General features: G+C 56.0%; 47 protein-coding genes and 1 pseudogene (2 of these 48 only partly in view). 23 read left to right on the forward strand and 25 right to left on the reverse strand.

Going from position 1 to position 57,671, the window contains the following annotated elements; all coding sequences use genetic code 11:
- The 3 genes from kup to ACB040_RS01470 all read right to left on the reverse strand — a co-directional run.
- Positions 1-338: the start of a low affinity potassium transporter Kup gene (gene kup / locus ACB040_RS01460; RefSeq protein ID WP_371154147.1), read on the reverse strand. It extends 1,531 nt beyond the left edge of the window; only the first 338 of its 1,869 coding nucleotides appear in the window; it begins with the start codon at positions 336-338; its stop codon lies beyond the left edge, outside the window.
- Between the two features lie 494 nt (positions 339-832).
- The gene (locus ACB040_RS01465) at positions 833-2,533 is read right to left on the reverse strand and encodes a hypothetical protein (RefSeq protein ID WP_371154145.1); all 1,701 of its coding nucleotides are present in this window, start codon (positions 2,531-2,533) and stop codon (positions 833-835) included.
- Positions 2,533-4,266 (reverse strand): hypothetical protein, encoded by a 1,734-nt coding sequence (locus ACB040_RS01470; protein ID WP_371154143.1) that lies wholly within the window; start codon positions 4,264-4,266, stop codon positions 2,533-2,535. Before ACB040_RS01470 ends, ACB040_RS01465 begins: the two co-directional genes overlap by 1 nt.
- Positions 4,267-4,755: 489 nt before the next feature.
- Between ACB040_RS01470 and ACB040_RS01475 the strand changes: the two genes are divergently transcribed.
- From ACB040_RS01475 to fdhD, 5 genes are all read left to right on the forward strand, one after another.
- Complete coding sequence (locus ACB040_RS01475) at positions 4,756-5,355, forward strand: 4Fe-4S dicluster domain-containing protein (RefSeq protein ID WP_021230210.1); 600 nt, start codon at positions 4,756-4,758, stop codon at positions 5,353-5,355.
- 46 nt (positions 5,356-5,401) lie between these two features.
- Entirely contained in the window at positions 5,402-7,546 is a 2,145-nt protein-coding gene (gene fdhF, locus ACB040_RS01480; RefSeq protein WP_371154141.1) for a formate dehydrogenase subunit alpha, read from the forward strand.
- 252 nt (positions 7,547-7,798) lie between these two features.
- Positions 7,799-8,041 carry a hypothetical protein gene (locus ACB040_RS01485; protein WP_234784138.1) on the forward strand — a complete coding sequence of 81 codons (243 nt, stop codon included), beginning with the start codon at positions 7,799-7,801 and terminating at the stop codon, positions 8,039-8,041.
- Positions 8,042-8,456: 415 nt separating this feature from the next.
- Positions 8,457-10,589 (forward strand): sigma 54-interacting transcriptional regulator, encoded by a 2,133-nt coding sequence (locus ACB040_RS01490; RefSeq protein WP_371154139.1) that lies wholly within the window; start codon positions 8,457-8,459, stop codon positions 10,587-10,589.
- A complete protein-coding gene (gene fdhD / locus ACB040_RS01495) occupies positions 10,586-11,452 on the forward strand; it encodes a formate dehydrogenase accessory sulfurtransferase FdhD (RefSeq protein WP_371154137.1) in 867 nt (288 codons plus the stop codon). The genes ACB040_RS01490 and fdhD overlap by 4 nt, the downstream gene beginning before the upstream one ends.
- A 105-nt stretch (positions 11,453-11,557) precedes the next feature.
- On the opposite strand, the gene asd is transcribed toward fdhD, so the two are convergent.
- From asd to ACB040_RS01515, 4 genes are all read right to left on the reverse strand, one after another.
- Complete coding sequence (gene asd, locus ACB040_RS01500) at positions 11,558-12,670, reverse strand: aspartate-semialdehyde dehydrogenase (RefSeq protein WP_005345266.1); 1,113 nt, start codon at positions 12,668-12,670, stop codon at positions 11,558-11,560.
- Between the two features lie 352 nt (positions 12,671-13,022).
- Complete coding sequence (locus ACB040_RS01505) at positions 13,023-14,330, reverse strand: D-amino acid dehydrogenase (RefSeq protein WP_371154287.1); 1,308 nt, start codon at positions 14,328-14,330, stop codon at positions 13,023-13,025.
- 157 nt (positions 14,331-14,487) lie between these two features.
- Positions 14,488-16,008, reverse strand: coding sequence for a cryptochrome/photolyase family protein (locus ACB040_RS01510; protein ID WP_371154134.1), 1,521 nt, complete (start codon positions 16,006-16,008; stop codon positions 14,488-14,490).
- A complete protein-coding gene (locus ACB040_RS01515) occupies positions 16,008-16,172 on the reverse strand; it encodes a DUF2256 domain-containing protein (RefSeq protein WP_074042620.1) in 165 nt (54 codons plus the stop codon). The genes ACB040_RS01510 and ACB040_RS01515 overlap by 1 nt, the downstream gene beginning before the upstream one ends.
- 460 nt (positions 16,173-16,632) lie before the next feature.
- Between ACB040_RS01515 and ACB040_RS01520 the strand changes: the two genes are divergently transcribed.
- Complete coding sequence (locus ACB040_RS01520; RefSeq protein ID WP_371154132.1) at positions 16,633-18,018, forward strand: tryptophanase; 1,386 nt, start codon at positions 16,633-16,635, stop codon at positions 18,016-18,018.
- Between the two features lie 132 nt (positions 18,019-18,150).
- Here the strand turns inward: ACB040_RS01520 and cdd are convergent, their stop codons facing one another.
- The 3 genes from cdd to ACB040_RS01535 all read right to left on the reverse strand — a co-directional run bounded on the left by cdd (position 18,151) and on the right by ACB040_RS01535 (position 20,272).
- Positions 18,151-19,035, reverse strand: a complete 885-nt coding sequence (cdd, locus tag ACB040_RS01525) for a cytidine deaminase (protein ID WP_371154130.1) — start codon at positions 19,033-19,035, stop codon at positions 18,151-18,153.
- Positions 19,036-19,232: 197 nt separating this feature from the next.
- Entirely contained in the window at positions 19,233-19,919 is a 687-nt protein-coding gene (locus ACB040_RS01530) for an LrgB family protein (RefSeq protein ID WP_371154128.1), read from the reverse strand.
- Positions 19,916-20,272, reverse strand: coding sequence for a CidA/LrgA family protein (locus ACB040_RS01535; RefSeq protein WP_005333279.1), 357 nt, complete (start codon positions 20,270-20,272; stop codon positions 19,916-19,918). The genes ACB040_RS01530 and ACB040_RS01535 overlap by 4 nt, the downstream gene beginning before the upstream one ends.
- A gap of 165 nt (positions 20,273-20,437) precedes the next feature.
- Here ACB040_RS01535 and ACB040_RS01540 point away from each other — a divergent pair, with 165 nt between their 5' ends.
- Positions 20,438-22,147 carry a glycoside hydrolase family 36 protein gene (locus ACB040_RS01540; protein WP_371154125.1) on the forward strand — a complete coding sequence of 570 codons (1,710 nt, stop codon included), beginning with the start codon at positions 20,438-20,440 and terminating at the stop codon, positions 22,145-22,147.
- Between the two features lie 78 nt (positions 22,148-22,225).
- On the opposite strand, the gene ACB040_RS01545 is transcribed toward ACB040_RS01540, so the two are convergent.
- Positions 22,226-22,726: a hypothetical protein gene (locus ACB040_RS01545; RefSeq protein ID WP_005360277.1), complete on the reverse strand. Its 501-nt coding sequence runs from the start codon at positions 22,724-22,726 to the stop codon at positions 22,226-22,228.
- 155 nt (positions 22,727-22,881) lie between these two features.
- Positions 22,882-24,309, reverse strand: coding sequence for an exodeoxyribonuclease I (gene sbcB / locus ACB040_RS01550; RefSeq protein ID WP_100647259.1), 1,428 nt, complete (start codon positions 24,307-24,309; stop codon positions 22,882-22,884).
- Positions 24,310-24,683: 374 nt separating this feature from the next.
- Here sbcB and yhfZ point away from each other — a divergent pair, with 374 nt between their 5' ends.
- The 8 genes from yhfZ to ACB040_RS01590 all read left to right on the forward strand — a co-directional run bounded on the left by yhfZ (position 24,684) and on the right by ACB040_RS01590 (position 33,279).
- The gene (yhfZ, locus tag ACB040_RS01555) at positions 24,684-25,583 is read left to right on the forward strand and encodes a GntR family transcriptional regulator YhfZ (RefSeq protein WP_201986655.1); all 900 of its coding nucleotides are present in this window, start codon (positions 24,684-24,686) and stop codon (positions 25,581-25,583) included.
- A gap of 58 nt (positions 25,584-25,641) precedes the next feature.
- Positions 25,642-25,974, forward strand: a complete 333-nt coding sequence (locus tag ACB040_RS01560; protein WP_139474136.1) for a hypothetical protein — start codon at positions 25,642-25,644, stop codon at positions 25,972-25,974.
- Positions 25,974-26,852 carry a phosphotriesterase-related protein gene (locus tag ACB040_RS01565; protein ID WP_113739466.1) on the forward strand — a complete coding sequence of 293 codons (879 nt, stop codon included), beginning with the start codon at positions 25,974-25,976 and terminating at the stop codon, positions 26,850-26,852. The genes ACB040_RS01560 and ACB040_RS01565 overlap by 1 nt, the downstream gene beginning before the upstream one ends.
- Positions 26,853-26,866: 14 nt before the next feature.
- The gene (locus ACB040_RS01570; RefSeq protein ID WP_139474134.1) at positions 26,867-27,226 is read left to right on the forward strand and encodes a DUF2620 family protein; all 360 of its coding nucleotides are present in this window, start codon (positions 26,867-26,869) and stop codon (positions 27,224-27,226) included.
- Positions 27,227-27,236: 10 nt separating this feature from the next.
- On the forward strand, positions 27,237-28,538 hold the full coding sequence (locus ACB040_RS01575) for a YhfT family protein (protein WP_371154121.1): 1,302 nt from the start codon (positions 27,237-27,239) through the stop codon (positions 28,536-28,538).
- Between the two features lie 72 nt (positions 28,539-28,610).
- Entirely contained in the window at positions 28,611-29,774 is a 1,164-nt protein-coding gene (locus ACB040_RS01580) for an alanine racemase (RefSeq protein WP_113739468.1), read from the forward strand.
- A gap of 10 nt (positions 29,775-29,784) precedes the next feature.
- Positions 29,785-31,002 carry a phosphopentomutase gene (locus ACB040_RS01585; protein WP_371154118.1) on the forward strand — a complete coding sequence of 406 codons (1,218 nt, stop codon included), beginning with the start codon at positions 29,785-29,787 and terminating at the stop codon, positions 31,000-31,002.
- A gap of 90 nt (positions 31,003-31,092) precedes the next feature.
- Positions 31,093-33,279, forward strand: a complete 2,187-nt coding sequence (locus tag ACB040_RS01590) for a carbohydrate-binding protein (RefSeq protein ID WP_371154116.1) — start codon at positions 31,093-31,095, stop codon at positions 33,277-33,279.
- A gap of 93 nt (positions 33,280-33,372) precedes the next feature.
- On the opposite strand, the gene ACB040_RS01595 is transcribed toward ACB040_RS01590, so the two are convergent.
- Together ACB040_RS01595 and ACB040_RS01600 are read right to left on the reverse strand one after the other, a co-directional pair.
- Complete coding sequence (locus ACB040_RS01595) at positions 33,373-33,534, reverse strand: hypothetical protein (RefSeq protein WP_338774858.1); 162 nt, start codon at positions 33,532-33,534, stop codon at positions 33,373-33,375.
- On the reverse strand, positions 33,535-33,750 hold the full coding sequence (locus ACB040_RS01600) for a hypothetical protein (RefSeq protein ID WP_338774859.1): 216 nt from the start codon (positions 33,748-33,750) through the stop codon (positions 33,535-33,537).
- A gap of 109 nt (positions 33,751-33,859) precedes the next feature.
- Here ACB040_RS01600 and ACB040_RS01605 point away from each other — a divergent pair.
- Positions 33,860-35,049, forward strand: a pseudogene (locus tag ACB040_RS01605) (IS256 family transposase).
- A 56-nt stretch (positions 35,050-35,105) separates the two neighbouring features.
- On the opposite strand, the gene ACB040_RS01610 reads toward ACB040_RS01605, so the two are convergent.
- Positions 35,106-36,299 (reverse strand): aromatic amino acid transport family protein, encoded by a 1,194-nt coding sequence (locus ACB040_RS01610; RefSeq protein WP_371154113.1) that lies wholly within the window; start codon positions 36,297-36,299, stop codon positions 35,106-35,108.
- Positions 36,300-36,961: 662 nt separating this feature from the next.
- Positions 36,962-37,948 carry a catabolite repressor/activator gene (cra, locus tag ACB040_RS01615; RefSeq protein ID WP_371154111.1) on the reverse strand — a complete coding sequence of 329 codons (987 nt, stop codon included), beginning with the start codon at positions 37,946-37,948 and terminating at the stop codon, positions 36,962-36,964.
- A 296-nt stretch (positions 37,949-38,244) separates the two neighbouring features.
- On the opposite strand from cra, the gene fruB reads away from it, so the two are divergent.
- Genes fruB through fruA form a run of 3 tightly spaced genes read left to right on the forward strand, consistent with a single transcriptional unit; the run spans position 38,245 to position 42,082 of the window.
- The gene (gene fruB / locus ACB040_RS01620) at positions 38,245-39,360 is read left to right on the forward strand and encodes a fused PTS fructose transporter subunit IIA/HPr protein (protein WP_371154109.1); all 1,116 of its coding nucleotides are present in this window, start codon (positions 38,245-38,247) and stop codon (positions 39,358-39,360) included.
- Positions 39,360-40,349 (forward strand): 1-phosphofructokinase, encoded by a 990-nt coding sequence (gene pfkB, locus ACB040_RS01625; RefSeq protein ID WP_371154107.1) that lies wholly within the window; start codon positions 39,360-39,362, stop codon positions 40,347-40,349. Before fruB ends, pfkB begins: the two co-directional genes overlap by 1 nt.
- On the forward strand, positions 40,346-42,082 hold the full coding sequence (gene fruA, locus ACB040_RS01630; RefSeq protein ID WP_371154105.1) for a PTS fructose transporter subunit IIBC: 1,737 nt from the start codon (positions 40,346-40,348) through the stop codon (positions 42,080-42,082). Before pfkB ends, fruA begins: the two co-directional genes overlap by 4 nt.
- Before the next feature lie 108 nt (positions 42,083-42,190).
- Here fruA and ACB040_RS01635 read toward each other — a convergent pair whose 3' ends face one another.
- Positions 42,191-42,442, reverse strand: coding sequence for a DUF1289 domain-containing protein (locus ACB040_RS01635; protein WP_236297971.1), 252 nt, complete (start codon positions 42,440-42,442; stop codon positions 42,191-42,193).
- Between the two features lie 150 nt (positions 42,443-42,592).
- On the opposite strand from ACB040_RS01635, the gene mltA reads away from it, so the two are divergent.
- Positions 42,593-43,744 (forward strand): murein transglycosylase A, encoded by a 1,152-nt coding sequence (gene mltA, locus ACB040_RS01640; RefSeq protein ID WP_108542105.1) that lies wholly within the window; start codon positions 42,593-42,595, stop codon positions 43,742-43,744.
- Between the two features lie 97 nt (positions 43,745-43,841).
- Here the strand turns inward: mltA and ACB040_RS01645 are convergent.
- The 6 genes from ACB040_RS01645 to ubiG form a co-directional block, all read right to left on the reverse strand.
- Positions 43,842-45,061, reverse strand: a protein-coding gene (locus ACB040_RS01645; RefSeq protein ID WP_371164844.1) for an IS3 family transposase whose coding sequence is annotated in 2 segments (ribosomal slippage) — positions 43,842-44,713 and positions 44,713-45,061 — 1,221 coding nt in all. Because the reading frame shifts where the segments join, the coding sequence is not laid out codon by codon here.
- A 126-nt stretch (positions 45,062-45,187) separates the two neighbouring features.
- Positions 45,188-45,511, reverse strand: coding sequence for a class I ribonucleotide reductase maintenance protein YfaE (gene yfaE / locus ACB040_RS01650; RefSeq protein WP_021230069.1), 324 nt, complete (start codon positions 45,509-45,511; stop codon positions 45,188-45,190).
- Positions 45,508-46,641, reverse strand: a complete 1,134-nt coding sequence (gene nrdB, locus ACB040_RS01655) for a class Ia ribonucleoside-diphosphate reductase subunit beta (protein ID WP_371156069.1) — start codon at positions 46,639-46,641, stop codon at positions 45,508-45,510. The genes yfaE and nrdB overlap by 4 nt, the downstream gene beginning before the upstream one ends.
- 80 nt (positions 46,642-46,721) lie before the next feature.
- On the reverse strand, positions 46,722-48,989 hold the full coding sequence (gene nrdA / locus ACB040_RS01660) for a class 1a ribonucleoside-diphosphate reductase subunit alpha (RefSeq protein ID WP_019838757.1): 2,268 nt from the start codon (positions 48,987-48,989) through the stop codon (positions 46,722-46,724).
- Between the two features lie 616 nt (positions 48,990-49,605).
- Positions 49,606-50,301, reverse strand: a complete 696-nt coding sequence (locus tag ACB040_RS01665; protein ID WP_371156066.1) for an HAD family hydrolase — start codon at positions 50,299-50,301, stop codon at positions 49,606-49,608.
- Entirely contained in the window at positions 50,301-51,017 is a 717-nt protein-coding gene (ubiG, locus tag ACB040_RS01670; RefSeq protein ID WP_005352120.1) for a bifunctional 2-polyprenyl-6-hydroxyphenol methylase/3-demethylubiquinol 3-O-methyltransferase UbiG, read from the reverse strand. Before ubiG ends, ACB040_RS01665 begins: the two co-directional genes overlap by 1 nt.
- 198 nt (positions 51,018-51,215) lie before the next feature.
- Here ubiG and gyrA point away from each other — a divergent pair, with 198 nt between their 5' ends.
- The gene (gene gyrA, locus ACB040_RS01675) at positions 51,216-53,963 is read left to right on the forward strand and encodes a DNA topoisomerase (ATP-hydrolyzing) subunit A (RefSeq protein WP_043170192.1); all 2,748 of its coding nucleotides are present in this window, start codon (positions 51,216-51,218) and stop codon (positions 53,961-53,963) included.
- A 118-nt stretch (positions 53,964-54,081) separates the two neighbouring features.
- Here the strand turns inward: gyrA and ACB040_RS01680 are convergent, their stop codons facing one another.
- Positions 54,082-55,479: an alpha-amylase family protein gene (locus tag ACB040_RS01680; RefSeq protein WP_371156064.1), complete on the reverse strand. Its 1,398-nt coding sequence runs from the start codon at positions 55,477-55,479 to the stop codon at positions 54,082-54,084.
- A 262-nt stretch (positions 55,480-55,741) separates the two neighbouring features.
- Between ACB040_RS01680 and ACB040_RS01685 the strand changes: the two genes are divergently transcribed.
- Positions 55,742-55,897, forward strand: a complete 156-nt coding sequence (locus ACB040_RS01685; RefSeq protein ID WP_005345370.1) for a hypothetical protein — start codon at positions 55,742-55,744, stop codon at positions 55,895-55,897.
- A gap of 179 nt (positions 55,898-56,076) precedes the next feature.
- Here the strand turns inward: ACB040_RS01685 and ACB040_RS01690 are convergent, their stop codons facing one another.
- Positions 56,077-57,132 (reverse strand): PA0069 family radical SAM protein, encoded by a 1,056-nt coding sequence (locus ACB040_RS01690; protein WP_338774867.1) that lies wholly within the window; start codon positions 57,130-57,132, stop codon positions 56,077-56,079.
- 172 nt (positions 57,133-57,304) lie between these two features.
- Here ACB040_RS01690 and ACB040_RS01695 point away from each other — a divergent pair, with 172 nt between their 5' ends.
- Positions 57,305-57,671, forward strand: partial view of a tetratricopeptide repeat protein gene (locus ACB040_RS01695; RefSeq protein ID WP_371156061.1) — the 5' portion only. Its footprint extends 221 nt past the window's final position; only the first 367 of its 588 coding nucleotides appear in the window; it begins with the start codon at positions 57,305-57,307; the stop codon falls past the right edge of the window.

A 57,671-nucleotide genomic window follows, 5' to 3' on the forward strand; every position in this document is an offset into this window, starting at 1 on the left:
AAGAAGCTGCCGCCAATCAGGCCGAGGATGATCAGCAGCGGTGTCCAGCGGGTGGAGGCGTTGCGGGTCGCCAGCGACATCAGGGTGAGAATGCCACCCTCGCCGGCGTTATCGGCCCGCATCACAAAGGAGAGGTACTTGACCGACACCACCAGGATCAGCAGCCAGAAGATCAGCGAGAGAAAGCCGAGAATGGAGGCCGGCTCGACGCCGAACCCGAATTGACCTGACAGGCACTCGCGCAAGGTATAGAGCGGGCTGGTGCCGATATCGCCATAGACTACGCCAATCGCCGCCAGCATAACGCCGGGAGTGGCTTGTTGTTTATCACAGTTCATGAGTTCATCTTGTCAGTTTGATGTTTACACGTTTGCCAACGCACAGCTGCCCGACCTATCAGGAAAGTCGTGATATTTAATCGGGAGAGAATTAATGGATTGCGATGGGAAAGGGCGCTAACGGAATAGTGATCTGCTTGTCATGGAACACAGTCTGTTCATCTGTCATTAAGCTTATAATGACACACACTCTGCGGGACTATGCTCAGTTATAAATAATCAAAAGTTCAATTTGAGTAAGAGAATTAATTATCCGGCGATTGAAATAGGCCGCGACAATGCAGGCAACTGTTTGTTTTATCTAGCGAAGTGGTTTGGCCACTCTCTTTTACCAAAATGGATAATAAATAGACGATAAAGTAATCACTAATTAAATACTGGCAGGATGGCAAAGGGGAGGGGGATGAGTAGCAATGGAGTCTTTATTTGCCAGAAAGAAATAAATGTAGGGTACAATAAACTGCGCTTGTTGTACCCTAATGAACTAAAAGCTATTAAGAGATTTGTTTATATGTGTCAATAATGAAATGCATAGGTATTGGTAATCGATAGTGTCTACAACCTGTGAGTATTAATGGCCAGAAGTTATGTTTATAGGCACTCATTTCATAAATTTTATTTGAGGAGGCGCATTCATCTATTAATTGTTTGATAAAATTTTCTGGTGTGTCGTCTATGCATACGTGTGATAATGTTGAGCCATGCATGGAATCATACTTATAAAAGTGTTTTTCTGAAGACTCATCTAGAAAGAAAACTTGAAAATTACAGTGAGATAAAAACTCATCTTTTATTTTTTTAACATTATCATATGGCTGAATATTATTGGTGATAATGGAAAATAAAGAAATGTATGGATATAAAACAGCTCCTTTAGTGACACTTCTTCTATATTCATTGGAGTTGTCAATAGGGTGTTCAATTAGCTCGGCATAACTCAAAATAGTAGTTGGATATGAGTCGTTTTGATGAAAAAGATGATGTATACCTTGAGTCATATACAACAACCAATAGCTAATATCATTCCAGTGAGTGGAGTTCATATATAAGAAAAACAATGCCAAAGTTAGATCTATCGCTTGTTCATCTTTGTAAGGTGTAAAGAGTATAGGGTTGTTTACAACAAGTCTCTTTATCGCATTTTGGGTTTTTAATATCGATTCTTCAAATTCTTTCGATAACTCTGAATTAGGTTCTGAATTTGATAAAAACCAGTATAGCCAGAATCCATATAGTGAAATTCGACCTAGTAAATCGAACATTTTTAAAGTGACGTCAACAGGACAAGACGGCCTAACTGCATGTGATAAAGCATATAAATTGTCTACATGTGGCAAGATCTTGTCTTCTATGTATTGACTAGATATTTGTAAATTCAGCCTGAAAATAGAGTCCAATGCATTTAATGTCTCAATTGCTATTTTGTTTTTTTTGTCAAAAGCAAACTTAGTCGCATCCCAAGAGTTTAAAATAGTGAATTCAGAAGATAAAAATGCACTCTCTAAATTATTTTGTTCCCGACACCATGAGTATAAAATCCATAAACAAAGATTAAGTTGTCTGATGCGAGTTAAAATCTGGTTAGGTTTTGACTCCTTAACATTTGTAAGGCTGGCAGCCAGCATTTTGAAGTGTTTAAAAGAAATTTCTGGTTCATCTATCATTGCAAGTGACTTACGTAATAAAACACGACAGTTTTTTGGTAAAAGCTCTTCTCGCAACATGTGTTGTTCAATTAATGTAGCTAATCTGTCCCCATTCCACTCAGAGAAAGACACAGAGTCAGTTTTATGTTTTTCTAAAAACATACTAACGTTAGCTCTAACCTCTTCTTTTACTTCTCCACCAAAGCATAAACAGATTTCTATAGGCTTATCTTTGTATTCCACAGGGATTCTCGTGGGAATAAATACATCTATTATTTCTTCTATTGAGGGTCTCAAATCTTGTGGGTTTCCACTACTCCAGTCTTTTCTATCTAGATCCCCGGATTTTACGGAAAACAAATATACTTTGCTTTCGATGTCGTCAGCAAGCCTACCAAATGCTCCAACGTCGACACCATATTGTCTGCTACCTATACCTGGTTTTAAAAAAACCTCTAATCCAATTTGAGATAATAGGTCTGGTAATAATGAATCAAGTTCACCGCGCTCTTTAAGTGATGCAAGATACTGTCTTACTACTAATTTCATTAATTACATCCCTCTATTTTAAATTGAAATATCATTTTGTTTAAACCATGTGGATCAAGGTTTAGCATAGAAGCTAGCAGCATTGAGTGAGAGATTTCTTGAAGAGGAATTTCTTGACGAATTTTATCTTCCCCATGTTGGATATAGTGAATAGATTTATTCCCATATAGAAGCAAAGATTCATTCCCAGAAAATATTGATGAGAAGAAAGATTTAGATCTTGCCTGCTTGATAGAGTCATCCATTAATCTATTTTGATGTCTTCTATAGGTATGACGATCTTGTTCACTAGGAATTAGTTCTTTTAAATCTGTGGCTTTCTCTACTGCATCTTGATATTTATCGAAAGATACTAATATATCTTCAGCTATCTTACGCATTCGATGGTCTGATGAGTTTTTAAGCTGACTTATGCTTTCACGCATACTTCCAGGATAACTTATGAATAAAGGGTTAAATATAATTTCATTGATTTCACCTAAAGCATCATCAGGGGCATAATACATTAACGAGGTAATAAGTCCAATTGCAATCTTGGGTCTAATAAAAAACCAGCCACATGCTCTTTTAGCTAATGTAATATATGTTTGAGGGCTAATTTTAGATAGCATTTCTTTATTGAATTTAATTAATGCATCGGACTCTCTTCTATCAAATAGATTGCTGCAATTTTTACATAGATAGTAATTGTTTGAAATTAGCCATCGTGTAATTAATGATGATAAGTAGGTTTCTGGATAATTGTTTATTTCATTGGTAAAACTATTCAGATTTTTAATGGAAAGTTTGTGCTCCGTTAATGAGAATAGCTTCTCAATATAAGAGACACATTCAGCGAATCCTCCTTGTTTTAATAAGTTCCTTAATGCATAGTCAACAGTGTTTACTGTTTGTATATTTTCTGGTTTCACATGGCAGCAGATATCAAACAATACTTTTATTAACTTATCATTTAGAACTTCATAGTTATAGGCGATTATCGTAGCCGCTGTGTTAATATACAGCTCTCCAAAATTGTTAGGGTGTTTACATAGGAATTCTAAAACTAAATTTTCTAAAGAGTTATTTTGAGAATAAATGTTTATTAACGCTCTCAGTGATATTGCTAGGATTTTATCTGATGGCGTAGAAGAAGTTAAATTAATGATCTCAGTTGCAGCTAGAGTTAATAATTTATGGTCTTGATACTTTATTTTACCAAGAGAAAATAATGCTCGCTCAACAACCTTAGCGTTTTTATTCTTTAAAAGATTAATGCCCTTCTCTATATAGTCCTTCTCGTTGATGCACGCACCAGCTTGAAGCGCTATTGATAGTGAGTCAAAATCCGAATCAACATTTGATAAGGAAAAATAAAAGAGTTCATCAGGATAGCTAATGTTTTTTTTACATAGTTCAATCAAAGGATCTATAAGCATATAGGCAGCCATATCTTGGCCTCCTTCCAATGTGATTTTTTTGACACATTCGACAATATCTATGATAGAAGTATCTAAATTAGGTAAGATTTTTTCAAAAATATTCATTTTTGAAAAGAAATCATGATTGCCCGGTATGTTTTTAAGCGTTGAAAACACTTCAATAATGTTTATCTGTTGTTTGTTATGTAACTCTGAAAGCAAATTTATTAATGACTTGGAATCATCATTACTGTGATCGTAATAATCATCTATAAAATCCAAGAGAGAACCATTTATGTAATTTTCAACTATGCTTTCTTTTAGTTTTTCCATATTACTAGCATCTCCTAGATATTTATTTTTGTACGGGTATTATATTTTTACCGTGGTCGTATTTTATTATCTTTCTGAATGGAAACGACTTCTAACGAAATTAGTTGCCAACTGAAGCATGCTATCCAATTGGGTAGGGGCTAAAAAGGGCGATCGGTGCAAAATCTGTCCAAGATCAACAAATTAGTCATTGATTGGGCGTTACTTGAGCGATTTAGTTGGAAGGGCAGGGTGATACGCCTTAGTCAGCCGGTGTCGAGCTCGTCACTTTTGTCGTGTCGATCACACTTCCCAGCCCGTCGTCACCCTCGTCAGTCGCGGTAAACAGTAAGGTGTTATTGCTGATTACTCCTTTATTTTCAGATGGTTGTGATTTTTTATCGCACCTTTGGCCCGTTTTGGTCTGATAAATGCTCTGTGGGGGGGCTGGCCGCCTCTTTGCCTGTCGGCGGGCGGCCCGGTGTAACGAACCATTTAGGATCCCTCTCTATGAACAGCTTCGTGATTGCAGATCCCAGTCTCTGTATTGGGTGTCGTACCTGTGAGGTGGCCTGCGCCGTTTCACACCAGTCAGGGTCTTGCAGCGGGACCCTTGAGCGGGAGGGCGGCCTGCATCTTGCCATCGAGGATGGACATCTGGTCTCCAGGGACAGCTACTTTCAGCCGCGCCTGAAGGTGATCGTGGGCAGCAAGGTGACCACGCCGGTGCTCTGCCGCCAGTGTGAAGACAAGCCGTGCGCCATGGCCTGCCCGAACAATGCCATCGTCAGCGAAGATGGCTGCGTCAAGGTGTTGCAGGAGCGCTGCATCGGCTGCAAGTCCTGCGTGGTGGCCTGTCCTTACGGCGCCATGGCGGTGGTGCTCAAAGAGGTGCCCCCGACTGCCGATGCGCTCTTCAAGCGTCCGCAGACCAAGGCGCAGGCGCTCAAGTGCGATCTCTGCCGTCACCGCGAGGCGGGCCCGGCCTGTGTCGAGGTGTGTCCGACCCAGGCGCTGCGGCTGGTCACGCCGGAGCATCTTGAAACCCTGAACCGGCAGAAGCAGCTGGCCAGTGCCGAGGCACTGCTGGCGATGCCGGCGCGGGTGTGAGCGGGCTTGCCGAGCCGTTTTTCGTTAACAAACAAGAGTGTGAGTCATGAAAAAAGTCATTACCGTGTGCCCCTATTGCGGCACCGGTTGCAAAATCAACCTGCTGGTTGAAAACGACAAGGTGGTGGGGGCCGAAGGCGCCAACGGCCGTACCAACGAGGGGCAGCTCTGCCTCAAGGGCTATTACGGTTGGGATTTTTTGAACGACACCAACCTGCTGACCCCCCGTCTCAAGAGCCCGATGATCCGCCGCGAGCGCGGTGGCAAGTTCGAGGCAGTCTCCTGGGATGAAGCGATCGAGTTCGCCAGCAGCCGTCTCTCTGCCATCAAGGCGAAATATGGCCCGGACGCCATCATGACCACCGGCTCTGCCCGTGGCCCCGGCAATGAAGCCAACTATGTGATGCAGAAATTTGCCCGTGCGGTGATTGGGACGAACAACGTCGACCACTGCGCGAGGGTGTGACACGCACCCTCAGTCTCCGGTCTGGAGACAACTGTAGGCAACGGCGCCATGAGCAACGCCATTCCCGAAATTCAAGAGACCAAGTGCCTGCTGGTGTTTGGTTACAACGCTGCTGACTCTCACCCCATCGTCGCCCGCCATATCCTCAAGGCGAAGGCAAATGGGGCCAAGGTGATTGTGTGTGATCCCCGTATGGTGGAGACCGCCCGTATCGCCGATCAGTGGCTGCCGCTCAAAAACGGTTCCAACATGGCGCTGGTTAACGCCTTCGCCAACGTGTTGATTAATGAAGGGCTCTACAACAAGGCATTTGTCGCCAACTACACCGAAGGGTTCGAGACCTTCAAGGCGACGGTAGCCAAGTACACCCCGGAATATGTCGAAGGGATCACCGGCCTGAAAGCCGCCGATATCCGCGCCGCCATTCGCACCTATGCCGAGTCGCCTGCGTCCATGATCCTGTGGGGCATGGGGGTGACCCAGTACGGTCAGGCGGTGGACGTGGTCAAGGGGCTCGCGGGTCTGGCGCTGCTGACCGGCAACTTCGGTCGCCGCGGCACCGGCTGCGGGCCGGTGCGTGGTCAGAACAACGTGCAGGGCACCTGTGACATGGGGATGCTGCCGCACCAGTTCCCGGGTTATCAGTCGGTGGCCGATCCCGAGATAAGCGCCAAGTTCGCCAAGGCGTGGGGCGTGGCGTCCCTCTCCCAAAAGCCCGGCTATCGCCTGACGGAGCTTGGCCACAAGGTGGAGGAGGGCAAGTGCAAGGCCTTCTATATCTTCGGTGAAGATCCGGCGCAGACCGAGGCAGATCTCGGTCAGTTCCGCCGCACTCTGGCGGGGATGGAGCTGGTGATCGTGCAGGATATCTTCATGACCCAGACTGCCGAGATGGCGGATGTCATTCTGCCCGCCACCAGTTGGGGCGAGCATGAAGGGGTCTACAGCTCGGCAGATCGCGGCTTCCAGCGCTTCTACAAGGCGGTGACGCCCCCTGAGAACGTGAAGCCGGACTGGGCGATCTTCTCGTTGATGGCGACCGCCATGGGTTATCCCATGGAGTACCACAACACCGAACAGATCTGGGACGAGATGCGTGCGCTCTGCCCGCTTTATGCCGGGGTCAGCTATGACAAGATGGCCGATCTCAAGAGCGTGCAGTGGCCTTGCCCGACCGAGGATCACCCGGGCACCAGCACCCTGTTCGAGGGGAATGTGTTCACCACCCCGAGCGGCAAGGGTCAGCTGATTGCCTCCGAGTGGCGGCCGCCGCTGGAGCAGCCCTGTGCCGAGTACCCGCTGGTGCTCTCCACCGTGCGCGAGGTGGGTCACTACTCCTGCCGCTCCATGACCGGCAACTGCTCGGCGCTGCAGACCCTGGCCGATGAGCCGGGCTATGTGCAGATCCACCCGAGCGATGCCAAAAAGCTCGGGGTGAAGGATCAGGCGCTGGTCTGGATCTCGTCGCGCCGTGGCAAGGTGATCACCCGGGCCAACTACAACGACCGGGTCAACGCCGGGGTGGTCTATATGACCTACCAGTGGTGGATCGGGGCCTGCAACGAGCTCACCATCGAGCACGTCGATCCCGTCTCCCACACGCCGGAGTACAAGTACTGCGCGGTGAAGATCGAGCGCATCGACAATCAGCCTGAGGCGGAAGTGTACGTCCAGACTGAATACAGCGCGCTCAAGGCGAAATTGCGCAGCGCAGCCAAGGGCTGATCGCCCTAAAAAAGAGGTTCTGCACAAATAAGGGAACCCGACTCGGATTTATCGAGTCGGGCACCCTTTTATTACCCAAAGAAAGGGGAGTAAATGATGCAACATGAAATTGGTCGCTTATTCGGACTTTTCTATATTGGCACCTATCTGGCAGCGATATTGCTGGGAATAGGTTGCTATATTTGGCGCGACGAGATGATATTTCTGCTCGGCTTCGGTTTTTTCGGCTGTTTTATGGCAGCGCGGCTCGCCATGAGCAGCGTATTTTCTGCCTTGAGTATTTCCAGTGCCTGGCTGATCGGGTTTATCTCCACCACCTTGATCAACGGCCTGCTGCTGGGGGTGATCACCCTGCTGATCTACCTCACTCACCAGAGCGTCACCGCCGAGCTTGCCGACAACGCCAGCTGGCTGCTGATGGCCTTCCAGAGCCTGTCGGCCCTCTTTATCTTCGGTGGCCTGAAGTGCTGCCACAGCCGGATCATCACCTCATAAACTGCCGATAAATGGGCAGCAAACGCCATCTCGAAACCCGCAGCCAGCGAAGAGGAGAGGCAGATCTGACAGTTGACGGCGGCCCACTTTTCGGGCGCCTTAATTGAGATCAAGAACTGATGAAATAACCGGTTAAATATGGCCATCAGATATATTAAATCGGATTGTAATGAAATTTGAGCTCATCTATGATGAGTCGCCATTCCAATATATCCCCCGATAACGATGTTACTTTTTGTTGTCGTTCGTTAATAACAACTCTGGAATTGCAACATGCGACAATTTTCGTCACCGCTTTTCTTATTGGCAGCCGCTTTACGGGCTGCGGCTATTTATTTTGGTGACGGGTGCTTGTCGTGATGCGATGGCATGGACAGCCTGACTGGTGACTAAATCGATATAATGTGAGGCCGCAATGCTAAATGTGAGTGCCATCCCCCTGGACGAGATCTCTCCCATCTGGGACGACGGTTTCCTCCTGCTCTCCAAATCCCTCCTGTCGGCCGTGACGCTCGATGATTTTATCCACAAACTCAACAAGATAGATGCCAGCTTCGGCGGCGTAACCCGGGTCAACCTGATCCTCAACATGGGTGCGGACGAGGAGGCCATCTTCTACTTCATGGGACAGTCTGGCCCAAAGCATCTGGTCTGCCCCAAGGCAGAGCTGCACCTCTCTCCCCGTCCTACCAAAGAGACCCCGGAACAGGCCATCATTCTCGCTGCCGCCCGCTTTGAGAATCGCTGCCCGGCGCTGGATCGCGAAGGGGTCTACGGGGGGCTGCGCTCCTACTGCCAGCTCCCCATCACCACCGCCCGCAGCCACCTTGGCGGGGTCGAGTTTATCAACACCCAGCTCGACAGCTTCACCATGGAGACCTTGGCCAAACTGACCCAGCTGGCGGCCATTATCGCCATTGCGCTGGAGAACGTGCTCGACAAGGAGCGCACCCTGGAGCAGGCCAACTCCCTGCGCCTTGAGCGCGACAGCTGCAAAATTCTGGTGGATGTGACCAACGCGGTGATAAAACTGGTGCGCATCGCCGAGCTGCCCAAGAGCCTGTTTGCTATCCTGCATCACCACTTCGGTATCAGCAGCTTGTGTCTGGCCGAGTACAACGCCACCTCCGACAGCTTCAAGAGCTATCTGGTCAATCAGCACCAGAGCGAGCAGCCGGGCATCATCGACCACTCCTGTTTTGAAAAGAAGTGCCTGCAGGGTGCCCTTGGCCACAGCGAGCCGTTTTTCGTCTATCGCGAACACGGTCACGGCTGCAGCAATCGCTGCCGCTTTACCTCCCAGATCCTGCCGCCCGAGGCCGACAGCTCCTGCATTTTGCCGCTGCGTTATCGGGGCAACCTGCTGGGGGTGTTGATCCTCTCGCACCCCAACGCCGACTTTTTTGCCGATATCGATATCTCCTTGCTGGAGCAGGTGGCGGCGCGCACCGCCATAGCCATGAACAACGTGCAGGCGCAGCAGGAGATCTCCAACACCAACGGCGCCAAAGAGAAGACCATTCGCATCAACGAGCCGCAGATGCAGGGGGAGTTCCCCCACATCATCTACCAGAGCGCGGTGATGGATAGTGTGCTGGAGAAGGTGCGGCTGGTGGCCGAGAGCGACAGTACCGTGCTGATCCTCGGCGAGACCGGTACCGGCAAGGAGCTGATCGCCCAGGCCATTCACGCCCTGAGTGCCCGCCACGACCACGAGATGGTAAAGGTGAACTGCGCCGCCATCCCCACCGGCCTTATCGAGAGCGATCTCTTTGGCCACGAGAAGGGGGCCTTTACCGGTGCCCTGACCCAGCGCATCGGCCGCTTCGAGCGGGCCCACAAGGGCACCCTGTTCCTCGACGAAGTGGGGGATATGCCGCTGGACTTGCAGCCCAAACTGTTGCGGGTATTGCAGGAGCACGAGCTGGAGCGGGTGGGCAACAGCAACCCCATCGCAGTGGATGTGCGGCTGGTGGCCGCCACCAACTGCGATCTGCTCTCCATGGTCAAGAACAAGCGTTTCAGAAGCGATCTCTACTACCGCCTGAACGTCTTTCCCATCGAGCTGCCGCCGCTGCGGGAGCGGCGCGAGGATATTCCGCTCTTGGTCAATTTCTTTATCAAGAAGATCGCCAAGCGGATGCGCCGCACCATCACCTCGATCCCCGCCGATGCCATGAAGATGCTGGTGTCGCTGCCCTGGTACGGCAATATCCGCGAGCTGGAAAACGTCATCGAGCGCGCCGTGGTGATGACCCGCGGCCATGTGCTCAACCTCTCGCCCGATGAGCTGATGCCCCTCAAGGGCTACCACAAGATTGAGACCCTGGTTTATGACGAGCCCGCCACGCCGCTCTTTGCCGAGGAGGGGCCGATTGATGAGCGCGAGGCGATCATCGCCGCCCTGCGCGACTGTAACGGCATCGTCGCTGGCGAACGGGGGGCGGCCAACCGCCTCGGTATGAAGCGCACCACCTTGCTTTCGAAAATGAAGCGGCTCGGCATCTCGGCCAGAGATCCCGAGATCATCGATGGGGTCGCACCATGAGAGAGGTAATTGAGCTTGAGGCGCGTGATGAGCTTAGCGAGCTGAGAAAACAGAGCGAACAGAACGAACTGGCCCGCTGCGCCATCCACCGCGAGGTGGTGCACTACCGCGCCGATGCACTGACCTGCGACAGCGAAATGGCGCTCCCCTCCGAGACGCCGGTGGCGCTGGTCTACAACGGCATCGCCCACAGCGTGATGATGTGCTCGGCCTCCGATCTGGAGGATTTCGCCATCGGCTTTTCGCTATCCGAGGGGATCATCGACAGCCTGCTCGATATCCACGACATCGAGCATATTGACGGCTGTCAGGGGATTGAGCTGCATATCACCCTGGCCAACCGCTGTGTCTATCGCCTTAAAGAGAAGCGGCGCACCCTGGCGGGGCGCACCGGTTGCGGCATCTGCGGCAGCGAGAGTCTGGAGCAGGTGATCCGCACCCAGCCAAGCTTGCCTGACAGCCAGCGTCTGGCGGTGGGTCATATCGACAAGGTATTGACCGCGCTGCGCCCGATCCAGCTATTGGGCCAACGCACCGGCGCCACCCATGCTGCGGTGCATCTGGATGGTGAGGGCAATATTCTCGCCATCCGCGAGGATGTGGGGCGCCATATTGCGCTGGATAAGCTGGTGGGCCACTTGTGCCGCACGGGTCGGCGCGACGGCGCCATTCTGGTGACCAGCCGCGCCAGCTTCGAGATGGTGCAAAAGTGCGCCAGCGCCGGGGTGGAGATCCTGCTCGCCATCTCGGCCGCTACCGAGCTTGCGGTCGAGCGGGCCGAGCAGACCGGGCTCACTCTGGTGGGCTTTTGCCGCCCCGGTCGGGCCGAGATCTACAGTGGCTGCCAGCGCATTCTGCTTTAAGTGACAGTAAGAGTGAGAACCTGCTAAAGGGCTTATAAAAACTGGCAATGAAAAAGGGCGGGGAGTGTGACTCCCCGCCCTTGTTGTATCTGCTGCTGTGGCGGATTAGCGCGCCAGCAGGATACGCAGCATGCGGCGCAGCGGCTCGGCGGCGCCCCACAGCAGCTGGTCACCCACGGTAAAGGCGGCCAGATACTCAGGGCCCATATTGAGTTTGCGCAGACGACCCACCGGAATGCTGAGGGTGCCGGTGACGGCCGCCGGAGTCAGCTCGCGGGCGGTGATATCGCGATCATTGGGGATCACTTTTACCCAGTCGTTGTGGGCAGCCAGCAGCGCTTCGATCTCCGCCAGCGGCACATCTTTTTTCAGCTTGATGGTGAACGCCTGGCTGTGGCAGCGCAGGGCACCGATCCGCACGCACAAACCATCCACCGGAATGACGGCGTTTTCGATACCCAAAATCTTGTTGGTCTCGGCCTGCCCCTTCCACTCTTCACGGCTCTGGCCGTTGTCGAGCTTGGTGTCGATCCAGGGGATAAGGCCACCGGCCAGCGGCACGCCGAAGTTGTCTACCGGCAGGGTGCCGGAGCGGGTCTTCTCGGTGATCTTGCGCTCGATGTCGAGAATAGCGGAGGCAGGGTCGGCCAGCTCGACCGCCACTTCGTCGCGCAGCATCCCCATCTGGGTAACCAGCTCGCGCATATGGCGGGCACCGCCACCGGAGGCGGCCTGATAGGTGGCCACGCTGACCCACTCCACCAGATCGGCCTTGAACAGGCCGCCGAGGGCCAGCAGCATCAGGCTGACGGTGCAGTTGCCGCCAACGAAGGTCTTGATGCCATCGTTCAGGGCCTGCTCGATGACATCGCCGTTGACCGGATCCAGAATGATGACGGCATCTTTCTCCATCCGCAGGGAGGAGGCGGCGTCAATCCAGTAACCCTGCCAGCCAGCGGCTTTCAGGCGCGGATAGACATCCTTGGTGTAGTCGCCGCCTTGGGCGGTGATGATGATATCCTGCTTGGCCAGCGCTTCGATATCGAAGGCGTCCTGCAGAGTACCGGCATCGACGCCGAAGTTGGGAGCGGCCTCACCGGCCTGGGAGGTGGTGAAGAATGTGGGTTGAATATGGGCGAAATCCTGCTCTTCCTGCATCCGGCTCATCAGAACCGATCCCACCATGCCACGCCAACCGACCAAACCTACTTTTTTCATAATGTCCTACCCTGGATTGCTGCTAAAGAAACTCGCGATGACACCCGTAACCCCTTGTCTGGCGACGCCTGTTTACAAGCGGTTTACAGGCCATTTAAAAAATATGCGCTGCGAAAAATGCGTCTATCCACATTACGGATTGTGACGGCTTGCGCAAGTCGAATTGCGCAATATTCTGTGCCGTTTGCTGCATTAACCGGCAGCCAGAGCACCGCTCAGGCAGACGGGGAGGGAGAAGGTCAACATCAGACGAAAAGGCCACCGTTTATGGCGGTGGCCTGTCAATAAAGCGGTTGAGAACGTCCTCTGCTGGGCGTAGTTGGCGAGTGAAGCAGCCCGACAGCGTAGGCGCTTAGCCGTAACGGGCCAGGGTGAGCCCCTCATCGCTGATGGCGGGCTCGCTGCCGTTGATAAGATCGCACAACAGCTGACCCGAACCGGCCGCCATGGTCCAGCCTAGGGTGCCGTGGCCGGTATTGAGCCAGAGGCCGGGAATGGGGCTTGGCCCTACCAGCGGGGTGCCGTCCGGCGTCATGGGACGCAGGCCGGTCCAGAACTCGGCTTGGCTGATATCGCCCCCCTCGGGGAAAAGATCCCCCACCACCATCGCCAGCGTGTCGTGGCGCCTCGGATTCAAGGCTAGGTTGTAGCCCGACAGTTCCGCCATGCCGCCGACCCGGATCCGCTCGTCAAAGCGGGTAATGGCCACCTTGTAGGTCTCGTCGAGCACGCTACTGCGCGGCGCGGCCTCGGCGTTGATCATCGGCAGGGTGAGGGAGTAGCCCTTGACCGGATAGACCGGCAGCTCCAGCCCGAGCGGGCGCAGCAGCGGCCGTAAAAAGCCGGTGGCATAACTGCCGAGCGCACAGACGATGGCATCGGCGCGATAGCGCTGCTCGCCCGCCCGCACCGCCACGGCGCGGCCGCGGGCTTGCTCAATCTCGTCAATGTCACAGTTGAAGACGAACTTGACCCCGAGCTTCTCGGCTTCAAGGGCAAGGGCCTTGGTGAAGCGGAAGCAGTCGCCGGTCTCGTCGCCGGGCAGACGCAAGCCGCCGACGATTTTGCCGCGCACCCGCGCCAGCGCAGGCTCTGCCGCTTCGCAGCCGCTGGCATCCAGTGACTGGTAGGGGACGCCATACTCCTCCAGCACCTCGATATCGCGCTGGCTGGCATCGAGCTGGGATTGGCTGCGAAACAGCTGCAGGGTGCCGAGCTGACGCCCTTCGTAATCGATACTCAGCTCGTCGCGCAGCAGCTTCATGCAGTCGCGGCTGTATTCGGCCAGACGCACCATGCGCCCCTTGTTGGTGGCATAGGCGGTCGGAGTACAGTTGGCGAGCATTCTGAGCATCCAGCGTAGCTGGAAGGGGTCGGCGGTGGGGCGCACGGTGAAGGGGGCATGCTTTTGCAGCATCCACTTGGCGGCCTTGAGCGGGATGCCGGGGGCCGCCCAGGGGGCTGCATAACCGGGTGATATCTGCCCGGCGTTGGCATGGCTGGTTTCAAGGGCGACGCCACCTTGTCGCTCCAGCAGGGTCACCTTGTGACCCGCCTTGGCCAGATACCAGGCGCTGGTTACCCCAATCACGCCGCCACCGAGAACCACTATCTCCATATCGTCTTTCCTTGACTGATCTCCTGATGTGGCCACCACCATAATCAGCCGCCACAGGATATTCAACAGCTCTACGCAGGATTGGGATCTCCGTCTGCTTGCCGGTCACAGGCTGGTGTTTGGTGCGATGACGAGCCTGATTGCCAGCGTAAATCGCTGCGCTGTTGTCAGTGTGAATGTGCCAGGGGATATGGCCCGCTTACAACTGCTCCAGCTTGATCAGGTAGTGCTCCGCTGTTGCCAGAATGGCCTGCTGTTGTTCTGCGGCTTGGCCATCCCAGTTGGCATAAGGGAGGGCGAGGCGGGGATTGCGGCCAAGTTTGTCCCGATTGCGCCAGAGAAAGTGCCAGTAGAGGCTGTTGAAGGGGCAACTTCCGTCGCCGTGGCGGGCTTTGACCTGATAGTGGCACCCCTTGCAGTAGTGGCCCATCCGTTCGAGATAGGCGCCACTGCTGGCGTAGGGCTTGCTGCCCATCAGGCCGCCATCGGCAAACTGGCTCATGCCGCGGGTGTTGGGCAGCTCCACCCACTCGATGGCATCCACATAGATGCCGAGATACCACTGATCCACCTCGTCAGGATCGATCCCCGCCAGCAGGGCAAAGTTACCGGTCACCATTAGCCGCTGGATATGGTGGGCGTAGCCATGCTCAAGAGACTGGCGAATGGCGTGGCGCACGCAGGCCATCCTGGTTTCGCCACTCCAGAAGAAACCGGGCAGCGGCCGGTTGGCCTCGAGAAAATTGGTCTGCTGGTAGTCAGGCATCTTCTCCCAGTAGAGGGCGCGGACAAACTCGCGCCAGCCGAGGATCTGGCGAATAAACCCCTCTACCTGCGCCAATGTGATGGTGGCCTGATTAGCCTGCCAGTGGGTCTCGGCGGCGCGGATCACCTCAAGCGGATGAAGCATCTTGCTGTTGAGGGAAAACGACAAGCGGCTGTGAAACAGGCTCCAGCCTCGCTCGCTCAGGGCATCCTGATAGCGGCCAAAGTGGGGCAGGCAGTGGGTGAGAAAATGGGCGAGCAGCTCACGACTCTGGCGCCGGGTGATGGGCCACGGCAGTTGGCTGGCATCCGCCTCGCCGATGGTACTGACCCCGTGGCGGGTCAGCATGGCGTCAATCTCGCTCACCTCGTTGGCAAAGGTGAGGGGGGCCGGGATTGGCTGGCGATCCGGCAGCTTGGCGCGGTTCTCGTCATCAAAATTCCAGCGCCCGCCAAGGGGTTGGCCGCGCTCATCGAGCAGCACTCGGTATTGCTTGCGCAGGGCGCGGTAGAAGAACTCCATCCGGCTGTGGGGGTAGCGCTGCCAGCCATCGCGGGGGGTGAGAAAATGTTCGCTCTCCACCTCGGTAGCAGGGATGGCAAGGCCCGCCGCCCAGCTTTTCAACTGGTTGGCGAGGCGCCACTCGTCCGGGCTCTGCCAGGCAAAGCTGCTGGCCTGATGTGCTTCGAGCTGAGCCTCCAGCAAGCTCGGCAAATCGGGCCAGCGGGCGCTCTCATCGAGGGTCAGGTAACAGACGCGGTGACCCGCTTGGGTGAGGGCTGCTGCGAAGGCGCGCATGGCGGCAAAGAAGGCCAGCACCTTCTGGCGATGGTGGCGGCAGTAGTCGGTCTCCTGGCGCAGCTCCGCCATCAGGTAGCAGATTGCCGGATCCGGGGTGCGAAACCAGCTGTGACGGGCGTTCAGCTGATCGCCGAGAACAAGGCGCAGCTCCATCAGGCTGGCTCCTCATTATGTTGATGGCTACGGAGACGAGCGTGGCGACAGCGTTCGCTGCAGTAGCGAACCTCCTCCCAGCTGCGCGCCCACTTGCGCCGCCAGCTGAAGGGGCGCTGGCAGACGGGGCAGATCTTCTCGGGCAGATGGGGTTTGCGATGCATGATGGCTTCCGGCCCTGGCTGATGGGGGATGTGACGTGTGGGTAGGGAGAATAACGAAACGGGGGCGCGGGCGGATCAACCTCACTGCCAGTTTGCCGCGCAGACGCCCACTTTGTGAGCGGGCGCACAGCCCGTCGGTGCATCCCTTGTTTGCCAATAAACCAGCCGTTAACGTGGCGAGGCTGCCTGTTGGCAGCATCCATCTATGGATCTTGTTGGCCACCGACTGTCTACAACCGATATGGAGGGGAGTGATGCCAATCATGACAGCTACGCCCCGGGCAGCTTGCCTGCTCGCCCACTGGTATACCCGGGATCCCATTCTCACCTTCGACTTTCCTCACCGCTGATTGGCGGCACCCGCCGTTTGAATTTGTCAGCCGGACGACCCTGATCGCCCCGGCCTCTTTGCCAATCCCGATTTCAAACACACTGGCCCAGCGCCGGTGAGGAGTATTTTATGCGTCGTATACCCGAGCCGTTTCGTATCAAGATGGTCGAGCCCATCAAACAGACCACTGGCGCCGAGCGCCGCGCCGCCCTCGAGGCCGCGGGCTGGAACCCCTTCCTGCTGCTGGCCGAGGATGTCTATATCGATCTGCTGACCGACAGCGGCACAGGCGCCATGTCCGACCGCCAGTGGGCCGGCATCATGATGGGGGATGAAGCCTATGCGGGCAGTCGCAACTTCGTCGAGCTGGAGCGCACGGTGCGCGAGATCTTTGGCTATCAGCATGTGATGCCCACCCACCAGGGGCGCGGGGCCGAGCAGATCCTCTTCCCCGAGCTGGTCAAGCGCTGCAAGGGCAAGGCACCGGTCTTTATCTCCAACTACCACTTCGACACCACCAAAGCCCACGTGGAGTTGGCCGGCGCGCGGGCCATCAACCTGCTCACCCCGAAAGCCCTCGACACCACGGCCCCTTACGCCTGGAAGGGGGATTTTGACCTTCCTCGCCTGAGCGACACCATTGAAACCCTGGGGGCCGACAACGTGGCCGGCATCATCATCACGGTGACCTGCAACAGTGCCGGTGGCCAGCCGGTCTCCATGGCCAATATGGAGGCGGTTTCCGAGTTGGCCCGTCGCCACCAGATTCCGGTGGTGATCGACGCCGCCCGCTTCGCCGAGAACGCCTGGTTTATCAAGGAGCGGGATCCGGCCTATGCCAAGCACAGCATCAAGGAGATAGTGCGCCAGATGTTCGCGCTGGGGGACATCTTCACCATGTCGGCCAAGAAGGACGGACTGGTCAATATCGGCGGGCTTTGCTGCTTCAAGGAAGATCTCGACCTGTTCCGCGCGGTGCAGGTGCGCTGTGTTGCGATGGAGGGGTTTGTCACCTACGGTGGCCTTGCCGGGCGGGACATGGCGGCGCTCGCCATTGGCCTGCGGGAGGGGATGGATGAGGAGTATCTCACCTACCGAATCAGTCAAGTGGCCTATCTCGGCGAGCGGCTGACCGAGGCGGGCATCCCGATCCAGACCCCCACCGGCGGTCATGCGGTGTTTGTGGATGCCAAAAAGCTGCTGCCCCATATTCCGGCCGAGCAGTTCCCCGCCCATGCGCTCGCCTGCGAGCTCTATCTGGAAGGGGGCGTGCGCGGGGTGGAGATTGGCTCCCTGCTACTCGGGCGCGATCCCGCCACCGGCAAGCAGGAGGCGGCGGACTTTGAGTTGCTGCGTCTCACCATTCCGCGCCGGGTCTACACCCGGGATCACATGGACTATGTGGCCGACTGCCTGATTGCGGTGAAAGCGCGGGCCAGCGACATTCGCGGGCTCACCTTCGACTATGAACCGCCGCTGCTGCGTCACTTCACTGCGCGGCTGAAACCTGTCTGATCAGCAACCGGTTAGATGTGGTGATCAACCGCGCCAAACTGTGAAGACCAAGAGCCGTTCCCGGTTAAACGGCCCAGTAAAAAAGCCCCCGCACCAAGGTGCGGGGGCTTTCGTTTATCGAAGCAAACTGGGTCAGACCGCTTGATACTCCAGCTCGACAGAGCCCAGCGCCTGGAGGGTGGACTGGGCGGAGTCACGCTGGCTGATCTGACCGTTTTTATTCTCCAGCAGCACGGCGCGGCAGATGGTGGCGAGATCTTCGCCGTTAAGCACCGCATGGGCGCAGGCCATCTGCATCGGCGGCAGGCTGGGGTTGAAGGCAGCATTCTCGGCGTAGCGGCCAGAGAAGATGCGGCCATCGGCAAATTGCAGCGCCACTGCAGCATAGCCCTGACTGTAGGGGGCGTAGCTTTGACGGGCGGCGGCCAGCGCAGCCTGCCACAGCGGGTCTTCGCTTTGAAGCTCAAGCTCTGCGTGATCCTGCGGGCTCATCAGCGCATCTGTGATGTCGAGATCCGCCGGGCCAAACGAGTGGGGCAGGAAGGATTGCAGGGCGCTCAGGTCATCGGGCAGGGAGACTTTCAGGATCTTGGCGGTGCTCAGCTCGTTCATGAACTGACGGCAGTGGCCGCAGGGGGTGTAGTTGACGGTGATTTCGCTGATCCCGGTCTCGCCACCCAGCCAGGCGTTGGAGATGGCGGACTGCTCGGCGTGGACCGAGTGGAACAGACCTTGCCCCGCAAACTCCATGTTGGCACCGAAGTACCAGCTGCCGCTCAGGCCGCAGGCGATGGCACCGACATAAAACTTGGAGATGGGGGCCACCGAGCAGGCGGCGGCCAGCGGCAACAGGGCGAGGCGCAGGGCGCGATCATCGAGACCTGTGGCGGCTTTCAGGGTGGCGACTTGCTCCGGCGTGAAGCGGGCGTTGAAGTCGGCACTATCCAGCATGGGCTGCACGGCTGCTTTTAGCGGGGCAGAGAGGGTATCGAATGGCTTGGCAAAACGGGGATGCATAGTGTGTCCTCAAAGGCCAATTGGGCGGCCATTGTAGGGAGCAAGCTCGGGTAAATGTGTGAGCAGGCTCACGCCCTGACGGGCAAACGGAGGGGGATGGTAATGGAAACGTTTGTCTTGTGCAAATTGTGCGGCAGGTCGCACCCCGAGAGGCCAGCAGGCCCCCCGGAATGGTCAACAGGTGGTCAATGGGGTGATCAGATCAGCCAGTGATAGATGGCAAACAGCAGCGGGGCGACGGCCGCGGTGAGGATCCCGCACACCACCATGGCGAGCGATGCAAAGGCGCCCTGGGTGATCCCTTTCTCGGCGGAGGTGGCGGTGCCGATGGCGTGGGCACAGGCCCCCATGGCGAGCCCTTGCGCTTCCGGATCGGTCACTTTGAGCAGTTTGAGCAGCGGGTAGCCGATCAGGGCACCGACAATCCCCACCACCACCACCACGGCGGCCGCGATGGCGGGAATGCCGCCGATGGACTGGCTGACGCTCATGGCGAGCGGGGTGGTGATGGATTTGGTAGCCAATGAGGCGAGCAGTGCCGGATCTGTGCCCATAAAGTGACCGATCAGCAGGGTTGTGCACACCGAGATCAAGACGGAGGCGAGGGTACAGATTAGGATGGGCTTGAGTTTGGCCTGGATCTGGCGCGCCTGCTGATAGAGCGGCAGCGCCAGCGCCACCACGGCGGGCTCCAGCAGCATGGTAATGGGGCTGCTGCCGCGCTCGTACTGCTCAAGTGGCAGCTCAAACCAGAGCAGCAGGCCGATGATCACCGCGGTCGGCACCAGCACAGGGTTGATGATGGGCCAGGGCAGACGGCGATAGAGGGCGCGGGTGGCGAAATAGAGCGCCAGGGTCAGGGGAATGGCTAGCCAGAAGATCATTTGTTCATCCTCTGGTAGAGCCGACCGACGGTGGCGAGGATCAGCACGATCCCGAGCACGATGCAGAGCATGATGACGCCGAAGGATTGGCGCAGGGGCTCAAGCCAGGCCACCAGTCCGACCGCAACCGGCACGAACAAAACGCCCATGTGGCGCAGCAGCAAGCCAGCCCCCAGCTCGACCCAGTGCAGCTTGATCAGTTGCAGGGAGAGCAGCACAAACAGCAGCAGCATGCCGATGATGCTGCCGGGAAAGGCAAACGGCAGGATGGCTGCCACGGATTTGCCTGCCAGCAGGCAGGCGACGATGACCATAAAGTCACGAAAGTACAGCAAGGCGCGTTGCGCGATCACGTGAACCTCATCGACTGGGAAGAAAAATCGCAGTTTACCAGAGAGGCCGGGTCGCGGCATTAAAACAATAACAACTGAAATCAGTTCGTTTGAAGCTGATTTGTATGCAGATTATCTGTTGAACATCGTCTGATAGAACCCTTTTTCGAACTACAAGGAGTAGTGATGGCATCCCTCTTGTCCCGAGTTCGCCAGCTGGCGAACGATAATGCGTTGCCACCCCATCTGCTGCAAACCCGTCAGTGGGAAGGGCCCCAGTGTCGGGTGCGCCTCGACAACACCGGTTCTGATGCCACCTCGGTTGACCGCTGGGTGCTGTTTGACGGCAAGCTTGGTCTGCCGGTGGAGAGCGCCATCTATGGCGAAGGATTCCAGATGCTGGCCCAGACCATGGGTAGCTGGCAATCACCGCAACATGTCGGCCGTTGCCCCGATGCCAGCGTCTATCGCATCACCGATGACAATGGCTACCACACCATTCACAACCTGTTGCTGGTGGAGCATGGCAAGGGGTGGCTGCTGCTCGCCTTTGCCAGCTGCCACCGTTTTGGCGGGGAGTTTCGCCTCTACCCCGATGGCCGCTTGCAGATCCTGATGAACTGCGAAGGGCGAAAACTTGCAGCCGGTGAGCACTGGCAGAGCGAGGCGCTGATCTGCCTCGAAGGGGCGGAGCGCGAAGATCTGCTGGCCGAACTGGCACGGCTGATCGAGGCCGAGCACGGCTCGCAGATCGGTAAGGTGAGCGAGCGCCCGAGCGGCTGGTGCTCCTGGTATCACTACTACGCCGAGGTGAGCGCCGCCGATATTCGCGAGAACCTGCAGGTGCGTGCCGAGCGCTTCCCGGCCCTGCGCTATGTGCAGATCGACGACGGCTATCAGGCCAAGATGGGCGACTGGCTTACTCCGTCGGCCAAGTTCGAGCAAGGTGTTGCTGCATTGGCTGCGGAGATCAAACAGGCTGGCTGCGAGCCCGCTCTCTGGGTCGCTCCCTTTATTGCAGAGCCTGGTTCACAGGTGTTTCAGGAGCATCCCGACTGGTTTGTGAAGGGGGATGACGGTCTGCCGTTGCCCTCCGAGCGGGTCACCTATGGCGGTTGGCGCTGCACCCCCTGGTATGTGCTGGACGGCACCCACCCCGAGGTGCAGGCGCACCTTGAGCAGGTGTTCAGCACCCTGCGCGAGCAGTGGGGCATCCACTACTTCAAGCTCGATGCCAACTTCTGGGGCGCCATCCACGGTGGTCGTTTCCACGATACGGCGGCCACCCGGGTTGAAGCCTATCGACGAGGTATGGCGGCCATCCTGCGTGGTGCTGGTGAAGGCGCTTTCCTGCTCGGTTGCAACGCACCCATCTGGCCAAGCCTTGGATTGGTGCACGGCATGCGGGTGAGCGATGACGTGGAGCGCAATGGCCACCGCTATCGCCAGATTGCCCGTGAAGCCTTCTGCCGTGCCTGGCAAAATGACAAGCTCTGGGCCCTCGACCCCGACTGCATTTGCCTGCGGGATCTACCGAGCCAGCAGGCAAGTAAAGCTGAATACAGTTTCCATCTGGCTGCACTGGTGGCGAGCGGTGGCATGATGCTGGCCGGTGATCGGCTGCAAGATCTCGATGAGGAGCAGGCTGCGCAACTGCGCAAGTTGCTGGCGCTCTGCGCCGCCCGGGCACCCTCTGCCCGTTTCGAGTCGATGGACTTTGCCTGCGGCGAAGTAAGCCTGCCCGAGGGCGGTACTCTGCTATGCCTGTTCAACTGGGAGGGGCAACCACAGGAGTTTCTGCTGCCGGAAGGGGGAAGCGATTTTTGGCTGGGACAGGCAGTCGGCACGGCTGTGACCCTGCAAGGGGGCGAGGGGCGGGTGATCCGCTACACCTGATCACAGCCTCACCACATACAATTCAGGCTCCATGACGGAGCCTGAATTGTTTCAATCAGCGGTTATCAGTCACGTTTTTCAGTAACGCCACTCAAAACCGACGGCGTATTTGGCTGAGCCATAGCCCGGGATATCACTGCCGGAGGCGATCGCCTTGAGGGTTAGCAACGGGGTGATGGGCACCCCCAGACCAAAACCGATAGCTAGCTGATCATTGGGGTTCCCCATCAGATCGACCCGCATCACCCGATAGAGGGACATGTCCTCGCTCAGGTGCATATAGGCTTGCGAAGCGCGGTTATAGACCTGACCAAACACCTCCAGCTGGAAACCTGACTGTGCGCTGATGGCCAGCGGTACCCCGACAAACTTGTAGAGATGGGAGCCGTTGAAGTAGCTGTTGGTGATCAGGGGAGTGAAATCAGTCTGCTGATAAAGGGTGTTGAAGTTCTGTTCTACGATGCGATAGGTCTGCTCGGGCAGGCGAGCAAGATAATCCGGCACATCGAACCGGTATGCGGCGTTGGCTGCCAGCGGCAGCAGGGCCAGTAATCCGAGCAGTGCGTGGTGACGAGGCATCAGCAAATGGCTTCCGTTCGGCCAAAGAGATCTCTTGCTTGGGAGACATCCGCTCAGGATGTTGCAAGATATTGGTTTTTGGGGAGATCCCCTTCGTCATTATGACCTGAAGAAGGGGATGAGCGGGAAGGATTTATTGTGAAACTACTCACAACTCATAAATCTTCCAGATAGTGGTAGAGACTCTTAAGAATCGCAAAGTTCCGTTCGTTACTCTGGTTCTGCTCTGCCAGCGCTTCGAGACGGGGCACGTAGTCCGGCAGACGGCGGCTGAAGTAGTCGCTGCAGTGCAGGCGCCAGCGCTTCTGCTCTGCTTCGCTCAAGGTGTGTGGCCAGTTGCGGGCGCGGTAGCGGAACAGCATCTCTGGCAGCCGGGCGTCGGTAAAGGCGAACTCCCGTTCACCCAGCAGATCCGCGGGGGTGGCACGCACCAGATCCATGGTGGACTTGTCGCCATGGCCAAAGAATCCTGCGTAGAGCTGGGTATCGGGGTCGCTCTCATTGCTGCCGGCGAACTCCTGATTGAACACTTCCACCAGTTTTTCCCGCACCTCGGGGTGGGCGCGCAGCAAATCTAGGCTCTTGCGGCACTGCTCACGATTGATGCCGAGCTCGTCGGCGCGCTCCGCGGTCAGGGTGGCGGCCGGCGCCAGCACCGGGCACTTGTTGATGTGCACCAGTTTCACCGGAATGCCCGCCAGATCCCCCAGCTCCTCTTTTTTGGTATAGAGGCGCTCGCGGATCTCCTCGCTGGAGAGTTCAATGAGCGGGGTGGGGTCGCGGGTCAGGTCGACCATGATCACCGCGTTCTGGTTGGTGGGGTGCCAGGCGAGCGGTGAGACCCAGCTTGCACACCCCTGCCAGGGGGAGAACATACCGGAGACGTGTACCAGCGGTTTCATGGTCACCACGTCGATCAGTGCCTTCACCTTGTTCTTGTTGCGAAGGTCAAACAGGTACCCGAATAGCTTGGGCTGGGCCTTTTTCACCAGCTTGGCCATCTCGATGGTGGCCAGCACGTCCGAGAGTGCATCGTGTGCATTGGCGTGGGCCACGCCGTTGGCGACTGTCAGCTTCTCCAGCCGGAAGCTCGGTTTGCCCTCATCGTCAAACGCCCACTCGATCCCCTCCGGGCGCAGGGCGTAGCAGGCCCGCAGCATGTCGAGAATATCCCATCGGGAGTTGCCGTTCTGCCAACTGTAGGCATAGGGGTCATAGAAGTTGCGATAGAGGGTGTAGCGGGTCACCTCGTCATCGAAGCGGATGCTGTTGTAGCCAAGCACACAGGTATTCGGCGTGGCGAACTGCTCGTGGATCTGGCGAATGAAATCCGCCTCGCACAGCCCATCCTTCATCGCCTTTTGCGGCGTGATACCGGTAATCAGGCACGCCTCCGGATCCGGCAGGTAGTCTGCCGGAGGCTTGCAGTAGATGACCAGCGGCTCGCCAATGATGTTGAAATCCGCATCGGTACGAATACCGGCAAACTGCGACGGCCTGTCCTTGGCGGGGCTGATGCCGAAGGTCTCGTAGTCGTGGAAATAGAATGTTGGCTCGTTGCCCGCGTGTGCTGTTTTGCTCATGTTGCTCGAGATGAGGTATCCGATGACGGCGGCTAGCGCCTGGGTGGGCGGTGCCAGGCACCACAATTGCCTGCATGGTAAACCATAGCGCAGGCAGAACGAAGGGCGAGCCGCGCAGGTGGCGGTTTATTGGGCGGAAAGAGACCTCATAGAGTTAGAGGGGAGTCAGCCAATCAGGTGGCCAAATTCACTATGTCACTAGATCCAACGCTTCAGTCGGTCGGAGACATGGCGCTCTTGGGTCGCGCCCGTGGTTTTTTTGCAAGGATCCTCTCTCATCCGATTTGTTATGAAGGCGCTCACAAAATTGAGCAATCGTTTAGTTTTGGGCGAAATCTCTGGTGTATCATTTGTTCAAAATAATGAAGATATAAATGATGACAAACCCATACATCAGTAAAGAAGGCATGGCAGTGATATGCCTTGCAAAGTATCTCATGACGACCCAGCCTGACGACCGCCTGAGGACGATAGAGTCCTTGTCTGACGAGATCGGTGTATCGGTTGGATTTATACAGAAGGCGTTTACCACGCTGGAAAATGACAAGGCGGTCAGCTTGAGTAAGCAGGGGCGTAATGGCACTTATATTCGGCAACTCGATTATCAAAAGCTTGTCCGTTACTCCGGCATCAGCCATGTGGTGTGTGCCATGCCGCTGCCTTATACAAAGCACTACGAGGGCCTGGCCAGTGGATTGAAGGCGCAACTTGGCAGCCTGCCACTCTATTTTGCCCATATGCGCGGCGCTGATGTCCGTGCCGAATGCTTGAAAAAGGGTGTCTATGACTTAGCCATTATGTCCAAGCTTGCTGCTGGAACATTGGGTGGTAGCGTGAAGATCCTGGCGGATCTGGGGGCTGAGTCCTATTCACTCGAGCATCGATTGATTTATAGGGAAAACGAATATGAGACTATCAAACGCGTAGGGGTCGATCCGGCATCTCCTGATCAGCGAATTCTGACCGAGAAGGCGTTTGCAGGAAGAGAAATTGAAATTGTCGAGATCAACTATTCCAACAGCTTGAGTTATCTCGTTTCCGGGCAGATAGATGCGGTCGTGTGGTTGCCCGAGGCCATCGATATGAATGTATCGGGGCTGTGCGAAAAATCGCTTCAGCATATTGATGAATGTCGCCAAGCATCCCAGGCGGTAGTTCTTGTCAGTCGCCAGCGCCAGCATGTCTGCGAGCTAATTAGTAAGTTACTTGATGTTCATCAACTGTTGGTCCATCAGCGTTTAGTAATTGAAGGGAAGTTAATACCAAGTTATTAATATTTGAATATGGAGATATGCAGTGATAGCGCGATTACAGTTACTCCGGTCAGCCGATGTGATCAGTCATGATGCATTAAAAGCATGTTTATTGGTAATGGAAGACCTCAGGGAAAATTTTCCAGTTGGTGATGATAATGAGCAATTCCAGATGATGATTGTCCATCTGGCCAGGGCATTTGATCGGATTAAGTCAGGAACACCAATAGAGCAAGGTATGGATCCAACCCTGTTTGATGAAGTACAGGAAGATCCATTCTTCCATGATATTGATGTTCTCAACAGAAGACTGCTTGATAAAATTGATCTTGCGACAGCTCCGGAGAGTGAAAAGTCATTTATGTTGAGTAATCTTTTATCACTGCACTACTCATGTCAGGAGGGTATGTAATGTCGATTAGCCTCGATGGTTACACCTATTGTCATGAACATCTGCACATTGACCTATCCTCACAGAAAAGGGATGAAGATTGTCTTCTTGATAGTTATGCGTCGATCCGGGATGAGCTTGTTGCACTCAAACAGCATGGAGTGCTTAATCTCATCGAGATGACAAATCGTTTTATGGGGAGAAATCCTCATTTTATTGAAAATATAATGCAAGATACCGGCATGAATATCCTGATGTCGACAGGTTATTACATCGAAGGTTTCTTCCCCGAGAAGCTATACCGTATGTCAGCTCGCGAGATATGCGGTGAGATGGTGCATGAAATCACGGTGGGTATCGATGACAGTGCACTTAAAGCTAGTGTCATTGGGGAAATTGGTAGTAGCGAGAACGCATTTACCGAAACCGAGCGAAAAGTCTTTGAAGCTGCAGCAATGGCGCATTATGAGACCGGCCGCCCAATCTCGACCCACCTTTCCATGAGCACCATGGCAAGAGAACAGGTGAAGTTATTCAAGTCGTATGCGGTCGCAATGGAAAGGGTCACTATCGGTCATTGCGATCTTAAAAATAATCTGGATGACATCTTGTGGTTGATCGAACAGGGTTGTCATGTTCAGTTTGACACTATCGGTAAGAACAGTTACTTCCCTGATTCGTCGAGAATCAACATGCTGAAAGAATTGGCTAGCAGGAATTTGTTGGATAGAGTCATGCTGTCTATGGATATAACTAGAAAATCACACCTTAAAAAAAATGGAGGCCTTGGATTTTGTTATCTGGTGGAAAGTTTTATTCCACAGTTACTTGAGTCAGGTATTAGTAAAACTCAAATAGAACAAATGTTACGTCTTACCCCTTACCACTTTTTTAAATGAGGCTGGATATAAAAATGAAAAAAATAGGGATTGCTGGATTGCAACGTGAGCAGATAAAGGCACAGATTGAACAAGCTGCACCGGGGGAGTTTGAATGTTATATTCTCAATGACATGGATGCCGCCATGAAGGTAAAAGCGGGGGTCCTGGATTATTACATCGGGTGTTGTAATACCGGTGCTGGGGCTGCACTATCTATCGCTATCGCCATTATCGGTTTTCCGAAAAGCTGCACCATTGCCAAACCTTCCATCAAGGCAAAGTCCGAAGAGGTGGAGAAATTTATTCAAGAGGGTAAGGTTGCATTTGGTCTTTCAGTGGAACATGTCGAACATGCCATTCCGTTATTAATTACCAAGCTTGCTGCCAATTGAGGGTAAAAAAATGGACATTATGCAATTAGGGTTAGTCACTCTGTTGTGTGCCATGACAGCTCTGTTGGCCAATATGAGTGCATCGGTATTTCATGACGGGATCAGACCGATCCTGCCCCAAGTCGTCGAAGGAAATATGTCTCGGCGTGATGCGGGATCCGTGGCGTTTGGCTTGTCGATTGGTTTCGTCGCCTCAGTCGGTATTTCGTTTACGCTTTCCACTGGTCTTCTAAACCCTTGGCTGCTTTTTTTACCGACTGACATTCTTGGTGTGATGATGGCTCGGCGTTGGCAAGCCGCATTAGCTGGCGGTTTGTGGGGGATTCTGGTTGTTACCTCTCTTTCCGGTGTGAATGCTGTATTGACAGGTTTGCCTGTTGATGCGGTTGGCGCGCTAGGTGAATTGGGTACGCCAGTGATGACAGCTTTTGCACTGTTTCCGCTGCTCGCCATCTTTTATCAGTTTGGTTGGAAAGCTGGTGCTATTTCGGCGGCAGTTATTGTGCTGGCGCGGCTGGCCACGATGAAATTTACCACTATTTATCCTGAGTCTCTGCAAATCTTTGTTGGGATGATGATGCTGGTGGGGACTGCCATATACAAAGACATCAACGATAAGAAAAATGGTATCGCGCCGCCTGATATGTCGGGTATGCACAGTTTGTTTGAAGAGCGCACCAAGCGCATCATGAAAAACTTGCCGTTCCTAGCTGCAACCGGTGCGCTGGTAGCTGTGGTTGTCAACGCGGGTTATTTCGCTGGTTCTGAAGTCTCTATCTATCCGCTTGCCGATGCCTACAAGTTGACCGATCCTGTCGCGCAGCAGACGGCAATCAACCAGGTTGCTCTTTCAGAATTCATGCGCGGGCTTGGGTTTGTGCCTCTGATTGCCACCACTGCACTGGCCACTGGTGTATATGGTGTGGTCGGGATGACTTTTGTGTTTGTGGTCGGTTATCTCTCACCTAACGTACCTGTTGCAGCGGTGCTGGGGGCCCTGACCATTTGTGCGGAAGTATTCTTGCTGCGTCGGATTGGCCATTTCCTGGAACAATTCCCGTCTATTCGTAATGCCTCGGATAATATACGTAATTCGATGAACACGCTGATGGAATTTGCACTCCTGATCGGTGGGGTACTGGCGGTGATGAAAATGGGTGGGACCACCGGGATTACCATTTTCACTATCTTGTTCTTCCTCAATGAGGTGATGGGCCGTCCTGTACTAAAAATTTCTGCTCCGGCTCTCGCTGCCATATTAACTGGTGTTGCACTCAATATTTTCCATATCGTCGGAATTTTTAATATCTGACCCCAGGGTCACCCGGTTTGACAGCCTGAAAACTATCGGGCCGGGTAAGCTACATTTATAAGGTGAGCGAAGATGTTTCTTGATGCTTTGAAAAGACAAAATCCGAGATTTATAGAGTGTGCAGCTGAATTATTAAAATCCAACCAGGTTTTGCCTGACACTTATATTATTGATGTCGACCAGTTTGTTGAAAATGCGAGGGTGATCAAGAAAACTGCAGATGAGTATGGGATCACACTCTATGCGATGACGAAGCAATTTGGACGCAATCCCGTTTTAGCAAAATTGCTGATCGATGAGTTAGGTTATGATGGTATTGTCTGTGTTGATTTCAAAGAAGCACGCCATTATTCAGATCTGGGAATAAATGTTAGTCATGTTGGGCATTTGGTTCAACCACCTACTGGGATAGTCCATGAATTGGTGAGTGTCACCAAACCAGAGATTATAACCGTTTATTCTATTGAAAAGGCCAAGGAGATTTCATCTGCTGCAGTTAATGCGAATGTAGTTCAAAAGATTATGGTCAAGTTTTATCAGCATGGTGACATTATTTATCCCAGTCAGGAGTCTGGATTTTTACTAAGTGAGCTGGATGAGGTTATCCAATCATTGTCAGCACTACCGAATATCGCTATAGCGGGGGTCACTCATTTTCCCAGCTTTCTCTATGATGAAGATAAAGATGTGACCGTGGCCACACATAATTTCAGGACAACGATGATTGCCAAAGAGCAGGCTGAGCGAATGGGTTGCCGGATAACACAGGTCAATGTTCCGTCTTCAACTAGTTGTGAAACAATACCGCTAATTGCCTCTCGAGGTGGGACGCATGGCGAACCGGGACATGCTTTGACCGGTACAATTCCATCAAATCAGAATGGGGATCAGCCAGAAAAGATTGCAATGCTTTATTTGAGCGAGATATCTCATCAGCATAACGGAAATAGTTATTGCTATGGTGGTGGATATTATCGGCGTGGACGTATTCGTGGTGCACTGGCAATGGATGGCTCAGATCCACACGGACGCTTCATGCCATTTGTGGCAGGTGATGATGGCAGCATCGATTACCACATCCAGTTGGCGGGAACGTGTCCCGTCGGCACACCCGTTATTATGGCTTTCCGCTCCCAGGTGTTTGTGACCAGGAGTGATGTTGCGCTGGTTTCAGGAATATCGACAGGGACCCCGAAAATCATCGGACTCTATGATTCGCAAGGGCGAGAGTTGTAAGGGAGGGATTATGGCAAGGTTTATTGTTGTCGTCCTCGATGGCTTTGGTATCGGCGAAATGCCGGATGTACTGGCCGAGCGACCACAGGATCACGGTGCCAATACAGCAAGAAAGCTCATTGAGCATTTTTCAGATAAACATCTGCCGACGTTGGCACGGCTTGGATTGTTGAATACGGTGTATCCCGTCAACTCAGTGATGCAACGTAGCCAAGCTGCAAACTGGGGTAAGTCAATGCTGGGCCATGAAGGGTGTGACACCTTTATGGGGCATCAAGAGATCATGGGGACCAAACCGAGAGCACCGCTACAAGCCCCCTTTAGTACATATATCGACAAGATAGAGGCAGGGTTGATTGCCGCAGGATACCAAGTCAACCGAATATATCGCGATGCTCTTGCCTTACTGGAGGTCAACAGCTGTGTCGTGATCGGGGATAACCTTGAGGCCGAGTTGGGACAGGTTTATAACATTACAGCCAATTTGAACTTGATATCATTCGATGACGTCGTGAAAATCGGAAGAGTAGTCAGGAAATATAATGATGCTGGACGAAACATAGCGTTTGGTGGGTTGGTTGATTCCATGGCTGATATCTATTCAGCTATTGAAACCAAACCAGATAAAAACGGAAATATAGCATTTATTGGGATCAATGCTCCACGCTCTGGAGCTTATAATAACGGCTTTAAGGTTATTCACCTTGGCTATGGAGTCGATCCATCGACACAAGTGCCACAATGTCTTAATCAGGTTGGAATCAAGACGTTCTTATATGGTAAGGTCGCCGATATCGTAGAGAATGAACACGGTGTTTCATATCCAGGAGTAGTCGATACCGATACACTGTTTGATTTATTGCTGCGGGATGTTGTTCGGGAAGATAATGCATTTTTCTGCCTCAATGTTCAGGAAACGGATCTTTCCGGTCACCAACAAAATGCTGGACGTTACTGGAATACGCTCGAGAGAGCTGATGCCGGATTATCAAAGATCTTGGACGTTATGTCCATAAGCGACCTCTTGATTGTCATGGCTGATCATGGCAACGATCCCTTTATCGGACATTCTCTTCATACAAGAGAAATGGTGCCAATATTGTTATTCAGCCATAAATCAAAGGGGCTTGAGTTAGGTGTTCGTGATACCCTATCTGATGTGGGGGCCAGTGTTGCCAAATTCTTTAATGCTCCCATGCCAGAATTTGGCTCGCCTATAAAGTTCTAGTTCGACGATATATAAACACTAATTATGTTCTTTGCACCTCACTTTTTATGTTGGTGAGATAGGCTTATATCATTAATCAGGAGTTGCTAGATGAAACATGGATTAAGTATTCCGTTATTAGGGAGCATATTTTTTGCAACCACGGCATCAGCCTCAACTGGAGGAATGCAGGAATTTCTCGATAGTCTCAGAAATTTTGAGTCCGGTATCAATCCGGCACAGAGCCAGTTTTACCTCGATAATCTGGATAACCCCGTTTATACCTACGCCAAGGTCACCAAGCCTGGTCGACTGGTCAGGGACTGCGCCACAGGGACTATGGTGCAAGAACCCACCACGATAAAACAGTATTTTACCAAGCTGGGTCTTGGCAGCATCTATAACGAAAATACCCCGCATGACCCGGGCATGTTCAAGTTGATGCAGTATAGCTCGATGAACGCGTGGGGATTTGTCGGGTATCAACTGGGTGAGGCGGTAATGATAGATGCTGGCTATTACAGTCCGTCGACAGTACAGATTGCAGGTAAGGAATACGACAGCTTTTATATGTTTGTGCCCGATTCGACCTGGATCGGTTGTAAAACTGAGGCGCTGGCTGAAATCCCGGGATCAGGCGGTAATCAGGTGTACGTAACGGATATTAACCGCTGGCAAGGGCATTTTATCGGCAAGAACGGGGTCAACAATTTCACCGATTTCATCAAGCCCGATAAACAGGAGCTGGTGATCCGGGATGTCATGCACTTCAACTACAAGGTCATCAGCAAGCTCCTGCAAGATGCCAATATGACCTGGGCACAGGCCTTGTCGAAAAGCTGGACCGATACGGATAATAACGGGCAACAGGTAACGGTCAAGGCAACTATGTCCGGTATCCTGGCCGCAGCTCACTTGCGTGGAGCGTGGGGAACCGCCGAGCTGTTGACCAAAGACAAGATCACGTGTGACGAGCAGGGAACTTGTATCACCAAATATGTACATAAGTTTGGCGGTTACAACACGCTGTTTGATGTACCGGGTGACAGCGTCACTCAAGGCTCCCCTTACGATGAAGTACTGATGGCGGGGTGGGGGAATGACACCGTGATCTTGGGGGGTGGCAAAAACCAGTTGCTACTCAATGAGCAGAAGGGCTCTATCACCACGGTTACCGACTTTGTTATCGGCAAGGATAAGATCGTGCTACGTGGCTGGTCCAGCGAATTACCTCTGGCGTCCATGGTGGTCACTCAAGGGAAAAATGGCGCTGAAATCGATGTTTCTGGGCAAAAAATTATTTTGAACAACATCAATGCTGGCGATGTACTGGCCAATCCTTCACAAGTGATCATTCAGTCCATGGTGTACACGCTGGCGTGGAATTCAGGCAAGCAGGTCGTCGCTCAGTTTGACCCCAAGGTGGATCGTATCGAGGGTTCGTCGGGGATTGGGTTCAAACATCTCAAAGCTTATGAGACCAGTTCCTCGGTGGTGATTGGTCCCCAAGCCGATGACGGTGGCATTTATGCTTCGTATGAGCTGATGGGGTTGACGTTGGCCGACCTGTCGCCTGACATGTTCCTCAACGTGACCGGCAGCTTTGATCGTCTGGGTTTTATCGTGCCGCTTGATCACAAAACCTGGGGCTGGAATATGTCGCTGGTGGTGAACAGCTTCAATCCGCAAAAAACGGTGCTGACCGTTCCGAGCAATCAGCCAGTGCCATTTTCTGCTGTAAAGTTGACTCAAAATGGCGCCAACACCGAGCTGACCTTGCTCGAGCCGTTTGCCAAGGGTGACAAAAAGATCGTTATCCTGCGCAATACCGATGTGAAGAGTCTCTCTGAACGGAACTTCTCCGGCTTCAGCGGTCAGTACAAAGAGGTTACGATCGATATTCCCGTGATGTTTGACATTCGTGCTAGTGTCGTCGGCACCGGTGGCACTATCTCTCCTGCACCGGATACTGCAGGTATTATTCAGGCAAAAGGGGGAAGTGCACTGACAGTCGCGTTCATTCCTGACCTCGGATATCGAGTGAAGAGTATCACCGTCGATGGCGCGGCCCAGCCGGTGGCGAGCGCTTATACCTTCCCCAGCTTGGCGGCCAATCACCGCCTTGAAGTGAGCTTCGAGAAGGGTAGTGCCTGTCCGGCCTCCTGGAACAGCACTCAGGTGTACAACACCGGTGACAAGGCGACCTATGTCGGCAGCATCTATGAGGCCAAGTGGTGGAACACCAATAACCAGCCGGACCAAGGTGGTCCCTGGAAGCTGCTAGGCGCTTGTCAGTAAAGTGTGTGCTGACACGTGACCCTAATGCGGTCGCTTCTTATCTAAAAATTCCCGGGCATTGCTCGGGAATTTTTCTTTTGAATTTCATTCCCTTTACCCGTTGTTACTCTTGTGTCTGTCAGACGAGCTGTGTTGTGTCAGCAAATTCGCACTCTTGAGCTTGAAGGTACAGCCTTGCTGGATGAGCTCCTCCCGGTTGGCCAGTACCAGCGGGTAGAGCAGGGGATGTTGTTGATGTTCTCCGTTATAGCTCACCTACATCCGCTCCAATGCGTAGTGCATCAAAGGGATGCGCTGGTTAATCAACAGCTGGTTCCCTGTCATGGCATTGTCTCTGACAATGATTGCCTGCTGACCCTCGCTGAGGCCTGGATGGGGAATGACTACCGCATGGGTGTTCCACTCCAGATCCTGCTCCCGGCCGTGAGGGGAGGCATCCAGCCGATCCGGTTCGCCGCGAAAACGACTCATCACAAAGTCCAGATATTCCCTTTTCTTCTCGCAGTAAGCACGTACGTGCGAGAGTGTAAAAAAATCTGTGTAACTGGCATTCTTACCAACCTGTTGAAAGGACAACAGAATGCCATTATCAGACGAACTCATAGATCAACTGTTGACGGGCTACTCCAGCCCTGACGATATCCTTGGCGAGAGCTGTCTACTTAAGCAGCTCACCAAGCGCCTTGCCGAGTGAGACCTGGAAGCCGAGATGACGGCACACCTGGGCTACGCCAAACATGCCAGCGACCGCAAGAACACCGGTAACTCCCGTAATGGCAAAGGTGCCAAGACGGTGCGTTCCGTTCACGGGGACATCGCGCTGGAGATCCCCCAGGAGTGCAACGGCAGCTTCGAACCACAGCTGGTCAAAAAAGGAGAAAAGCAGCCCCAGGGTTTTGATGCTCGCATTCTCTCCCTCTATGCCCGAGGCATGAGCACCTGGGACATTCAGACCCATTTCACCGAGGTCTATGGTGTCGAGGTGCCGCCAACCTTCATCTCCCAGGTAACCAATGCGGTGATGGATGAGGTGACCGCCTGGCAGAGCCGCCCCCTGCATAATGTCTATCCCATCGTCTACCTGGATACTCTGGTGGTTCGCAGCCGGGCATTTGGCGCGGTACAGAACAAGGCCGTCTACTTGGCATTGGGCATCAACACCGAGGGCGAGAAAGAGCTGCTTGTCCTCTGGATAGCCCAGACCGAAGGTGCCAAGTTTTGGTTGTCAGTGACGAATGAACTGAAGAACCGAGGGTTGCAGGATATTCTGATTGCCTGTGTGGACGGGCTCAAAGGGTTTCCAGAGGCCATCGAGGCTGTATAGACGCAAATTCAGCTGTGCATCGTGCATCAGGTACGACATTCGCTGCGTTATGTCAGCTGGAAACAACGCAAGGAGGTTGCCGCAGATCTGCGCCGGATCTATGGCGCCGCCACCCTGGCCTTGGGCGAATTTGGTGCCAAGTGTGACGAGGAGCATCCCTGCATCAGCCGCTCCTAGACCAACAACTGGGAGAGATGTGCTTGTTCTTTGATTATTCACCGCAGATCCGTAAGGTGATCTACACCAGCAACGCCATTGAATCTCTCAATGCCTCGCTGCGAAAGGTGACCAAGACCCGGCGCTCATTCCCAACAGACGAGTCGGTGATGAAGGTGCTGTACCTTGCCCTGCACTAGATAGCGAAGAAATGGACCATGCCCATCCGGGATTGGAAACAGGCCATGACACAATTCATGCTCCTGTTTGGTGATCGGCTCGGACAGTGATTAGCCGCCAGTTACACAGAAAAATTTACCATCTCAGCATTGAATCGCGGCAAGGATCAGAGCGCGGGCAGCATTCCAAGGCTGACGCTGATTTGGACGCCGACGATCAGTATGCCCATGGCGGCGGCCACTCCTAGCGCCACTACGCCACCCGGGGCGCGGTAGTGGTGGGCAGGCGCCTGTTTGCGGCTCTGCCATACCAGCGCCACCGGCAGCAGTACCGCGAGGATCGCCAGTGCAATGGCTGCGTAGCCGAGAGCCATGATAAAGCCCTGCGGGAAGTAGAGGGCAAACAGCAATGGCGGCACGAAGGTGATAAGGCCAGTCTGGGTGCGGCCCTGCCAGTTGTCCTTGCGGCGGGTCACCTTGGCCATAAAGTCGAACAGCCCCAGCGTCACCCCGAGGAAGGAGGTGGCGAGCGCCAGATCGGCAAACAGGTGCATGGCCTGATTGAAGGAGGGCCAACTCACCAGCTTGCCGACGTTTGCCAGCAGGCTGTCCAGCGCACCACCGGTTTGCAGCAGGGCTTGTTGGCCGAGCAGACCTAGGATCGCCACCTGCCACAGCACATAGAGGATCAGCGGCAGGGCTGAGCCCCAGACAAATACCCGGCGCAACTGCTTGGGGCAGTCACCGAGGTAGAGCATCACGCTCGGAATGGAGCCGTGAAAGCCGAACGAGGTGAAGATGACCGGCAGGCCCGCCAGCAACAGGCCCTGACCCAGCGGCATCGAGAGCAGATGCTGCCCTTCAGTGCGGGGCAGCAGCAACGCCAGCACCACCACCATGATCACCAGTTTGACGGTGAACATCAGTCGGTTGAGGTAATCCACCGATCGGGTACCGACACAGACCATGCCGCCAAACAGCAGAGTAAAGGCCCAGGCGGCTTGCTCCTGGCTGAGGGGCATGCCCGCATCGGCCAGCACCTGTGCCAGCAGGCTGCTACCGCCGCTGATGTAGGCGGAGGCCAGCGAGTAGAACAACATCAGGATACAGAAGGAGGCGATGCGCTTGCCCCAGGGGCCGAGCAGATGATCCGCCAGCTGGTGCAGGTACCACTTGCCGGTGTTGAGGCTTGCCTCTACTTGCAGCATGGCGGTGAAGGCCATCAGGGCCCACAGGCCAATCATCAGCATCAGGGTGGCGGGGCCGCCGAGGGAGGAAGAGGCCAGCGGCAGGGCCAGCATTCCGGCGCCTATGGTGGTGCCGGCAATCAACAGGGTACAACCCAAGGTTTTGGTATTCATGTTATCCATCCGAACGTAGCGGTGTCAGTGCAAACAGGCGGTGTCAGCAGTGACGTCAACAAGAGGGGGCCAATTGGCGTTATCAGCAGGCGCCTCCGGGGATAGGGCCGGAGGCTAGCAATATCGGAACGGGAACATCTGTACCTAAAACCTGTCGGTTGTAAAAGATGGTTGCCACGTTAACGGATCGAAATAGCGGAGACAACCCCTAAAAAGCTGATCTTGTGCTGTGGAAGGCATTTAAGTGGAAATAAAAAATGACACTTGGCGCTATGTGCCGAAAAAATGTGCGCCTTGAGGGGGCGATGCCAATCCGCTTGAACCGGCCCTCGGGATCGGAGGGGCTTGGTACAGGCGCTTGGAAGGGGCGGCAGAGGGCAAAAGGGGGCGCTAGCGGCCCGGATGGCTCGGCATAAGTAAAAATAGGGTCATATGGCCAAAAGCCATAAATTCAATTTATAGCGAGCCGATGGGCCGATAAACAGGCCCTGAGCAGGGGTTGCAAGCCCTGTCGGCCGGTTGGCCGATCTTCCGCTGGCCAAACAGACGTGTGCAAAGGTGGGCGTAGAGAAGAGCAGCCGCACAGGCTGTCAGTTCTGGCTGCCCATTCCGGCAGTTTTTACAGGCAGCCTGTGTGGTTGTGGGCGGTTGTTGCTGGCGACTTAGCGACGGCGCTTGAGGGTGCGGCTCACATAGTGCAGCCCGCTCTGGTAGTCGCCGTTCACCGCCTTGAGCGCCAGCTCCAGCGCCTGGCTCGCCAGTGCGTCGTGCTGCTGGGGCAGGGAGTTGATGCCAAAGGGGAGGAAGTCGAGCAGCCGATCGTCCCCGAAGGTGGCCATGGCGAGCTGGCTCATGTCGATCTCTTGCTCCAGCAGGTAGTCGAGTACCCCCTCCATCAGGATATAGGAGGTGGTGATCAGCGCTTCGGGCAACTGACCCAGCTGCTGGTGCAGATCTTTGATCAGGCGATACCCCTCAAGGCGAGAGAAGTGATCCCCCTCGCACAGGTGGCGAGCCGCGCTGTGACTGGCGACCGCCTGCTCGAAACCGGCTTTGTGCTCCTGACTGATCGTGAGTGCCGGCAGCGCGGTGATCAAGGCGATATGGCGCAGAGTCGGGGTGAGCAGGGAGCTGGTGAGATCAAAGCTCGCCTTCTCGTTTTCACTGGCGACGGTGACGAACTTGTCGGCTGCCATCGCCCGGTCGATGGCGAGGATTTGGCTGCCTTGCGCCTGCAATTTGCCGTAGAAGGGGTCGTCCGGGGGCAGGCAGCTGGCCACCAGCAGGGCATCCACATGGCGGCTCACCAGCATCTGCGCCAGCTCTTTTTCTGTGGCGGGCTCATCTTCCGAGCAGACGATGAGCAGCTGATAGCCCTGCGCCCGGGCCCCCTGTTCCAGCCGTTTGGCCAGTTTGGCGTAACTGGCGTTCTCAAGGTCGGGCAGGATAAAGCCGAGGGTCTTGGTCTGGCCGCCACGCAGGGAGGCGGCGCGGCTGTCCGGCTGGTAGTTATGGGCGGTGACGACGGCCATCACCTTGTCGCGGGTGGCCTGACTGATGCGGTATTGGTCGGCCTTGCCATTGATCACATAGCTTGCCGTGGTGCGCGAGACACCGGCGAGGGCGGCGATTTCATCCAGTTTCATCATATTGGCTCTGTTTGAGTTGCAAGGCCCACGGTCACTGCCGGGTGAGGGCACCGAAAAGTGTGCGCGGGATCATATCATTGAAAAGCACTCTTTGTGGGTACTTGATCAATTCGCTGAAACGATTCAGTCTGAGTGTAAGTGAAACGATTCAGCCTGTCAGCAACGAAGAGACCCAGTGGCCTGAAAATCAGGCTCCGATCACAGTCAACCGTGTTCGGGTCTATTGTCAGCTGGCGAGTTATCCGAATGTTCAATTGTGACGTACCGGCGCGGCCGGAACCTGATGGAGAGTCTCTATGTTGAAGTTGGCGCGAGAGCAGATCTTGCTGGGGCAGTCGGTGGCGACCAAGTCGGACGCCATTGCCCTGCTGGCAGGCAAACTGACCGAAGCCGGTCTGGTGGAAGCGGGCTATGTGGATGGGATGCTGGCCCGTGAAGCGCAGCATGCCACCTACCTTGGCAGCGGCATCGCCATTCCCCACGGCACCACCGACACCCGTCATCTGGTGAAGAGCACCGGCGTCATGGTGGCCCAGTTCCCCAATGGTATCGAGTGGGATGAGGGGCAGATCGCCTACGTCGCCATCGGCATCGCTGCCAAGTCCGACGAACATCTGGGCATTTTGCGCCAGCTCACCCATGTGCTGGGTGACGAGCAGGCGGCTGCCCAGCTCAAAGAGGCCACCGATGCCGACACCATCATCAACATCCTGACTGGCGCCACTGTCGCCAAAGAGGTGCAATACCTGACCCTGGCTGACTTCCCGGCCGATGATCGCGACCAACTGCTGCTGGGAGCAGCAGCCCGCGCCAAGTCTGCGGGCTGGGGCGATGCCGCCATGGTGAGCGCGCTGCTGGCAAGTGAACCCGCCTACCTGGGCGAGGGCGTCTGGCTGGCCCGGGCCAATGTTCAGCAAATAGCATCGGCCCAGACCGGGTGGGTGCTGGCCACCCCGAGTAGCGCCCTCACGGCAGGGGAGCTGCCGGTCAGCGCCATGCTGCTGCTGTGTGCCGCAGATAGCAGCCATCTACCGCAACTGGAGAATCTGGCCAAACTGGCGGCTGCCGGTCAGCTGGCTACGCTGGCAGGCGGTGAGGGACTGGCCATGTTGCAAGCGGGCCCCGCGAGCGGTCTTAGTGAAACCTTCACCATCATCAACCCCCACGGTCTGCACGCCCGCCCGGGCGCCATGCTGGTCAAGGTGGCCAAAGAGTTTGCATCCGACATCCGGGTTGCCAATCTGGATGGCAGCGGCGAGGCGGTCTCCGCCAAGAGCCTGATGAAGGTGATCGGCCTTGGAGTCAAGTGCGGGCACCGTCTGGCGTTTCGCGCTGAAGGGGCAGATGCCGAAGCGGCCCTCAAGGGGATCGGTGAGGCCATCGCCGCTGGTCTCGGCGAGGGGGCGCATTGATGAAGATTGTTACCATCACCCTCAATCCGGCCCTTGATCTCACTACTCGCCTCGAGGCAATGAGCCTGGGCGAGGTCAATCTGGTGAGCGAGGCCAACCTGCGCGCGGCGGGCAAGGGGATCAACGTCGCCATGGTGCTCAAGGATTTGGGCCGCGAGGTGGGCGTCACCGGTTGGCTGGGCGCTGACAATGAACAGAGTTTTGTCTCCCTGTTTGCCGAGCGAGCGCTGGATGATCACTTTGTGCGCGTGGCGGGCAGCACCCGCATCAACGTCAAGATCTCCGAGCAGTCTGGTCGGGTCACCGATCTCAACCTGCCGGGGCTCACCATCCAGCAAGGGGAGGTGAGCGCGCTGGAGCAGACCATCGACGAGTTGGCTCCGCATGCTGAGTGGTTCGTGCTGGCGGGCAGCCTACCCAAAGGGGTGGTCCCCGATTATTGCGCCCATCTGATCCGCCTGCTCAAGGCCAAGGGCAAGCAGGTGATCTTCGATTGCAGTGGTGCGGCCTTAAGCGAAGGGATCAAGGCGGCGCCGACCCTGGTCAAACCCAATCTGGAGGAGCTCGGCCAGTGGGCGGGCCGCCCCATCAAGACACTGAGCGAGCAGGCCGAGTGTGCCCGCGCGTTGCTGGCAAGCGGCATTCCCAACGTGGTGATTTCCAACGGCGCCGATGGCCTCATCTGGTTTGCCCCGGATGCCGTCTGGCAGGCCATTCCACCGCGGATGCAGGTGGTCAGCACCGTGGGTGCCGGCGATTCACTGGTGGCCGGTCTCGCCCATGGTCTGAGCCTTGGCTGGCCGCCGGAGCAGACCCTGCGGCTGGCCACCGCCGTCTCGGCCTTGGCGGTCAGTCAGGTCGCGGTCGGCTTTGACGATATCAATGTGCTCAACCCTTTACTTGAACAGGTGCGCGTAGAGCGTCTGGAAGCGCTGGCACCGGTTCAATGCCATACCCCCTCAATGGAAAACTCAGGAGATGCCCAATGAAAGCAATCTTGGTTACGGCTTGCCCGGCGGGCATTGCCACCAGCTTTCTCGTTGCAAAACGGATAGAACAGCAGGCCAAACTGGCTGGCTGGGAGCTCACCCTCGACGTCGGCTCCAGCGTGCAACCGCGCCAGATCCCCTCAAAAGAGCAGATTGCCGCCGCCGATCTGGTGCTAGTCGTTGCCAGTGCTCCGGTGGATCTCGCTGCCTATGATGGCAAGCGGGTCTATCAGGGCAGCATGGATCTCGCCCTGCAGGATCCGGCCGCCTTGCTGGAAGCCGCAACCAGCGGCGCCAGTGTCTATCGCCATCAAGCCGCCTCCGCCGTTGCCAATGCTGCCGCCAAACCGGCCGCCGCTGGCAAGCGCATCGTCGCGGTGACTGCCTGCCCGACCGGGGTGGCCCACACCTTTATGTCGGCAGAAGCGCTGGAGACCATGGCCAAACAGCTGGGTTATCAGATCCGCGTCGAAACCCAAGGCTCGGTCGGTGCCCAGAATGCCCTGACCGCCGAGGAGATTGCCGCTGCCGATCTGGTGTTCCTCGCCACCGATATCGAGGTGGACATGGCCCGTTTCGACGGCAAGCCGGTCTATCGCACCAGTACCGGTGCGGCGCTCAAGAAAACCCGTGCCGAGCTCGACAAGGCGTGGAACGAGGCGAAAACCTATCGCCACAGCGGCGCCAGCCAGCCCAAGAAAGAAGAGAAGGCAGGCCCCTACAAGCATCTGTTGACCGGGGTCTCCTTCATGCTGCCCATGGTGGTGGCGGGCGGTCTTATCATCGCGCTCTCGTTCGTATTCGGTATCGAGGCGTTCAAGGTGGAAGGCACCCTGGCCGCGGCTCTGATGAAGATCGGTGGCGGCTCTGCCTTTGCCCTGATGATCCCGGTGCTGGCCGGTTACATTGCCTACTCCATCGCTGACCGCCCGGGTCTCGCTCCCGGCATGATCGGCGGTATGCTGGCAAGCTCGCTGGGCGCCGGTTTCCTTGGCGGCATCGTCGCCGGTTTCCTGGCCGGTTACAGCGCCAAGTACCTGAGCGACAAGGTGCGCCTGCCGGTGACCCTGGAAGCGCTCAAGCCGATCCTTATCATTCCGCTCTTTGCCAGCCTCTTTACCGGTCTGGTGATGATCTACGTCGTGGGTGGCCCGGTGGCCGGCATCATGAATGCCATGACCACCTTCCTCAACAACATGGGCTCTGCCAACGCCGTGCTGCTGGGTGTCATCATCGGCGCCATGATGTGCTTCGACATGGGCGGTCCGGTCAACAAAGCTGCTTACGCCTTCGGTGTCGGCCTGCTGGCCTCCAAAACCTATGCCCCGATGGCTGCGGTGATGGCCGCCGGTATGGTGCCGGCACTGGGGATGGGAATTGCCACCTTCCTGGCCCGTACCAAGTTCATCAAGGCGGAGCAGGAAGCGGGTAAAGCCTCCTTCGTGCTGGGTCTGTGTTTTATCTCCGAGGGGGCCATTCCGTTTGCCGCCAAGGATCCGATGCGCGTTATCCCGGCCTGTATGGTGGGTGGCGCCCTGACCGGTGCGCTCTCCATGCTGTTCGGCTGCGAGCTGATGGCACCCCACGGCGGTCTGTTCGTGTTGTTCATCCCGCACGCCATCAGCAACGTCATGATGTATATCGTGGCGATTGCCGCAGGCTCGCTGCTGACCGGTGTCTCCTATGCCATGCTCAAGCGCGGCGAAGAGCAGGCCAAACTGGCCACGGCATAAGCTTTGCCACCCGACAACACGTCATAACCAAGAGCGGCCTGCGGGCCGCTTTTTGTTTTGCCGGTGATATAGGTGAGTTGTGAGGTGGGGATTGCAGGTAGGCTGAGTTTAAAAATCCCAGCCGGGTTGTGTTTGCGGTTCATTGAGCGCGCCTTCCTGTGCCTTGCGCTGTGCAGCCTCGACCCGGCGTTTGCGATCCCGGCACAGGCGCATCACCTCTTGTTGCTGGGCAGGGGTCATGGTGAGCCAGTTGAAACGCTCTTCGCGGTTACGCAGGCACCCCTTGCAGTAGCCTTTGTTGTTCACTTCGCAGACCCCGATGCAGGGGCTCTGCAGCGGGAAGATTTCGAGCTGTTCCATCCATCACCTCGCACATCCTGTCACCTTGTTATAACCCAGCGGATCCCCTTTGGAGAAATCCTGCTTCAAGTGATTGATGTCGTTTGCTTTCCCCCTGCAAATTTGGCATCTTCCCCGCCGAGCATGGCTCTTGGCGTTATATGAGGACATATGAACAAACACGCGTACTGGCTGACCGCCGCAGTGCTGGGACTGGCCGGTTGTGCGGGCAACTCTGACAAAGCAGAAGTGCCCAAAAAACAGACCGACGACAGATGCTTTCTTAACTGCGAGGTGCCGGAAAATCTGGGCAAGCAGTATCTGGACGGGACCCTGCCAGAGGATCTGGTGAGGGTGGAGCGGGTCAATAGCCGTGCGCGTGCCGACTACAGCAAGTTTGGCCCGCAAAGCAGACTGGTATTGGAGCGCTCCGGCAAGATGACCCGCCGTTATGGCGAGCTCTATCACCAGCTCTCCCGCTGGGTGGCGGGCGGCGGCAATCCTGCCGACATCACCCGTTATGGTATCAGCCTGGCTCAGCTGGGCGGCGCTGATCGCATGGGTAACGTGCTGTTTACCGGTTACTACTCGCCGGTGCTGGAGGTGCGCCACCGCCCGGATGCCAAGTACAAATATCCCATCTATGCCATGCCCAAATGTGGCGGTCGCTGTCCGACCCGGGCCGAGATCCATCAGGGAGCACTGGCCAACCGCGGGCTGGAGCTGGGTTACAGCAAATCCCTTATCGACAACTTCCTGATGGATGTGCAGGGCTCGGGCTTTGTCCACTACGGGGATGACGATCGGCTGCAGTATCTGGGCTACAGCGGCAAGAACGGCCACGGTTACGTCAGTATCGGTCGGGTACTTATCGACCGCGGTGAAGTGCCCAAAGAGCAGATGTCGATGAAGGCCATCAAGGAGTGGGCCAACCGTCAACCGGAGGAGAGCGTCAAGGAGCTGGTGGAGCAGAACCCCTCCTATGTCTTCTTCGAGCGTCGACCCACCAATGATGTGATCGGCGCGGCAGGTATCCCGCTGCTGCCGCTGGCGGCTGTTGCCGCCGACAAGACCCTGTTGCCGATGGGGACGCCGATCCTCGCCGAAGTTCCCTTGCTCGATAAAGAGGGCAACTGGACCGGCAAGCACCAGCTGCGCTTGTTGATTGCGCTGGATGTGGGCGGGGCAGTGAAGAAGGGGCACCTCGATCTCTACCACGGTATGGGTGAGAAGGCTGGCGTCGCAGCCGGTCACTACAAGCACTTTGGCCGGGTCTGGAAGCTGGGTCTGCACCACGGGCCGACCGCTGCCCCCTGGTTGTAATCCTCTGAGGCTTTGGGCGTCTGTCATCGGGCGCCCGAGCAATGTGAATGTCTAGTCCTGAAATAGGTTTACACATTTTCAACTAGCATTTCTCTACTCAGAACCCCCTATGTACCGCATCGGGGGTTCTGTATTTCAACGCATGATGCGGCCGCTCCGCGTTGTAAATATCCACCGCTTCACGCACCATTTCCCGCGCTTGCGCCAAATCCTGCGGGCTTTGCAACAATAACTCTCCTTTCAAAATCCCGTTCACCCGCTCCGCCAACGCATTCTGGTAACAGTCATACCCATCCGTCATCGAGCATTTCACCCTGTACCGTTCATGTAATGACTGATACAGCCCCGAGCAATACTGCACGCCGCGGTCCGAGTGATGGATTAGCTCCCCGCTGCCACACCGTTGCTTCAGTGCTTTCTTGAACGCCATCGCCACCGACTCCGCGTGCATTCCTTCGTGCACGTGATGGCCCACTATCTTGCGTGAGTAGGCATCCGTCACCAGGCTCAGGTACAGCGGCCCGCTCCTGGCTGGCAGATAGGTGATATCTGCGACCCAGACCTGCTCCGGTGCTATCGGTGTGACCTGCTCTGGCCCCGCCTTGAGCAAGTTGGGATGACGGTAGAAACGGTGAAAACTGTGGGTGGTCTTGTGATACGCCCGTCTGGGCTGCACCAGCAGGCGGTGCTCGGCCAATATCTGAAACAGCCTGTCACGCCCGACCTTGAGCCCGTCATCATCCTGACCCTGCAGCAGATAATGCAGCTTGCGAGTGCCCATCCGCGGTTGTCGCAGTCGAACCTGACGCACGAAGCGCACCACCTGCAAGCCCTGTGCATGGCGCTCGTCGGCGACCCGATTGCGCTTGTAGTAAGCCTGCCGGCTTATCCCCAGAAACAGGCAAGCCCTGACGATGGTTAGTCTCTCGACTTGCCGCTGCGAGAGGACTTGCCGGGTCGCTTTTTTACGATGGAGACACCGTAGTCATTCTTCAGTACATCGACGACGGCCTCAAAGAACTGGGCCTTCTGACTCATCAGTACCAGCTGCTGCTCGAGTTCCTTGATACGCTGTTCGGGCGTCTGGTTGTCGGGGTCAGGCATGGTGATGCTCCTGCCGGCACGCACAGAAGCCCCCTGGCTCCAATCTTGCCGACCATGTTTACGCAACCATACCAGAACGGTGGAGCGGCCCTGAATGCCATAACGCACCTGAGCCTGTTTGTAGGTGAGCTCGCCTTTTTCAATCTGCTCGACCAGTGCCAGTTTAAAAGTCAGCGAGTAATCGCGCTGTGTCCGTTTCACACCTTGTCCCATCGGGTTCTCCATTTATTGGGGGGAAAGGTGTAAACCATATTCAGGACGGGACAGAAGAGACAAAAAAAGCCGCCGGATTGCTCCGGCGGCTTTCTATTTTGTGCGAGTTGCCAGTCTTTGGCTGCGTCAGCTCTTCTGGATATCCAGCCGGATAGCGCCGACCGGTTTGCAGCAGCAGGGGAGGCACTCCCCCTGGGCGACGAATGCCAGCGGCACATTGGGGTAGTGCACCTTGCCAGCCATCAGCGGAGTGCGGCAGGCGCCGCAATAGCCGCTGCGACACTGGAATTCCACATGATGACCGTGGCGCTCCAGGGTCTCCAACACACTTTCGCCGGGATGGGCGTGCAGCACGGCACCATCCCGGGTATGTACCCGTGGTGCCACGACCGCATGCTGTTCGGCAGGTGCGTGCGGGGCAGGGGTCAGCGTGTTGGTGGCGTCACTCACAGCTCGAAATCACCCAGGTCGTCGGCATTGACTTCGCTGTCGATCTGACCGACCAGATAGGAGCTGACCTCTACCTCTTGCGGGGCGACCTGCACGTTGTCGGATGACAGCCAAGTGTTGATCCAGGGGATCGGGTTTTGCTTGGTGCCGGCAAAGGCTGGCTGCAGGCCGACTGCGCTCATGCGCAGGTTGGTGATGTACTCCACATACTGGCAGAGGATATCCTTGTTCAGGCCGATCATGGAGCCGTCCTGGAACAGGTACTCGGCCCACTCTTTCTCCTGAATGGCCGCTTCTTTGAAGATCTCGAAGCAGGCCTGTTCGCATTCGGCGGCGATCTCGGCCATCTCCGGGTCATCCTGGCCGGTGCGCATCAGGTTCAGCATGTGTTGGGTGCCGGTGAGGTGCAGCGCTTCGTCGCGGGCGATCATCTTGATGATCTTGGCGTTGCCTTCCATCAGTTCGCGCTCGGCGAAGGCAAAGGAGCAGGCGAAGCTGACGTAGAAGCGAATTGCTTCCAGCGCGTTAACGCTCATCAGGCACAGATAGAGCTTCTTCTTGAGCTCGCGCAAGGTGATGGTCACTTCGCGGCCCGCGACAGTGTGGGTCCCTTCACCATGCAGGTTGTAGAGGGCGGTCGCTTCGATCAGGTTGTCGTAGAAGTGGCTGATGGAGCCGGCGCGCTTCAAGATCTGCTCGTTGGTCACGATATCGTCAAACACCTGGGCGGGGGTATTGACGATATTGCGGATGATATGGGTGTAGGAGCGAGAGTGGATGGTCTCGGAGAAGGCCCAGGTCTCAATCCAGGTTTCCAGCTCCGGAATGGAGACCAGCGGCAGCAGGGCCACGTTGGGGCTGCGGCCCTGAATGGAGTCGAGCAGGGTCTGGTACTTCAGGTTGGAGATGAAGATGTGCTGCTCGTGGGGCGGCAGGGCCTGATAGTCGATGCGATCACGGGAGACATCCACCTCTTCCGGGCGCCAGAAGAAGGAGAGCTGCTTCTCGATCAGCCGCTCGAACACTTCGTGCTTTTGTTGATCATAACGGGCTACGTTGACCGATTGGCCAAAAAACATCGGCTCTTTGAGCTGGTCGTTTTGGGTTTGGCAGAAAGTTGAATAGGCCATGGTTACCAGAATATGTGAATAGAGAAAACAGGAGAGCGGGAGCTTCATGCTCCCGCCCGGTTATCAGTTCTTGCCGTGACTTAGATTTTGCAAGCCCCGCCAGCGCAACCGTCATCTTGCAGGTCGGTCTGGGCATCGTCTGCACCATCACGGGTGTTGTGATAGTACAGGGTCTTGAGGCCGTATTTGTAGGCGGTCAGCAAGTCCTTGAGCAGCTGTTTCATCGGGACCTTGTTGCCTTCGAAACGGGCAGGGTCGTAGTTGGTGTTGGCGGAGATCGCCTGATCCACAAACTTCTGCATGATACCGACCAGCTGCAGGTAGCCGTCAACGCTCGGTTGCTTCCAGAGCAATTCGTATTGATCTTTCAGGCGATCATACTCGGGCACCACCTGTTTGAGAATGCCATCTTTGGAGGCCTTGACCGAGACCAGGCCGCGTGGTGGCTCGATGCCGTTGGTGGCGTTGGAGATCTGGCTGGAGGTCTCGCTCGGCATCAGGGCGGTCAGGGTGGAGTTGCGTAAGCCCACGGACTTGATCTCTTCACGCAGACTTTCCCAATCCAGATGCAGCGGCTCGTTGCACAGCGCATCCAGATCCTTCTTGTAGGTGTCGATGGGCAGGATGCCCTGGGCATAGGTGGTCTCGCCAAACAGCGGGCAGGGGCCGAACTCGCGGGCCAACTGCACGGAGGCTTTCAGCAGGTAGTACTGAATGGCCTCGAAGGTGCGGTGAGTCAGCGCCAGACCTGAGCCGTCGGAGTAACGGGCACCGTTTTTGGCCAGGTAGTAGGCGTAGTTGATGACGCCGATCCCCAGGGTGCGACGACCCATGCTGCCCTTCTTGGCGGCGGCAATCGGGTAGTCCTGATAGTCGAGCAGGGCATCGAGGGCACGCACGGCCAGATCGGCCATCTCTTCCAGATCTTCCAGCTTCTCGATGGCTCCAAGGTTGAAGGCGGAGAGGGTGCACAGGGCGATTTCGCCACTCTCGTCGTCGATGTTGTTGAGCGGCTTGGTCGGCAGCGCAATCTCGAGGCAGAGGTTGGACTGGCGTACCGGCGCCACACTCGGGTCGAACGGGCTGTGGGTGTTGCAGTGATCGACGTTCTGAATGTAGATGCGACCGGTACCGGCACGCTCCTGCATCATCAGGGAGAAGAGGTCTACCGCTTTCAGGGTCTTCTTGCGAATGGCCGGATCCTGCTCGTACTTGACGTAGAGCTCTTCGAACTTGTCCTGATCGGCAAAGAAGGCATCGTACAGACCCGGCGCATCGGACGGGGAGAACAGTGTGATGTCACCGCCCTTGATGAGGCGCTGGTACATCAGCTTGTTGATCTGCACGCCGTAGTCCATGTGACGAACACGGTTCTCTTCCACGCCGCGGTTGTTCTTCAGCACCAGCAGGCTTTCCACTTCGGTGTGCCACAGCGGGTAGAACAGGGTGGCCGCACCGCCGCGCACGCCGCCCTGGGAGCAGCACTTCACGGCAGTCTGGAAGTATTTGTAGAAGGGGATGCAACCGGTGTGGAACGCTTCGCCGCCACGGATGGGGCTGCCCAGACCGCGGATGCGACCGGCGTTGATACCGATACCGGCGCGCTGGGAGACATAACGCACGATGGAGCTGGCGGTGGCGTTGATGGAGTCCAGGCTGTCGTCGCATTCGATCAGTACGCAGGAGCTGAACTGACGGGTCGGGGTGCGCACGCCGCTCATGATCGGGGTCGGCAGGGAGATCTTGAAGGTCGAGACCGCATCATAGAAGCGCTTGATGTAGTCCAGACGGGTATCTTTCGGATACTTTGAGAAGAGGCAGGCCGCAACCAGCATATAGAGGAACTGCGGGCTCTCGTAGATCTCGCCGGTGACGCGGTTCTGGACCAGATATTTGCCTTCCAGCTGTTTGACTGCCGCGTAGGAGAAATCCATGTCGCGCCAGTGATCCAGATGGGTGTTCAGCTCTTCGAATTCAGCCTGGGTGTAGTCTTCCAGCAGGTGTTTGTCGTACTTGCCCATGTCCACCAGACGAGCCACGTGCTGGTAGAGGTGGGGCGGTTCGAACTGGCCGTAGGCCTTCTTGCGCAGGTGGAAGATGGCCAGACGGGCTGCCATGTACTGGTAGTCCGGGGTCTGCTCGGAGATGAGGTCAGCCGTCGCCTTGATGATGGTTTCGTGAATGTCGGCGGTACGGATACCGTCATAGAACTGGATGTGGGATTTGAGCTCTACCTGGGAGACCGACACGTTGTCGAGCCCTTCGGCGGCCCAGTCCAGCACGCGGTGAATTTTATCCAGATCGATGGGTTCTTTGTGTCCGTTACGCTTCGTCACAAACAAGTTCATTGGCTGATGACCTTCAGTTGATTCCCGAAAAACCATCGCACAATGGTGCCACCCTGGCCCCGGCGGTGTGCGGGAGTTGGGTAGAGATTGTGCGATGAATCACAAGATGTAGTGTTATTTTAAGTTCGAGCTACAAGATAGTGAGGTCAGCCCGCCATTGCAATGTGTGGATAAGTGACGAGCTGTGGATAAATTGTGAGTCTTGCCCCGTCAGTTAGTGACCGCTCACAGTGAGCGGGTTTTCATTCGTCCGCTCCGCTAAATGCAAGTCTCCCGATCGAAGATGGAAAATTTAAATAACTTTTTTTGCTTGCGAAACGGGGTGCTTTTTACTAGCAAACGGCGGCTGATTATCCCTTATGCAACAAGGGTCAAAAGCTGTCCAGTAGTCGCAACCGCGGGTTCAGCGTGGCAAGGGCTTTGCATCAGATGACGGTGGTTTGTGGCCGCTTTGTGACGGCTGCGAGCTTGTCAAATGGGTATCCAACAGGCAGAAAGCTGCCTTTATTATCCATCAATAGACGAGTGATGGTGGCGCAGGAGCGTAAAGGAAGAGATGCAAGGGGCGGAGAGTCTCTTCGCCCCGTTATCGCATGTCAGCCGGTAAGGCTGCGCGTTACGCTTTGGCCGTCAACTCATAGCGCAGCCAGTGGTGCAGGGCCTGCACGGTATCAAAGTGCAGATCGGCGCCCCACTGGGCGGGATCTTCCTCATTATTGAGATAGCCCCAGCCAGCAACCGCCGTGCGCATGCCGGCATTGCGGCCCGCTTCGATATCCCGCACATGATCCCCCACATAGAGGCAGTGAGCCGCCTCGACCCCCAGCTTCTCACAAGCAAAGAACATGGGGGCGGGGTCGGGCTTGCGTACCGGCAGGGTGTCGGCACTGACCGTCACGCCGCAGCTGGCAAGCTCTGGCAGGGCTGCCAGCAGTGGCTCGGTGAGAAAGCCCGGCTTGTTGGTGACTATGCCCCAGGGGAGCTGTTTCTCATCGAGCCACTCGATAAGATCCACCATTCCCTCATAGGGACGGGTACCGACGCAGAGATTGGCCGCGTAGTAGTCGAGCAGGGCATTGCGCAGGCGTGTGGCCCCCAGCTCTTCAAGCAGTTCGTCGCCGAGGCCCGCTTTCAGCAGCCCGAGCGCCCCGTGGGAGGTGGTCTGACGAATGATGTCGTCAGAGAGCGGCGCAAAGCCTTCGCTGATCAGTACATGGTTGACGGCGGCCCCCAGATCCGGGGCTGTGTCGAGCAGGGTGCCGTCCAGATCGAACAGCACACAGCCAAGGGGCTGCGGGTGAGAGGCGCTCATCAGCCGTGCTCCGGGCGGACAAACTCCACCATATAGTTGACGTCGACATTTTTGCCGAGCTTGAACTGGTTGGTGAGGGGGGCGTAGTGGACGCCGCTCATGTCCCGCACCAGCAGGCCAGCTGCTTCCCCCATGCGACACAGTTCGGCCGGGGTGATGAATTTTTTGTGATCGTGGGTACCCTTGGGCACCATCTTCATCAGGTATTCGGCCCCGATGATCATCATCAGATAGGATTTGGGGTTGCGATTGATGGTGGAGACAAACACCCGGCCGCCCGGGCGCACCAGAGTCGCGATGGCGCGCAGCACGGAGGCGGGGTCCGGCACATGCTCCAGCATCTCCATGCAAGTCACCACGTCATACTGGCCCGGCACTTCGGCGGCATGGGCTTCGGCAGTGATCTGGCGATATTCGAGCTCAACACCCTGCTCCAGGGCGTGCAGGCGGGCGACGCCGAGAGGCTCCTTGCCCATGTCGATGCCGGTGACCTTGGCACCACGGCGGGCCATGCTCTCGGAGAGAATGCCGCCACCACATCCGATATCGAGAATGCGCTTGCCAAACAGACCGCCACTTTTGTCGGTGATCCAGTCAAGGCGTACCGGATTGATTTGATGCAGAGGTTTGAATTCACCTTCCATGTCCCACCAGCGGGAGGCGATGGCTTCAAACTTGGCGATTTCTGTCAGATCGACATTGGCATCACTGTTCATTTTTCGAAGATCCTGTGGCAGGGCGCCCGCTTCTGAGTCATGGGCGCAATCTATTGTCCTGGCGGGCATTATAACGGACGGACTTTGTCACACCAGCCCGATCTGATACCCGATTTGTGGCTTAAGGTATTTGGCTCAGTGTGTTACCATGTCGCGCTGTTTAAGCCAAAGAACAACTAATTAGGGATAAGGCTTTCTATGAGCGATCTGGCCAGAGAGATCACGCCGGTCAACATCGAAGAAGAGCTCAAGAGTTCCTATCTTGATTACGCCATGAGCGTGATCGTAGGACGAGCTCTGCCGGATGTGCGTGATGGCTTGAAACCGGTTCACCGCCGCGTTCTGTTTGCTATGAACGAGTTGGGGAACGACTGGAACAAGCCCTATAAAAAATCGGCCCGTGTGGTCGGTGACGTAATCGGTAAATATCACCCGCACGGCGATATCGCTGTGTATGACACCATTGTCCGGATGGCGCAGGATTTCTCCATGCGTTACATGCTGGTCGATGGTCAGGGCAACTTCGGTTCAGTCGACGGCGACAGCGCCGCGGCGATGCGTTATACCGAAGTGCGGATGGCCCGCATCTCCCACGAGCTGCTGGCTGATCTGGACAAAGAGACCGTGGACTGGGTGCCGAACTATGACGGTACCGAGATGATCCCGGCGGTCATGCCTACCAAGGTTCCCAACCTGCTGGTCAACGGCTCCTCCGGTATCGCGGTGGGCATGGCGACCAACATTCCGCCTCACAACCTCACCGAGATTGTCAATGGCTGCCTGGCGCTTATCGAAAACGGCGACCTCACCATTGACGAGCTGATGACCTACATCACCGGCCCGGATTTCCCCACCGGCGGCATTATCAACGGTCGTTCCGGCATCGTGCAGGCGTACCGTACCGGTCGTGGCTCCATCTATGTGCGGGCCAAAGCTGAAGTGGAAGTGGACGAGAAGACCAGTCGCGAGACTATCATCGTTCACGAGATCCCCTATCAGGTGAACAAGGCTCGACTGATCGAGAAGATCGCCGAGCTGGTCAAAGAGAAGAAGATCGAGGGCATCAGTGCCCTGCGCGATGAGTCTGACAAAGACGGCATGCGCATCGTTATCGAGATCAAGCGCGGCGAGTCTGGCGAGATTGTGCTGAACAATCTCTACAAGCACACCCAGATGCAGACCACGTTCGGCATCAACATGGTGGCGCTCGATAACAACCAGCCCAAGGTGATGAACCTTAAAGAGATCCTGGATGCGTTCCTGCTGCACCGCCGTGAAGTGGTGACTCGCCGGACCGTGTTCGAATTGCGCAAGGCGCGGGATCGGGCGCACATTTTGGAAGGTCTGGCGGTTGCGCTGGCCAACATCGATCCCATCATCGAGCTGATCCGTCACAGCGCGACCCCGGCCGACGCGAAAGCGGGCCTGGTTGCCAAGGGCTGGGAACTCGGCAACGTGGCCGCCATGCTGGAAAAAGCGGGCGACGACGCGGCACGGCCAGAGTGGCTGGAACCCGAGTTCGGTATCCGTGAAGGCCAATACTTCCTGACCGAACAGCAAGCCCAGGCCATCCTTGACCTGCGTCTGCACAAGCTGACTGGCCTCGAGCACGAGAAGATCCTGGAAGAGTACCAATCTCTTTTGGATCTCATTGCCGAGCTGCTGCACATCCTGGCGAGCCCGGCTCGTCTGATGGAAGTGATCCGCGATGAACTGCTGGCTGTGCGTGAGCAGTATGGCGACGAGCGTCGCACCGAGATCAGCATGTCCAGTGCCGAGATCAACATCGAAGATCTGATCACCCCGGAAGACGTGGTGGTTACCCTGTCTCACCAGGGCTATGTGAAGTATCAGCCGCTCTCCGACTATGAGGCCCAGCGCCGCGGTGGTCGTGGCAAGTCGGCCACCCGGATCAAGGAAGAGGACTTTGTGGAGCGTCTGCTGGTGGCCAACACCCACGACACCATTTTGTGCTTCTCCACCCGTGGCAAGGTCTACTGGCTCAAGGTTTACCAGCTGCCGGAAGCCTCCCGTGGCGCCCGTGGTCGTCCGATCATCAACCTGCTGCCGCTGGAAGAGGGTGAGCGTATCACCGCTATCCTGCCGGTGAAGGAATATGACGCCGAGAAGTATGTCTTCTTCGCCACCGCCAACGGTACCGTGAAGAAGACCAGTCTCTCTGACTTCAGCCGTCCGCTCTCCTCCGGTATCCGCGCCATCAACCTCAAAGAGGGCGATGAGCTGATTGGGGTGGATATCACCGACGGCAGCAACGAGATCATGCTCTTCTCCGACGCGGGCAAAGTTGTTCGCTTCGCCGAAGGCAGCGGTCGCGCCGATGCCGATGTCAGCGATGACGTTGAAACCGACGACGATGCCGGCAATGACGATGATGGCAGCGACAACGGCGAAGGCACCGAAAGCAAGGGTACCTTCAAGGGCGTGCGTCCGATGGGTCGTACCGCGGCCGGTGTGCGCGGCATCAAGCTGGGTGCCGGTGACAAGGTGGTTTCCCTCATCGTTCCGCGCGGCGAAGGTGCCATCCTCACCGCCACCGAGAACGGTTACGGCAAGCGGACTGCGTTGGCCGAATACCCGACCAAGAGCCGTGGTACCCAGGGCGTTATCTCCATCAAGGTGGATGAGCGCAATGGCAAGGTGATCGATGCGATCCAGGTCGAAGATACCGACCAGATCATGCTGATCACCAACGGCGGCACCCTGGTGCGTACCCGTGTTGCCGAGGTGAGTGTCATTGGCCGTAACACCGGCGGTGTCCGTCTGATCCGTACCGGTGAAGACGAGACCGTGGTTGGCCTGCAGCGCATCGCCGAGAGCGACGAAGACGAGAACGACGCTTTGGCCGTTGACGGTGAGGTATCTGAAGGTACCGATACCGCGACCGGCACTGATGCGGTCGATGCTGGGGAAGCGGGCGACGAGTAATCGTCACCTGTTACCCGAGCAACGTCTCTGAGCAAAAAGAGCGACCCTGATGGTCGCTCTTTTTATTTGTCTGCTTTTTATGACAGGCAGATGAAAGTAGGGCAGGGTGCTGGCCTGCTCATTCCAGCAGCCACATTCTGGCGCTGCGGGCGGGAATGGCGACCCGTACCCACTGGCTCTGCACGTTGACCACGGCGCCTTGGTCGAGCACGTCACGATAGTTGCGATACCAGTTCATCTCGAATTTGGCGGTATCGAGCCAATACTCCTGCTCATAGTCGCACTTGTTGATGCCGACCAGCCCCTGTTTGCCCCGTTTGAACAGCACGAAGCAGTCACCGCTGCCGATCAACTGCATGGGTTGACCCTGCACAGCATTGTGGAAGCGGATCATCCCCTTGAGATCGGCGCGCTGGTAGTAATCCTGCCAGCGCAGTCCATCCTTGGCCTGGGTCTCGCCGTGATCGGAGTAGACCAGCGGCGAGCCACCATCGCGGCCGAGCAGGTAGGCATAGGCCAGCTTCTCGTCAGTCTGGCTTAAGATCTGATAGCGGAAGCCGTCGTTGGTGGGGATGTCGTGGGTCACGGCAAAGGTGACGGCGCGACTGCCCGGTAGCGCCTGGCCGTAGGCGCCCGGATCCGCCAGCAGGTTCATGCTGCCACCGTAACTGAAGGCACCGCGAAGGGAGGCAAACAGCGGAAAGTCATAGGCTCCCTGGCCGCTGCTGTCGAGGTAGGGTTTGAGGAAGCGCTCGTAATCGGTGCTGCCTGCGCCGCCAGTGGTGATCACCTCGCCAAACACGTGCATCCCCTGTTTGATCTCGGGGGTGAACACGGCGTTGATCTGGTAATCGCTCATGTGTTTGACCGCATCGACCCGGAAACCCTTGATCCCCATCTCCTTGAGCGCCTTGAGATAGGCCTGTTGCTGGTTTACCACCCAGTTGTTGGGATCCAGATCCGGCAGCCCCTTATCACCGGCACCGCCACAGAGACGCCAGTACTGGACATGACCCGGATCGCCCCAGTCGCTGATGCACCCTTCCGGATGAAAATCCTGACCGGAGAGGAAGTTTTGCCCCAGATCGCCAAACAGTTTCTGGCGCTCGAAATAGGCCGGGTTGGCGGCGTACTGACCAAGCAGTTCGCTGCCTGGGTAGTTGAGGTCCTGGCGCTTCCAGCTTTCGTTGGCCATGTGGTTGAGCACCACATCGGCATAGACGGTGATACCCCGCGCCTTCATGGCGGCGATCAGCTGCTCGAGATCCTGCTTGTTGCCAAGGGGGGAGTCGACAAGGCGCAGATCCTGCGGTTGGTAACGGGCCCACCACTCGTTGCCTGATGACTTGAGAGGCGGCGAGATGAGTACCTGTTTGTAACCGGCCGACTTGATAAGGTCGGCTTTGGCGGTCACTTCACTGTACTTCCAGTTGAAGGCGTGCAGTATGACGTCGGCGTGCGCCAAGGGGGCGATCAGGATGCCTGCGATCGTCCATATTCCCGCGGTGTGTTTCATTATTGTGTCCCTGTTTTTATAGATGCCTGAATGGGCACGCCAGCTTTTGCGGGAACAGGGTGGGTTGCAATCCACAACCTGCAGATTTGTGACCACTTTCAGGATGATTTCGCCGATTATGTGAGCTATTTCGGCTTTTCCTTGTCACGGCCAGTTGTCTTTTTACAAGTGATTTTTTTGTCATTTCCCTGTCATTCCCAGTCGTTATCCTGCCGGGCGAGTGGTGCGTTGTTGCCATCACCTTCACCGTCAGGAGCTGCATATGACCAGTTGGATCACGTGGGAAATTTGGTGGAGCCGGGTATGGGGCGAGTCAGAGGTGCCGCTGTATGAAGAGGATGAGCACGAAGTGGCTCATGAACCCTCGCGACTACCGGTTGAAATGGTGCAGCAGGGTCGGGATCAGCGCGCAGGCTAAGGTGTTAGCCCTCTCTTTACCGGGTAGCGCTTTCTTGTCGCGACATGGCTACTTCGTTGGCCAATTTGGAAAATTGGGAAAGCGGGGTTTCCACAGGATGTGTCGCGACAGGCTTTCCTCTCAACCTCTTGGCAGGCAAGGGTTGTGCATCTGATGTATGCAGGGCGTAAAAGGGGGGATTAGAAGAGCGACAGCTGCTCCCCGGGGCGGATAAACCCATCAAGCCTGAGCTGAATATGGCGTTTGCCCAGATCAAGGCGCTTGCTGATAAGGCGAAAGCGCTGGGCCAGCAGATCGGCAAAGTGCCCCTCACCGCGCATGCGGGTACCGAAGGCGGTACTGTTGAGCCCGCCACCGCGGCTGGCTCGCAACTGATTCAAAATAGCCTCCTTCTGGCCCGGATAGTGGGTATCGAGCCAGTCATCAAATAGCGGCGCCAGCTCGTGGGGCAGGCGCAGCAGGATGTAATCGGCGCAACTGGCGCCAGCCTCGGCAGCCGATTTGATGATCTGCTCCAGCTCCGGTTCATTGAGCCGCGGGATCATGGGGGCGGCCAGCACCCCTACCTGCACGCCAGCGTTGGCCAGCTTCTCGATCACTTTCAAGCGGCCGGCGCCCGTGCTGGCGCGGGGCTCCAGCTGTCGCCGCAGGGTTTCGTTCAAGGTCGTCACCGACACCATCACCTGACACAGTCCCTCTCTGGCCAGCTCGGTCAACAGATCGAGGTCGCGCAAGATCATGGCGCTCTTGGTAATGAGCCCGACCGGGTGGCGGTGGGCCAGCATCACTTCCAGCAACTGGCGAGTGAGGCGATAGCGCTGCTCGACGGGTTGATAGGGATCGGTATTGGCGCCAATGAAGATGGTCTGTGGCTGATAGGCCGGGTTGGCAAACTCCCGGCGCAGAAGGTCGGCTGCATTGCGTTTGGCAAACAGCTTGCTCTCGAAATCGAGGCCGGGGGAGAGCTCCAGATAGGCATGGCTGGGTCTGGCATAGCAGTAGATGCAGCCGTGTTCGCACCCCTGATAGGGGTTGATGGAGCGACCAAAGGGGACATCCGGCGAGCTGTTGTAGCTGATGATGCTGCGTGCATCGATCTCCCGCACCTCGGTGCCAGGCACAGAGGGGGTGAATGCGGCATCCCAATCGGACGATTGCCAGTCGTCATCGACCGCTTCAACAAGGGGGCCGCTAAAACGGTGATCGATATTGTGGGGGCTGCCTCGTCCTGCCATATTGTGCACCAATACTGTTTATACATACAGTTATTTTGCCGGTGCCCTAGATAAATGACAACTACTGCTGAACGACCGGGTGCAAAAGGGTTGTCGCAGGGATCTCTTGCTTGATCGCGGCGCTACATTTCGTTTACATAGACGAAATGAGAACTGGATCACGGAAATTATCATGAGCCCCACCACTTCCCGTTGGCTATTTATCTGTCTGCTTGCGCTGGTTATCTGGCGTCTGCTTCCGCTCTCCACCGAGCAGGAGATGGCTGCCGCCAACCGTGCCTGGCGTACCGGTCACTTTGATGAGGCGACCCGGATCTGGTCGCCACTGGCCGAGCAAGGGCAACCTAGGGCGCAAGCCTTGATGGGCTGGAGCCATGAGGTGGGGCAGGGGAGCGAGCAGGATATCAATCGGGCCATCACGCTCTATCGCCAGTCGGCGCAGGCGGGCGATTCCTTTGGCCAATACCGGTTGGCGGATGCCTATTTGCGTGGCACCGGGGTGAAGCGGGATCTGCGCGAAGCCTTTCACTGGATGGATC

The sequence above is a fragment of the Aeromonas sp. S11(2024) genome, from assembly GCF_041402345.1.
Lineage (GTDB): Bacteria > Pseudomonadota > Gammaproteobacteria > Enterobacterales > Aeromonadaceae > Aeromonas > Aeromonas veronii.

Bases quoted from the DNA above. Each gene is read 5' to 3' on its own strand.
- ACB040_RS01465 (WP_371154145.1), bottom strand. From the start codon at position 2,533: ATGAAATTAGTAGTAAGACAGTATCTTGCATCACTTAAAGAGCGCGGT.
- ACB040_RS01470 (WP_371154143.1), bottom strand. From the start codon at position 4,266: ATGGAAAAACTAAAAGAAAGCATAGTTGAAAATTACATAAATGGTTCT.
- ACB040_RS01475 (WP_021230210.1), top strand. From the start codon at position 4,756: ATGAACAGCTTCGTGATTGCAGATCCCAGTCTCTGTATTGGGTGTCGT.
- ACB040_RS01485 (WP_234784138.1), top strand. From the start codon at position 7,799: ATGAGCAGCGTATTTTCTGCCTTGAGTATTTCCAGTGCCTGGCTGATC.
- ACB040_RS01490 (WP_371154139.1), top strand. From the start codon at position 8,457: ATGCTAAATGTGAGTGCCATCCCCCTGGACGAGATCTCTCCCATCTGG.
- fdhD (WP_371154137.1), top strand. From the start codon at position 10,586: ATGAGAGAGGTAATTGAGCTTGAGGCGCGTGATGAGCTTAGCGAGCTG.
- asd (WP_005345266.1), bottom strand. From the start codon at position 12,670: ATGAAAAAAGTAGGTTTGGTCGGTTGGCGTGGCATGGTGGGATCGGTT.
- ACB040_RS01505 (WP_371154287.1), bottom strand. From the start codon at position 14,330: ATGGTGGTGGCCACATCAGGAGATCAGTCAAGGAAAGACGATATGGAG.
- ACB040_RS01510 (WP_371154134.1), bottom strand. From the start codon at position 16,008: ATGGAGCTGCGCCTTGTTCTCGGCGATCAGCTGAACGCCCGTCACAGC.
- ACB040_RS01515 (WP_074042620.1), bottom strand. From the start codon at position 16,172: ATGCATCGCAAACCCCATCTGCCCGAGAAGATCTGCCCCGTCTGCCAG.
- ACB040_RS01520 (WP_371154132.1), top strand. From the start codon at position 16,633: ATGCGTCGTATACCCGAGCCGTTTCGTATCAAGATGGTCGAGCCCATC.
- cdd (WP_371154130.1), bottom strand. From the start codon at position 19,035: ATGCATCCCCGTTTTGCCAAGCCATTCGATACCCTCTCTGCCCCGCTA.
- ACB040_RS01530 (WP_371154128.1), bottom strand. From the start codon at position 19,919: ATGATCTTCTGGCTAGCCATTCCCCTGACCCTGGCGCTCTATTTCGCC.
- ACB040_RS01540 (WP_371154125.1), top strand. From the start codon at position 20,438: ATGGCATCCCTCTTGTCCCGAGTTCGCCAGCTGGCGAACGATAATGCG.
- ACB040_RS01545 (WP_005360277.1), bottom strand. From the start codon at position 22,726: ATGCCTCGTCACCACGCACTGCTCGGATTACTGGCCCTGCTGCCGCTG.
- sbcB (WP_100647259.1), bottom strand. From the start codon at position 24,309: ATGAGCAAAACAGCACACGCGGGCAACGAGCCAACATTCTATTTCCAC.
- yhfZ (WP_201986655.1), top strand. From the start codon at position 24,684: ATGATGACAAACCCATACATCAGTAAAGAAGGCATGGCAGTGATATGC.
- ACB040_RS01565 (WP_113739466.1), top strand. From the start codon at position 25,974: ATGTCGATTAGCCTCGATGGTTACACCTATTGTCATGAACATCTGCAC.
- ACB040_RS01570 (WP_139474134.1), top strand. From the start codon at position 26,867: ATGAAAAAAATAGGGATTGCTGGATTGCAACGTGAGCAGATAAAGGCA.
- ACB040_RS01575 (WP_371154121.1), top strand. From the start codon at position 27,237: ATGGACATTATGCAATTAGGGTTAGTCACTCTGTTGTGTGCCATGACA.
- ACB040_RS01580 (WP_113739468.1), top strand. From the start codon at position 28,611: ATGTTTCTTGATGCTTTGAAAAGACAAAATCCGAGATTTATAGAGTGT.
- ACB040_RS01585 (WP_371154118.1), top strand. From the start codon at position 29,785: ATGGCAAGGTTTATTGTTGTCGTCCTCGATGGCTTTGGTATCGGCGAA.
- ACB040_RS01590 (WP_371154116.1), top strand. From the start codon at position 31,093: ATGAAACATGGATTAAGTATTCCGTTATTAGGGAGCATATTTTTTGCA.
- ACB040_RS01600 (WP_338774859.1), bottom strand. From the start codon at position 33,750: ATGAGTCGTTTTCGCGGCGAACCGGATCGGCTGGATGCCTCCCCTCAC.
- ACB040_RS01610 (WP_371154113.1), bottom strand. From the start codon at position 36,299: ATGAATACCAAAACCTTGGGTTGTACCCTGTTGATTGCCGGCACCACC.
- cra (WP_371154111.1), bottom strand. From the start codon at position 37,948: ATGATGAAACTGGATGAAATCGCCGCCCTCGCCGGTGTCTCGCGCACC.
- fruB (WP_371154109.1), top strand. From the start codon at position 38,245: ATGTTGAAGTTGGCGCGAGAGCAGATCTTGCTGGGGCAGTCGGTGGCG.
- pfkB (WP_371154107.1), top strand. From the start codon at position 39,360: ATGAAGATTGTTACCATCACCCTCAATCCGGCCCTTGATCTCACTACT.
- fruA (WP_371154105.1), top strand. From the start codon at position 40,346: ATGAAAGCAATCTTGGTTACGGCTTGCCCGGCGGGCATTGCCACCAGC.
- ACB040_RS01635 (WP_236297971.1), bottom strand. From the start codon at position 42,442: ATGGAACAGCTCGAAATCTTCCCGCTGCAGAGCCCCTGCATCGGGGTC.
- mltA (WP_108542105.1), top strand. From the start codon at position 42,593: ATGAACAAACACGCGTACTGGCTGACCGCCGCAGTGCTGGGACTGGCC.
- nrdB (WP_371156069.1), bottom strand. From the start codon at position 46,641: ATGGCCTATTCAACTTTCTGCCAAACCCAAAACGACCAGCTCAAAGAG.
- nrdA (WP_019838757.1), bottom strand. From the start codon at position 48,989: ATGAACTTGTTTGTGACGAAGCGTAACGGACACAAAGAACCCATCGAT.
- ACB040_RS01665 (WP_371156066.1), bottom strand. From the start codon at position 50,301: ATGAGCGCCTCTCACCCGCAGCCCCTTGGCTGTGTGCTGTTCGATCTG.
- ubiG (WP_005352120.1), bottom strand. From the start codon at position 51,017: ATGAACAGTGATGCCAATGTCGATCTGACAGAAATCGCCAAGTTTGAA.
- gyrA (WP_043170192.1), top strand. From the start codon at position 51,216: ATGAGCGATCTGGCCAGAGAGATCACGCCGGTCAACATCGAAGAAGAG.
- ACB040_RS01680 (WP_371156064.1), bottom strand. From the start codon at position 55,479: ATGAAACACACCGCGGGAATATGGACGATCGCAGGCATCCTGATCGCC.
- ACB040_RS01685 (WP_005345370.1), top strand. From the start codon at position 55,742: ATGACCAGTTGGATCACGTGGGAAATTTGGTGGAGCCGGGTATGGGGC.
- ACB040_RS01690 (WP_338774867.1), bottom strand. From the start codon at position 57,132: ATGGCAGGACGAGGCAGCCCCCACAATATCGATCACCGTTTTAGCGGC.